Raw genomic sequence first — 57,071 nt, 5'->3', positions numbered from 1 at the left:
CGCAGTAGGCCTGACTCTCTGCGGCTTTCTCTACATCAAAGATATGCGGATGATTGCAGGGGATTTGCACCGCTCTGTAACCCTTCGACGCCGCCCATTCTGCCAGCCCGTCGAGCGTGTTGAAGGGCGCTTCCCCGCCAATAAACTGCGACAGAAAAATGCCCGGTCCTTTCATTGTCCTCATACCACCTCCAGAACATTACGCCTTGTCATCGTCATACTTAAACGTGAGAAGGAAAATCAGCGCGATCGCCGCGGCAGCCACCGCCGGGATCCACCAGAATGTGACCCACGCCTGCGGCACGGTCTGCCCTGCCACCAGACGGTTGTAGAGCGCGCCGGAAATCTGCGAGCCGAGCAGCATGCCGATGCCGTAGGTGAACATCACGATCATGCTCTGCGCCTGGCCTTTGACCTTTTCTCCCGCCACGCGGTCGGTGTAGATAAAGCCGACGACAAAGAAGAAATCGTAGCAGATGCCGTGCAGCAGAATGCCCAGATACAGCAGAATGCGCCCCTCCTCGCTGACGCCCAGCGCGAACATGGCATAACGTACGAACCACGCCAGCATGCCGATCAGCAGCATATATTTCACGCCCAGGCGGCGGAACAGCAGCGGAATAACCAGCATGAAGACGATCTCAGACATCTGCCCGAAGGACATGGCGGTGCTGACGTCGGCAATGCCGGCATCCGCCAGATACGAGGCGGTGTAGGCGTAATAGGTGCCGAGCGGGACGGAGATCAGCATTGCGCAGACGGAGAAGACGAAGAAGTGGCGGGTTTTGAGCAGCGCGTAGGCGTCCGCGCAGAAGAGATCGCGCACCTTCACAGGCAGGCCTTTCGCCGGTGCTGGCGTGTGCGGCAGCGTCAGGCTATAGAGCGCCAGCAGCACGGAGCTGACCGCCGCTACCTGGAAGATGGTCACGCTGGACGCCACGCCGGTGACGCCGATAAAAATGCCCGCCACGATCCAGCCGATGGTGCCAAACACGCGCACCACCGGGAAGGTTTTATCCACATTTGCCAGGCTGTGGAACGCGATGTTGTTGGTGAGCGCCAGCGTTGGCATGTAGCAGAGCGTGTAGCCAAACAGCAGGCCAATCAGCAGCGCGCCGTTCTCAGCAATCAGCGCCCCCGGCACGAACCAGAGGATCGCCGCGCCTGCGAGGTGCATCACCGCCATCACCTTCTGCGAGGCGAAGAAGCGGTCCACCAGCATCCCGAGCACGAACGGCGAAAGAATGGAAGCGATAGGCCCGGCAGAGAACGCGTCGCCAATCAGCAAAGACATGTTGTGCTGGCTCATCACCAGGCCAAGCGTGACCGACCAGCTACCCCAGATAAAAAATTGCAGAAACATCATCAGCGACAGACGCGGCACCAGCAGCCGGTGTTGCGTTATCGCCTTTTCACTACTCTCAGTTGACACCATGATAAGCCTCAACCGGAAAAAGTAATCGATTACAAATTAGCTCAAATGAAAAGTAATCGATTACAAAACAAAGATCCTGTGGATCGAAACAGAATTGGGAGAGGGGTCACGATAATGGTGAAGCGGAGGTGCCGGGTGGCGGCTTCGCCTTACCCGGCCTACTAAATAACGTCCCCGAACATGTAGGCCCGGTAAGCGCAGCGCCACCGGGCGTGAAGGCAGGCAGTGTGGTGCGGTCTGGTTTGGTGCGGTCTGGTGCCCTCACCCCGGCCCTCTCCCACAAGGAGAGGGAGAAAACCGCGCTACTTTTTGCGTGAAAGCTTAAACGCGATAAACAGGAACACCACCCACACCGGCAGCAGCATCGCTGACAGGCGCATCTCATCCATGGTGCACATCAGCACCAGAATCAGGCCGAGGAAGGCGATACAGATGTAGTTCCCCGCCGGATAGAGCAGCGCCTTGAACTGCGTCTCGCGCCCCTTGCGGCGCATCGCGGCGCGAAAGCGCAGGTGCGCCAGGCAGATCATGATCCAGTTCAGCAGCAGCGTGGCGACAACCAGCGCCATCAGCAGGCCAAACGCCTCTTTCGGCAGCAGATAGTTGATCAGCACCACCAGCGAGGTGATAGCGCCGGAAAGGAACAGCGAATTGATCGGCACGCCGCGACGGCTGACGCGGGTAAGGAACTTCGGCGCATTGCCCTGTACGGAGAGGCCAAACAGCATGCGGCTGTTGGAGTAAACCCCGCTGTTGTACACCGACAAAGACGCCACCAGAATGACGAAGTTCAGCGCGGAAGCCACCACGTTGCTGTTCAGGTCATGGAAGATCATCACGAACGGGCTGCTGTCAGATTTTACTTCCACCCACGGATAGAGCGCCAGCAGCACCACCAGCGAGCCGATATAGAACAGCAGGATACGGTACACCACCTGGTTGACCGCTTTCGGAATGCTTTTGTGCGGATCGCGCGCTTCGGCAGCGGTGATGCCAATCAGCTCCAGACCGCCAAAGGAGAACATAATGACCGCCAGCGAGAGGATCAGCCCTTTCCAGCCGGTCGCCAGGAAGCCGCCGTGCTGCCACAGGTTGTCGATCGATGCACGCTCGCCGCCGTGGCCGGAGAACAGCAGCCACAGGCCAAAGCCGATCATGCCGATAATCGCCAGCACCTTGATCAGCGCAAACCAGAACTCGGTCTCACCATACAGGCGCACGTTCACAAGGTTAACGGCGTTAATAATGATGAAGAAGGCCGCCGCCCAGATCCACGTCGGGACATCCGGCAGCCAGTACTGCATATAGATGCCTGCGGCGGTCAGCTCCGCCATGCCCACCAGCACGAACATCACCCAGTAGTTCCAGCCGGAGAGGAAGCCTGCGAACGGACCCCAGTATTTATAGGCAAAATGCGCGAAGGAGCCGGACACCGGCTCTTCAACAACCATCTCGCCGAGCTGGCGCATGATCAGGAAGGCGATAATCCCCGCGAGAGCGTAACCCAGCAGAACCGCCGGGCCAGCCATTTGAATGGCGGGGCCGATGCCGAGAAACAGCCCGGTACCGATCGCGCCGCCAAGGGCAATTAACTGAATATGTCGATTTTGCAAACCACGTTGCAGCGTCGGACTCTGATCCGACGAAGCTTCAGCGCTACCATGGCCTGAAGCGGATGACGCGTCTTTCACGCCCTACCCCTGTCTCTTTTTTAGAAGGGGCACGTTTTAACACTTCATGCTGGTGGTAGCAAGCTTAACGCCGGGCCAGCGCATGCGCCCGGCTGATAAACGTCACGACCCGATGATCCCGCCGTCTGCTTTGACGATCACCACCGTTGACGATCGCGGACGCCCGTTCGGGCTCGCGTCTGGCCAGCTGGAAACAGCGCGAGGGTTGGCCGGGTCGGTAATATCATCCCCACCCTCCCCCGGATGCTGAATGTTGATAAACAGCGTCCGGTTGTCTGGCGTAAATGCAATGCCGGTGATTTCGCACCCGCGCGGCCCGGTCAGGAATCGGCGATACTCGTTGGTGCCTGGAATGGTAGCCACCATCTGGTTATTGCCCATCCCCTCGTACGCTTTCTTATTGATGGTGCTGGAGGAGACATCGGTCTGGATCCACAGGACGCCCTGGTGGTCAAACGACAGGCCGTCCGGGCTGCCAAATTCCGCGCCCTGCATCGAGCCTTTGGCCTTCGGATCGTCGCCGTCGGTGCGCCCGGCCATGACCAGAATATCCCACTTAAAGCGTGAGGCGGCAGGATCGGCCCCCTCTTCGAGCCAGTGCATAATATGCCCGTACACGTTGTTGGCGCGCGGGTTAGCAGCATCGACCGGTGCCTTGCCCTCTTTCCCGCGATCGCTGTTGTTGGTGAGCGTACAGTAGACGCTGCCGCTGGCGTGCGGATCGACGGCTATCCACTCGGGGCGATCCATCTTCGTTGCCCCCACCACGTCGGCCGCCAGACGGGTTTTAATCAGCAGATCGCCCTGGCTTGCAAAACCGTTGCTTTTATCCAGGCCATTTTGCCCGAAGACAAGCGGCAGCCAGTCGCCGCTGCCGTTTTCGTTGAACCTGGCGACGTACAGCGTGCCGGACGTCAGCAGCTGCATATTGGCTTCGCGGTTCGCGGGATCGTATTTTTTATCCGAAACAAATTTATAGATGTACTCAAACTTTTGGTCGTCACCCATATAAACCACCACGCGATTATCGGCGGCGAGCGTGACGGCTGCCCCCTCATGCTTGAAGCGGCCCAGCGCGGTGTGCTTGCGCGGGGTGGAGGTCGGGTTGTAGGGATCGATTTCCACGACCCAGCCGAAACGGTTGGGTTCGTTAGGGGTTTTATCGACGCTGAACCGCTCATCCACCTCGTTCCAGCGGTATGATTCATCGCTGTCGCTAATGCCGTAGCGTTTTTCCAGCGGGTTGAGATCGGCTTTTTTCACAAATATGTCCGACCAGTTCTCCTCGCAGGTGAGATAGGTCCCCCACGGCGTGTGGCCGTTGGCGCAGTTCTGCATGGTGCCCAGAACGCGTTCCCCCTGCGGATCGGCGGCGGTTTTCATTAAGTCCTGATGCCGCGCCGGGCCGGTAAGCTGCATCGGCGTATTGACGGTAATACGGCGGGCGAACGAAGACGGACGCACCACCTCCCAGCCGCTGCCCGTTTTTTTCACTTCCACCACCGACACGCCCATCGCGTTCTGCCCCTTGCGGGCTTTGTCGAGGCTCCAGTTCGCCGTACCGTCCGTAAACAGCATTCCGTTGTCGATGTATTCATGGTTCATCGCCAGCAGGCCATGCTCCGGGCTTTGCCCCCCCTGCGGCAGGCTAAACCACGCCATGCCGTCGTGGTGCATGCCCGCCTGCACGGCCTGTTCGTCTGTGGTATTGCTGGCGTCCGGTTTAAACGCCGGCATGTTGTTTTTGATGCCTGTCGGATCGCCCCAGCGATAGAACGGGCGGGCAATATATCCTTCCGGCACCCTGACCGTATCTTCCGTGGAGACGTCGATGCTGGTAAAGCCCAGGGAAACCGCTTTTGCCAGCGCGGACGGTTTTGAGACCGCGGCAATCGCATTCTCGGGTGTGATCAGATACGGGAATGATACGGCGGCCCCCGCTACGGCCCCCATCTGGAGAAAACGGCGGCGGGAGAGGAACACCTCTGCCACCTCGGAGAATACCGGGTTAGCGCTGCGGTTACTGATATCGTCGCGATGTTCTTTTTTAAATACGGATTTGAGGGGTCTGCCCATAGCGGCTTCCTGTCATTGGCCAAGAGGTAAGGATGTGGCGACCAGTGTAAGAAGCTTTTATTACAATTTTATAACACGACAACGAAGGGATTGGGGCGTCCCTGCCCCGGATAACGAGGTGGAACGCTTAGAACTCGTAGCCAACCGAGACCTTAAAGGTACGCGGCTCGCCCTGAGTGATGTAAGTACCGGAATCATCCACGCTTGACCAGTAGTTCTCGTTGGTCACGTTGTCGATGCCTGCGCGCACGGTCATCTGGTTTTCATTGTGGTTCACCGCGAAGCGATAGCGCATGCCCAGATCCAGCGTGGTGTAGCTGTCCAGCTTTTTGGTATTCGCCAGGTCAGCATACTGCGTGCCGGAGTGGTTAACGCGCGCGGTCGCCGTCAGGCCCTCAATCGGCTTGATATCGTATTCTGCGCCCAGCACGGCGTAGAAGTTCGGAATACCGATCGCGTCGTTCCCCTGGTTCACGCCGTTTTTAGTTTTGGTCAGCTCGGCCTGAAGCCAGGTGGCGCTGGCGTTCAGACGCATCCCGAGCGTTGGCTCGCCGAAAACGTTCAGCTCCACGCCACGGTTACGCTGTTCAGCGTCCAGGCCGTAGTGGCCGCTGTCGTCGAGGATAGCCGACGGCATTTTGATCTCAAACAGTGCCAGGGAGCCGCCCACGCGGCCAAAGTCCGCCTTTACACCCACTTCGTTCTGCTTAGAGTGCACGATACCGGTGCTCTGGCCGTAGTTGTTTGCTGAGCGAGGCGCAGTTTCACCGGGCTGTAACGCCTCGGTGTGGTTGGCGTAGAGGGAAATTTCCTCCCACGGCTTATAGACCACGCCGTAGGTTGGCATCCAGCGGCTACCGTCAAAACCGTCCGCGTCGTTTTCCGCACCGGTAATTTTGTTGTACCCGCGAATCACCACTTTCTGATGGCGTGCGCCTGCGGTAAACAGCAGTTTGTCGTCCAGCACGCCCAGGGTATCGCTCAACAGCCAGCCCTGCGTGCGGGTGCGCCCACTGGTCAGCGGATCGCTGTATTTGCCGCCTGAGCCGCTGAAGTTGCTGCTGTCCGGCATAGCAACGCCGGTGTTGTGGTAGATGTTGGTGGTCGGGTTATCCGCCGCGGCAGACATTTTCCACGCGATTTTTTCGTTTTTGGTCATCGCCGAATACCCGACATTCACCTTGTGCGAGACGAAGCCGGTCATGAAGTTACCGCGAATGCCCGCCATGCCGCTGACGGAATCGCTGATGCGGTTGGTATCAAGGCGGCTGACCGTCGCATTACCGCTTTTATCCATCAGCTTCGGCGCGCTGTAGATCCCCTCTTCGTGCGCGTGCTGTGCGCCGAGGCCGGTATAGGCCGTCCAGCTATCGGTGATGTCGTACTCGCTGCGCCACATGCCGAATTCGTTTTCGATATCGCTGTAGGCCCACTTCTGCGAGAAGTTGCGATCGTTCTTCGGTGGTTCAGGCACGAAGTCCACCGCCGAGATGTTGACGCTGGTCGGGCTGCCGTGGAAGGTTTTTTTCTGATAGCCCAGGTCCAGCGAGGTGCGGAAACGGTCACCTTTGTAATCCAGACCGGTGGAGAGCAGCGTGGTGCGGCGGCGGTCGTTCGGCACGCCGGTTTCGCCTTCACGATGCACAAGGTTCACCCGCGCGCCGAACTGGTCGTTATCGCCAATGCGACGCCCCGCATCCAGCGTGGTGCCAATCTGGGAATCCGAGGTGTAGTCGACGCCCACTTTCGCCTGCGGGATGTCGCCCGCGTGTTTTGGCTCAAGGTTGATCATCCCGCCCACGCCCGAGCTGGCCGCGCCGTTCATCAGGGAGTTGGCCCCTTTGAAGATCTCGATGCGGTCAACCATCTGGGCATCCACCACCTGACGCGGCAGTACGCCAGACAATCCGCCAAAGGTCATATCGTCGCCGTCAAACTTCAGGCCGCGGATACGGAAGGTTTCCGCGCTGTTGCCGTACCCCTGAACGAACTGCACGCCCGCGTCGTTAGCGACCACGTCAGCAATGGTTTTCGCCTGCTGATCTTCCACCAGCTTCGAGGTGTAGCTAATGATGTTGAACGGCACGTCCATGGCGTTCTGCTGCCCGAGCATCCCCATACGTCCGCCGTTAGCCACCTGGCCGTCGAGGAAGGCCGGAAGCAGTTGGTCACCGCCGGGTTTGAAATCACTCCCCGCCGTGGACTGGACCACGATGGTGTCCTCTTTTTTCTCTTCCGCCGCAAAGGCGGAGTGTGTAACCGCGCCGATGGCAATCGCCAGCAGCGTTTTGTGCATTGTGGTGTTGTTCATAATGAGCTCTTAACGTGCGCGCAAAAATGGCCCGTTGTCGGGCCTTAGTATTTATCAAATGAAATGCAAATGAGAACTATACGCATTATATATACGTAATCAAGCGTCAACGAGGAGCACTGCGCGAGAAGAGGCTAAAAACGATGTGGGGGAGAAGTATGGCGCACAACCACCCCAGAAAGGGGTGGTTGCTAAAGCGTTATTTTTTCTTGTAAATATCGGCGGTGCCGTGAATTTTGTTGTTTGTATTACCGGAAGTCAGCACCAGCACATCAGCACCTTCTTTATCGGCCTTTTCGACCAGCTCTTTTTTCGCATCGTCGACAGAGACTTCGTTAGCCGTGCTCACGGTACCGATTTTTTCGTACTGAGACTCAACTTTTTCGAATTCGTTTTTTGTCATCATTTCAGCCGCAAAGGCGTTGGTGGTAAACAGAAACGCGGTGCCCAACAAAATAGCAGTCGTTTTTTTCATAAACTTTTTCCTTAAGATTAATGAGCAACTACGAAAAGCCCCCACGCGAAACGGTGAGGTGTAATGAGCATGGTAGAGGATTGGCGAAAATGCCATATACCAGGGAAAATTCTTTTATAACAGGCTGTTGTCCTGCATGAATAAAGGGTTTAAGCGGTATTTGAACGCGCCAGATACTTCCTCTGGACGATTTTATGGTGTCGTCTGATTTTTTTTGCGATCAGGCGTTTTTCCCAACGCCGGTGGGATTCAATGGGAATACCAATGCGCAGGCTGGCCGTCACGTTGTCTTCAACAATCCTTTTCGCGTTACAACGCTTCCCGGACAGATCGATGATCCTTATTCCTTTTTCACTCAGGATGAAGTTCCCGCCGTGCGCATCCCCGGAAATGATTTTCAGATTGTGCATTGTCTGCATACTGTGTCGGATTTCACGCTTTATGTCCGGCGTGATCGCGGGAAGAACGCGTAACTCCGGACCGGGGACATACTCAAACAACATGAGCGAGATTTTTGCGAATCTGAAAATCCGGCGTTCAGCCAGGAGATAAAAATCATTCGGGAAGGTATGACCTTGCCTGCCGGCATAGTCGATCCGCTCAATCAAATTTTCGTTGGGGTTGGGCGTAAAAAACGATTTGAAAAATTTTTCTATCCTTTTTTTCCTGGGGGAGTAAATCTTTAATACAAACTGTCCGTAGGGGGTATTCAGTAAAGAGACGTGGGTATGCGGAAGGCTTTTAAATACCATCTGAACGCTGAGTCGTTTTACATTACAGGACAATATATCGTCCAGTATTTCCAGGTATCGTGTATCGTTATTTTTATAACAGACGTGAAAACCACGGTATTTCATTTTTGTAATCATAATAATGTGCTTAGTATGATTTTTCCACGGTGGTATTAGAACCCGTTGTGATGATACGAACTTTGTCGCCAGGGTTAAATGTCAAACCATTATTGTGCTGCACCACCTGAATAGTCTGCCCGGATTGAGTCTTGATAAGTAACTTCACTTCCTGTGCTGCCAATTCGTTAGACTGCCGGTTATGAGAAGCCGCCGCCCCGGCTGTTGCACCGGCTACCGTCATGGCGGTTTTCCCTTTGCCGTTACCGAACTGGTGACCCACTACGCCACCAATCGTGCCCGCGGTTAAGGTACGCAGCGGATGATACCCTTCTCGGGTATGCGTAATAATTTGGCTCTGCAGAACCGTGCCATCCTCCACCAGCGATCGGATGCCAGCGTAACTCGCCGGACTGGTGATAGCCAGAAAGCTCAACGCGATGAGTAAATATTTTTTCATTTTAAGCCTTTCTTATACATTGAAGGTGACACTATTCTGCCCGGCGAAAAATCCTCTCCTTTAGCTAAATATGCTTTACCAGGCAAATAATTTATTTTTACACAAAACGACCATAAATTTAAAAATAAACAATTTAAAACTGGAAAGGTATATTGACTTCAATTATCAATAACGTGTTTTCCAGATACATTGTCAGAGTATTTGATTCAGACGAAGCAATATCCATTGCACAATTCTCAATAATTACCAATCATCGTTATTAAAATAATGGTCCCTGTCCATACAGGGAAAACATCAGGAGTTATAGTATGAAAAAAGTCATTCTCGCTCTGGCTTTCACTGCGGCATCATTTTCTGCATTTGCAAATCATCCGGTAGCCCGTGCGACTGCCGTCGCCTCCGCCGATCATCCTGTTGCCGTTGCGGCGGCCACCGGTGAAGGTAACCATCCTGTCGCCCGCACCACGGCGGTGGTATCTGCCGATCACCCTGTCGCCGTCGCAGCCGCAACAGACGGTAGTTATCATCCCGTCGCCCGTGCAACCGTGGTCGCTAACGCTGACCATCCGGTCGCCGCCGCGGCCGTTACAGGGCACTGATGGCGCTCTCCCCCGGCAAGTAAGCTGGGGGAAAAGTCAATGTGTCGTATGACCCTGGAAGGCCAGTTATTAAAGGTAATGAAAACACGATTCAGGCTGGTCAGGAACGGCTGAGTGCCGGAGGGTTAATGGCACGCCCTGTAGGATTCGAACCTACGACCTACGGCTTAGAAGGCCGTTGCTCTATCCAACTGAGCTAAGGGCGCACGGAGAAGAGTGTACTTCGCGGTGGTGAAACGCCTGGAATTATACGGTCAATGCGTAGTGAGTCAATGCCTTTTCCACCTTCTCTGCCGTTAATGACTAGCTGATTGTAAATACGGCTGTTTTTTCAACATTTATCCCTCTTTTACGGGCTGCGAAAAGGCTTAGCCGCTTTTAAGTAACGCCTGCTGTTTTCCTGTTTACTTCCCCTTCACACTGTCCTGCGGTATCCCGGCCGCCTGGAGGCTGGAAATGAACAGGACGACGGAGTGACAGCGTCAGACCAGACAGGTTTCCCCTCGTGCGTGCAGCACATCTCACACGACATTACAGGCATCAAGCTTGAACCCATTGTCGCCCTCTCCTCTTCGCGCACGGTAGGGGCTGAAGTGCTCAGCGTGCTGTCACCGCATCAACAAAGCGAAGGCTTTTTTCACGACTGGTCCGCTGCTCGGGCGCTTATGCTGCTGGAAGCACAGATCGCTGCGTTAAAAAAACCCTTTCCCTGCGACAACCTTTTCATAAATTTGCCGATAACCGTTCTGACCATACCGGAAATGTTCCAGCGTTTACTGCAACTTAACAGCCCACCGCTGAACATTGAACTCGTGGAGCCTGCTTCCTTCTTTTCTCTCTCAGACCCGGCACGTCTGAGGGTGAGTTGTGCGCTTCAGCAGTTGACGGCGCAAGGACATCGGATCTGGTTGGATGACATTGATGAAGCGTCAGGGCGCGCGTTTTTGTCCTGCCGCATGCCGTTAAGCGGAATAAAAATCGATAAGATCGCTTTCTGGCGTTTACGTGCAACGCCAGCGCTGGCAAACCTGGTCACGCTTTGTTCAAAAATTGCTGAAAATGTACTCATAGAAGGCATTGAAACAGAAACGGACCGTAAGTTTGCGCTTCAGGCTGGCGCGCGCTTCGGTCAGGGATATTATTGGCCATCCTGGAGATGGCAGGAGGACTGAACGGTCATCGCCAAGAGGGAAGCTATGCGAATGACAGTACGCCGTTACCGGCGTCGTCGGACAGGAAGTGATTCACCGGGTTCAACGCACTCGCCTTTTGCTCTCCCATTTTTTGATCGTCTCGAATATTTGAGCCAGTCAATCAACCAGACCCGCAAAACCGATGCTCCCTTTATCGTCCTGGTCACACAGGATAACTTTTTCCGTTCCGGTTTTCTGAGCGGGCACTCTCCCCTGAGCAATTGCTGTGACTATTCCACCCTGGAAGCCGCCCTCAGCGATCTGAATCAGTGGCCTTCATCACGTCTGGTGGTAGATGTAGAAAGCCGCGCCTCGCCGCTTATTGACCTGCTGGACCGATTACGACGCCACAGCCTGTTCGCCCCCTACCTGACACCCTACCTGCTCATTCGCGCCGATGATTACGATACACGCCTGTTTTGCAAAGCGGCTGGCCCTTTTCATGTGCTTGAACGGCAACTTACGCCGCGGGCTTTGCAACAAACCTTGCTGGAAGCGCCGTCACCCGCCGGCCACCGGAAAGAGTGGTTTTCACGTGATGAATGGCCGATCCTGCAGGCGCTGTCGCAGGGTAGCACCCTGCGACAGATTGCTCAGTTACAGAACCGCCCCTATAGCCGCATTATTTACCGTCTCAGCTGCATCCTGGCGAAACTTGGGCTGAATCATCGTCATGAGTTGCTACATCTTCTCAACAACCTTTCAGATTTCACGTATTAACGTATTCAGTAACCCCTTAATTCCTAAAGACCTTTAAGAAAACACTTAGGATATATGTTAATTTTTTGTGTTTTTTAACAAAACTTTCGATTTTATAACTATTCCTAATTCTTCAACTTAAACCATGCGAAATGCTGCCTGTACGCTAAACGAGAGTCATTTTATCCATGCGTTAAGTTTCTGACGTTTCCGTTAACAGGATGATAATGGTGTAAAAACAAGCGATTTATCTGTGAATAAAAGCGATGAGAGGTGAAGAAAACAGCAGATAGTGCTGTTTTGACGAAGGGATCATCCTCCTGGTCTGAGGCGTTAGAAATGAGGCGATGACGCGCTAAAGAGCGGACATCAGAGGTAGCGGACAGGCGGAAAACACGTTGTCACGACCTGCGTATTGTTAACATTTGATCAACATACAGTAAGATCGTTTATTTTTTGTTATTACATAAAGATGAAACTGTGTGGTAAATGCAATATCAGGACATTTTTGCTAATTTTAAAAAGTTAGCGATTCAGATACAGAAGATAATAATCATCAATATATGGACATTAATTTACAGGCTTTTCGGACAATACTTAAACGGTATAATAAGACGTGTTTGACACGCGAATAAGAAAAATCATTTTGCCATAACAGCCTTATGAGATAACTGCGCTCAGGCATTGATATCACCACTACGTAAACAAGGATGCTTTCGCTCTTCCCAGGGATCTACCGTACAAGGATCTGCGTAATTATCCTTCCGGCTTTTCGAGAGTTTTAACAAAACTCAGCATAACGCTTTTAACAATCTGAGGCATAAAAAATGAAACCGGCATCCGTTATCATTATGGACGAACACCCTATCGTCAGAATGTCGATAGAAGTCCTGCTACAGAAAAATAAAAACATCCAGGTCAAACTGAAGTCAGGCGACAGCCACGAAGTGCTTGACTGTATACGCAACCACCCCATCGACCTGGTCATTCTCGATATCGAAATGACAGGCACGGATGGCTTCGTATTATTGAAAAGAATCAGAAACTTAAATAAAGATATTAAGATTCTCTTCCTCTCTTCGAAATCTGAAGCCTTCTACGCAGGGCGCGCCATCCGCGCCGGGGCAAATGGTTTTGTCAGTAAGCGGAAAGATCTGGGGGAAATTTATAACGCGGTGGAAATGATACTGACGGGCTATTCTTTTTTCCCGTCAGAAACATTGAGTTTTATAAACCATATAGGCTCCCGGACAGGCGCCGCTGTGGATATGCCATTATCGAATCGTGAAGTGACGGTTCTGCGATATCTGGCGAACGGATTATCTAATAAGGAGATTGCGGATCAATTATTACTTAGCAACAAAACAATTAGCGCCCATAAGTCTAATATTTTTTCCAAGCTGGGCGTACAAAGTATCGTTGAATTAATTGATTACGCGAAAGCGCACGAATTACTGTAATCCTTCCCTCTCCCTGCAACATATAACCGTTACAGGGAGAGGGGATACGATTAATTATAATTAATCATGAAAGTTGCATCGGCATCAGCCCGGCCCGGCTGCGGGTTATCCGCCGTGGCGATATAATTGGCATAAAACGACAGTTCGGCATTTCCCTGCGCATCCACCGACACCGTCTGGCTGGCCTGCTGCAACGCGAGGCGCGTTTTATCCCGGTCGAGGATCTCCACGGCCACGTTGCTGGCCGCGCTGGCATCATTCAGCGCCAGCAGGCTGTTATCATGCCCGTCCATCTTCCCCGTAAATGTGATCGAAGCCGCCCCCGGCGGGCATCCGGTCAGCTTCAGGGTGAACGGTACAGGCTGCGTCCGGCTTCCCGTTGTGCGGAGCTGTTTCGTGGGCCAGGTGCCGAGCGTGACGGTTTTATTGCTGTCGTCCCCCTCCGCCACGCATGTAAAGTCCACTATATTGCCGTAAAGCTGAATGTTAATTTCCCCAAGCGCCGTCTCTGCGTGCGCAGGGGAGCAAAGCGCAAAGAGCGCGACGGCTAAATACCGCATTCCGTTTCGCATACCTGCTCCTTAGTCATAGTCGACGCGTAAATAGCCGCGAGAGGTAAAACGCCCCTCGGCAGGTTTTTTACCGGTCACGCTGACGGGCCACGCGCGGATCCCCACCTGTGCCTGTGCGCTATCGTCCAGACGGAACGGGATTTTGCTGGTCAGGTTGTTCGGCGTCAGCGGCACACCATTACTGTTGGCAATCACAAAACCCACATCCGCGTTATCAGAGACCAGCGTACTGCCTGAAACCTTCTCCGCTTCAACACGCATTGTGAGCATGGCGTTCGCCTCGACGTTGGTGCATTTTATGCCGATGGTTTTGCTTTGCGCTGAGATCCCCTCCGGCTTATTTCCGATGCCCGCTTTACTGAACAGAGAGGCGCCGATGTCTCCGAAATCGAACTCCACCACATTCCCGGCATTAATCTCACAGCTCTGAGGCACCTGAATGGTCCCGCTGTAGCTGATGGTATAAACCGGCGTGGTGAGCGGATCCGTGGAGGTCGTGGTGACGTAAACCCGGAACATGATTGCCCGGGGGATCACCACCATATTGATAAAGCGTCGGGTCACCTTAAGCCGAAAGACGAGGCTGGAATCCTGTACACCAAACGGTTTGTTTTTAGACACGTTCGGATGGCTCCCCATCTGAATGTACTTTCTGGGTGGATAGAACGTGCCAGCGTAGCTGTCGGTGATTTTCATCGCCCCGTCCAGATAGTCGTTTAGCTTCAGATACTGGTAGCCATCGCTGGTGCCTGTGACCGGGAATTCGGTCACATAGCTACGCTTGGTGGTGTTCCCGGACGTTCCCTTAGGGCAGACGGCGTTGACGCCCACCCACTGGGACTTCTCGCTGAGTGTAACAATCTGCCCCACCTGGTTATTGGAGCTGTTGAATTTATCCGTCAGGTCGTAATACACCTCCGTCGGCACGCCATTTTCATTGACGCAGACGGTGGCGAACGCCTCAGATAGCGGCAAAAATGCCAGAAGGGATAGCCCCAGATAATGGATTTTATTCACAGCGGATCCCCTTAAGTGTGATCGCCTGTTGCAGGCTCTGTTCTGGCAGGCTGTAGGGCGCACGACACTGGGACTGCTTCCCGTCTCCCCACTGAATCAGCAGTTCCCCGCTCAGCGGCAGCCCGCTCAGGTAAATCTGACCGTCATCGCCCACCATGCTGGTTACGCCGCTCTGCGTCTCACGCACCACCGCCCCAAACGGCACAGGCTGGTTATCACGCTTCACGGTGAGCAACGCACGCACGCCGATGCGGGTGTCAAAACTGGCGCGCACCAGCGCACCGTTCGTCGGCACGACGCTGGAAACGTTATTTTCAATGTCGGTGTTGTTGCTCATGGTGTTAGTGTCGAGCGCCACGCGGTTGTAACGGTACACCGTGGCGTACGGCATCACCGCATAGCCACGCCAGTCTGTTTTGACGCCGGTCTGGTTTTCGACGCTCACGCCTGACGCGCCCGGCGCTTTGATCAAGACGTTGGTATCGCCCAGCGGCTGACTGAATGTGATGCCGTCTGAATGCCCTACCACGCCGCCGGAGAGCTGCCAGTTGAGGTCGTGCTGATCCCGCGTGTAGTTGTAGCCCACACCCAGCGTACCGTACGTTGCCTGCCAGTTGGCGCTGGCGCTGCCGCTGGCACCGTTATTGCTGGTGTGACCCTGCGTGACGCTGTAGTTCAGGTTACGATCCTGGAGCAGCGTTCCGCTGATCCCGGTCTGCCAGCTGGTATCACCGTCGCTGTTGCGGCTTGCTGAGGCCGTGGCATAGGCCCGGTCGATCGCGTTATCGCGACGGTAGCCGTGACGGGTGAACAGGCTGAACGGGACGGAGACGTTAAACGAGGCGATCCGGTCAGTTCCTTCAATGCCGACGGCCTTGTTCCATGACCAGGATAAGGCGTAGCTGACCCCTTTCACCCCGCCTGCGTAGCCGAGCTGATACCAGACGTTGGACTCGCTGGTGCCCCAGTAACTTTGCTGGCTGCCCGACACGTACACCGAGCCGTAATCGCCAAGAGACTGGGAGATATTGAGCTGGAAACGTCCTTTTTTATTCAGCGTCAGGTTGTGATAGCTCTGCACGTCCGGCACGCCGTCATCGTCCTGATCGTCGCCATACTGGTAGCCTTCCATTGTGCGCCAGGCCACATCGTCGAGGGTGTAGAAGCCTTTGGTCGAGTAGCGATAGCCCAGCAGCTGGAAGTTGGTGCCGAATCCGTTAAGGGATTTTGCGTACAGGAACCGCAGTGACTGCCCTTCATGGCGGCTGTCATCGGCAAGCTGGCTGCGGGCATGGGTGAGGTCAAGTGACACAGCCCCCCAGTCACCGAGGTTTTTACCCGCGCCAATGGCGATGGCGGTATAGCGCGAGGCCAGCTGCGTTCCGCCGTACAGCGTGTAGCCGTCGGCAAGACCCGCAATCATCGTACCCTGAGTAAAGAACGGCGTGTCCTGCTCGCTGTTGCCGCTGCGATAGTCCCCTGCCACCAGATCGTATTTCCAGCGTCCTTCACGCTGAAGCAACGGAACGGTGGAATACGGGACGGTGTAGCGCTGCTGGCTGCCGTCCTTCTCTTCCACCGTCACCTCCAGGTCACCGCTTGAGGAGGTCGGGTTAAGGTCAGTTATCGCAAAAGCCCCCGGCTGCACATAGCTCTGGTAAATCACGTATCCGTTCTGGCGGATCACCACTTTGGCAGGGGTGCGGGCGATTCCGCGTACGGTAGGCGCGTAGCCTTGCAGGCTGTCCGGATACATGCTGTCGGACGAATAGAGCCGACCACCGCGAAAACCGACGCTGTCGAAGACATCGTTACCGGTGTTGCTGTCGCCGAGCACCAGCTCGCTTTTTAGCGGAATGACCGTACGCTGCGCCCAGGTGCCAATATTTTGCCAGCTGCTGTGCCGCCGGCCGTTGCTTTCGGTATAACGCCACGCGCCGTTATTGCGTAATCGCCAGGCGCCATAGTTCAACCCGCTTTGCAGGTTCAGATAGTAGCTGTCGTCGTCGCTGCCCCGGTTGCCGGTGAAGCTGTAGTTCAGCAGCGCGGCGGGGATGCCTTCATCCCACTGTTCAGGCGGAATATACCCGCGGGCGCTGTTTTGCATCGCCACCTGAGGCAGACTGACGTTAAGGCGCAAGGAGGCGAAGTTGAACGCCGTTTCGCTGCCCGGAATAGCCGTGGTGAGCGGAACGCAGGTCTCGCCCTGCACGTTGCTCAGTTCCGGGAAGGCGGCGATATTGACGCCAAAGCGATCGAGCATCGCGCGCGTAATGCACGGCGACAAACCGCCCGCGACCGGCGGCGTGTTGTCGGCTTGCTCAAACCGCACGTCCTGGGTGCCGATAAACTCATCGTTACGCCAGATATCGACGCGATAGACGCCCGGTGCCTGCTGGTGGCCTTTCTCAAAACGCGACAAATCCGCCACGTTCGCCGCGTCATCGGAGAGAAACGCCGGGTTAAAGTAGCTTTCACCCCAGCCAGCGTGTGGCCAGAGCGTTGCCATCAGTGCCAGCGCAACCGGGCAGTAACGCCATTGAGTGTTCATCGCCCTGTCTCTGCTCACAGGCTGACGCTACGCGCCGGCGTAATGGCACCGTAGTCATTCACACTCTGCCAGGAGAGCGTGCCGCTCGCTGCGGCAGGCAGCACCTGCTGCGCCGAGCTTTTCGGAGCAACCATCAGGTTCTCCAGCGTCTGACCGCCGAGCTTCAGATTGACCAGCGTGACGTAATACGGCGAGGCATTGCTCACCTTAAGATGGTTGCCGACGCGCTCAAAACGCAGCTGTGAGAGCGCCTCTTCCGGCGGCATCGCCAGGTTAGCCGGGCGAACAAACAGCTTGATGCGTGACAGAATGGCCAGTTGCAGGACGTTGTTGCCGTCCTGATGTTTTTTGCTGACGGAGGGAATCGCTTTGACGTTCATGTAAAAGAGTGATTCGCGATCGGCAGGCAGCGCCGGGCCTGCGTAGATAATGCGCAGGGTGTTTTCGCTGGCCGGCTCGCTGACAAACAGCGGCGGCGTGACGGCAAAGGTTTTTTCCTTTTGCCCGTTGGCATTTTCTATCCACGCGTTAATTAAATAGCGCTCTTGTTTATTGCTGTTGGTGATCGCCAGCGACGTTTGTTTTGCATCGGCCGGATAAATAACGCGCGTCGCGCCCAGCGCAATTCCGCCGGATGCATTCGCGCTGGCAGAAACCATCATCAAAATAAAAGTTAAAAACAGTCCAGGTTTAATCAGGGTGTTCATCACAACCGTACCTTTAATAATTAGTTCGCAGGCGTCAGGGATAAATCAACGTAAACCAGACATTCGACTGAATAGTGCCTGGTACAAGGTGTTCGGAAATAGCCCGGTAGCGGGCGCTGAAATGAAATACCAGCTCGCGGGTGTTAATGGGTAACCAGCTCACTGCCGTCGCGTTCGGGATGATCTGACGTTGCTGTTCGTCAAAAAGCGCCAGTCCGACACCACTGCTGACCGCATTTTCCCCCGGCCGCGATGTCGCCAGGAAAACCTGCGGGTCTTCTGCCGGTGTCACTCCCTGGAACTGGATCCCCACGGTGCGGGAGACGTCCACGCTGCAATCCAGCAGACGTACGGTGAAAGGCACATTAACCGTGGAAAAGCTGCCGACGCCGAAAAAGGCGTTTGTGCGGTATTGCCCCATATCCACGCGCATATTCTGGCTGTCCGGGGCCACGGCGCAGCCGCCGTTAACCAGCTCTCCCCTGAGGTGTACTTTGCCGCCGTCTATGACAACGGTATGTGCGTTTACTGCTGAGGCAATCGCAAGGGCACACAGCAGTATCCCAGTCCTTGTCATCCTTCGCTCCCGGTATAGGCGATCAAAAGACCTCTTCCCTGAGGCCAGCCACATCCCTGTACTCAGGCATTACTCGTATTTCATTACGAATGTTGCGTCCGCGTTTGCCTGGCCTGGCGCGGTGGTCGCCGCCGTGGCTTTATAGCGCGCGGTGAAGTTCAGGGTGTTAGTCCCTTCAATCAGGTTCTGCGCCGCAGAGAAGGTTGCACCGTCCGGGGTCAGCGTGGAGGATTTGCTGTCGAGGATCTCAATGCCTACGCCCTTCGCGGAGTTGTCGTTGTTACCGGAGCTTACCGCCAGCAGCGTTTTGTCGGTGGCGTCGATCTGGCCGGTAAACGCGACAGCAGCGGTTTTCGCTACCGCAGGATCGCAGTCGTTCAGTTCGATGGTGAAGGGAATATTGGAGGTGGTGTCACCCACTTTAGTGAATTTCGCGGTACGGTACTGGCCGAGATTAACCGTCTGCTCTGAAGAGTCAGTATTCACTGAACACGCGGCATTCACTAATTCACCTTTAAAATGCACCGTACCACCGTTTACAGATACAGGTGCTACCGGATCTTCTGCGTGAGCGGCACCCGCGACCAGGGCCAGAGTTGCAATAACAGTAGAAGCAATGTTGCTGAGTTTCATGTCTATTCCTTTAAAATGTAAATAACCCTTCCCGCGCATATTCGGGAATAAGAAATACGTTCAATTAAAAAATTGAAGGCTTATTTCGGAGAGGACAAAGTAGCTCAGGAATCTATTTTGTAATATGTCAAAACGCTGCCATTTTGCCAGGTCACATCCTAATCGCCTCTAAGAAATTGACCATGCCCTGAGAAGGGGTTTTGCGGGCCATCGATGAAATCTCGTAAAGGGTGACTGACAGCGGCGCTCGCTTCTGACAAAATACAGGTAATCCCCCCTTTCTAACGTTACAGACGGAATCTTCTCTCTGATGGCAGCAAAGATTATTGACGGTAAAACGATTGCGCAGCAGGTGCGCTCTGAGGTTGCGGAAAAAGTGAAGGCGCGTATAGCCGCCGGAAAACGCGCCCCAGGGCTGGCCGTTGTGCTGGTTGGCAGCAACCCGGCTTCGCAAATTTATGTCGGCAGCAAACGCAAAGCGTGTGAAGAGGTGGGGTTCGTCTCCCGCTCTTACGATCTGCCGGAAACCACCAGCGAAGCAGAACTGCTGGAACTGATAGACACCCTGAATGCCGATAAAGAGATCGACGGCATTCTGGTTCAACTGCCGCTGCCTGCGGGCATCGACAACGTGAAGGTGCTGGAGCGTATCGCGCCGGACAAAGACGTTGACGGTTTCCATCCCTATAACGTGGGCCGTCTGTGCCAGCGCGCGCCGCGCCTGCGTCCGTGCACCCCGCGCGGCATCGTGACGCTGCTGGAGCGTTATAACATCGACACCTATGGCCTGAACGCTGTGGTGATTGGCGCCTCCAACATCGTGGGCCGCCCGATGAGCATGGAGCTGCTGCTGGCGGGCTGCACCACCACCGTCACCCACCGCTTCACCAAAAACCTGCGTCATCACGTCGAAAACGCCGATCTGCTGATCGTTGCGGTCGGCAAGCCGGGCTTTATTCCGGGCGAGTGGATCAAAGAGGGCGCAATCGTCGTGGACGTGGGTATTAACCGTCTGGAAAACGGCAAAGTGGTCGGCGACGTGGTGTATGAAGATGCCGCAGCGCGCGCCTCCTATATTACTCCGGTCCCGGGCGGCGTAGGCCCGATGACGGTCGCAACACTGATTCAGAATACCTTGCAGGCGTGCGAGGAGTATCACGACGTAGAGGACGCGTAATCATGGCAACTTTTTCTTTAGGTAAACATCCGCACGTTGAGCTGTGCGATCTGCTGAAGCTGGAAGGCTGGAGCGAAAGCGGCGCGCAGGCGAAAATCGTCATCGCCGACGGGCAGGTAAAAGTAGACGGCACGGTGGAAACCCGCAAGCGCTGCAAAATTGTCGCGGGCCAGACCGTGAGCTTTGCAGGTCAGAGCGTGACCGTGACGGCCTGAGCTGTCTGATGCCCGGTGGCGCTGCGCTTACCGGGCCTACGTACTGTCTCCGTTTGTAGGCCGGGTAAGGCGAAGCCGCCACCCGGCAATTTCTCTCACAATCCCCTCACACCCATCACGGTTAATTATCGATCAACTTCAAATAATCACTATTCCCTCTGGCGAAACGTGAAAATTATGTTGCGCGATTTTCAGACTTTCCCCACGATAAGTAGAACGTTCTACTAAAACGTTCTACTTACAATAACAGCGCGAAAAAGCGCTACTCGGGGGAAATCAGCATGAGTCTGATATCAGGGTTTGTTAAATCGCTGTCTAAGTTATCGATGATTGGTCGCGCCTTAATGCTGCCAATTTCACTGCTTCCCGCTGCAGGCCTGCTGCTGGCCTTCGGCGATAAGTTCCACCTGCCGCTGATGATGAACGCCGGCGGGGTTATCTTTGATAACCTGCCGATGCTGTTCGCCATCGGCTCTGCCGTCGGTCTGGCTTCGGAATCCGGCATTGCGGCACTCTCTGCGGCGGTCTCGGTGTTTGTCACCAACATCACCATCAGCACCGTGCTGAGCATTACGCCGGAAATGGCCTCCCAGGGCGGGAAATACGCCATGGTCGTCGGCATTCCGACGTTGCAGATGGGTGTCTTTGGCGGCCTGATCTGCGGTATTCTCGCGGCCTGGTGCTACAACCGCTTCCACACCATGCAGCTGCCGGAATTCCTCGGCTTCTTCTCCGGGAAGCGTTTTGTGGCGATTGCGACGGCATTTCTGTCGTTCCTGCTCGGCCTGCTGCTGCCGTACGTGTGGCAGCATATTCAGTCCGGGATCGACGCCCTGTCCGTGGTGGTGAACGGCGATAACCAGGCGGCCTCGACCTTTATCTTCGGGCTGGTGGAGCGCGCGTTGATCCCGCTCGGCCTGCACCACATCTGGTATCCCTCCTTCTGGTATTCGTTCGGGGATTACACTACCCAGGCGGGTCAGGTGATCCACGGCGACCAGACCATCTGGTTCAAGATGCTCGAAGAGGGGGTGAAATCCTTCAGCAGCGATACCTACCAGAACGCCGGGAAATTCATGCAGGGCGAGTTCCCGCTGATGCTGTTCGCGCTGCCTGCGGCGTGCCTTGCGATGTACCATGAAGCGCACACGAAGAATAAGAAAATCGCGGCCGGTATTCTCTTCTCCGCCGCCCTCACCTGCTTCCTGACGGGCATCACCGAGCCGGTAGAGTTCACCTTTATCTTCGTGGCGCCGATCCTTTACGTCTTCAACGCCATCATGGCGGGCCTGGCGTACATGACCATGTACCTGCTGCATGCGCACATCGCCAAGTCGTTCTCGGCGGGCTTTATCGACTACCTGTCGTTCGGGATCCTGCCGTCGTTTAACGGCTATCAGACCAACTTCCTGAGCGCCATTATCATCGGTATCCCAATGGCCCTGATTTACTACTTCACGTTCCGCTTCGTGATCCGCCGTTTCGACGTGAAAACGCCGGGCCGCACCGAAGTGACCGCCAGCGCGAATGACAAGTCCGATTCCGAACTTGCCACCGAAATCATCGGCCTGCTGGGCGGTGCGCAGAACATTGATTCTGTCGGCTCCTGTATCACGCGTTTGCGTCTGGAAGTGGCGAAGAGCGAAGCGGTGGACCGGGACGGGCTGAACGGGCTGGGCGCGCGCGGCGTGGTGTTTGTTGGCGACAACGGGATACAGGTGATTTTCGGGGCCAGAGCACAGTTTATCGCCCAGACCATGTCCACGATGATTGGCAAATAATAAGATGCCTGAAGGAGGCGTCTCCTGTACGCTGGGGTACGCCTCTTATCTGGCTGATAATCGGTAAATTTCAGGGAGCGGTTTTGAAGAAAGTCAGCATTATTGATGTTGCAAAGCATGCGGGCGTGTCGGTTTCTACCGTGTCGCTGGTGCTGCGCCAGAAAGGGAAAATCTCAGAGGCGACGATCGGGAAGGTCAATGCCGCCATCACAACGCTGGGCTATGTTCATAACGTCGCCGCTGCCAACCTTCGCGCCAACACCTCCAACTTAATCGGCCTGATCCTGCGGGACTTCAGCGACAGCTTTTCCATCAAAGTGATGGCGAGCATCGTTCAGGAGCTGGAGAAACAGGGTTATATGGTTTTTCTCGGTCAGCCGCTGAACGACGACGAACATCTTGAGCGTACCCTGCTCTCATTTAAGCAGCAGGGCGTGGCGGGCGTCATCTATCTGGCGTCGGACACCCGCGCCGCCTCTCTCCCGGAACACATTCGCCAATGCCCGCTGCCGCTTGTGGCGGTTTCGCAGTCGTTGCTGGAAGAGAAATGCAACCTGGTGATGCGCGATAACCGCCAGGCGGCGAACCTGGCCGCGCGTTATCTTATCGAGCGCGGGCACCGCACCATCGCCTACATTGGCGGGCGCGACGGGTGCCGTATTCGCGAGCAGCGCCTGCTCGGTTTTCGCAGCGCGATGACGCAGAACGGCCTGGTCTGGCGTGAGGAATATTCTCCCGCCTGCACCGATGATACGCAGGCGGCGGCCATGGCGACTCGCCAGCTGCTGGAGAAGAACAACACGATTACCGCCCTGCTCTGCCATTCGCCGGACGCGATGATCGGTTCGATCTCCGGCATTCACCAGGTGGGGCGCACGGTGGGCAAAGATGTTTTCCTGACTCAGCAGGTGGCGCTGATCGGCTTTGAAGATATGCTTCACGTAAACCTCACGTCGCCGTCACTGACTTACGTTTCGTCTGCCAGTGAAGAGACCGGCCGCCAGGCGGCAGGGCTGATGATCCGCAGGCTGAAGGAGCCGGATCTGCAAACGCAGCGTATTACCCTCTCCGGCCAGCTTATCGCGCGGGAATCGGCGTAAATTCAGAATTTAGCATGGGTCTTATAGCGCGAGATGACTGCTATATTTCCATGATTTGCCATGGATAAATGTAATGCCTACCGTTATCACCCACGCTGCCGTACCTCTGTGTCTGGGCTTAGGGCTCGGAACCAAAGTCATCCCACCCCGCCTGCTGTTTGCCGGGATCGTCCTCGCCATGCTGCCTGACGCTGACGTACTGGCGTTTAAATTCGGTGTCGCCTACGGGAATATTTTCGGCCACCGCGGTTTCACTCATTCGCTGCTGTTTGCCTTTGTAGTGCCCATACTTTGCGTGCTGGCTGGGCGTCGATGGTTCCGGGCCAGCCTGTCGCGCTGCTGGCTGTTTTTAACCGTGTCGCTGCTGTCGCACAGCCTGCTGGATTCGATTACCACCGGCGGGAAAGGCGTCGGCTGGCTATGGCCCTGGTCAGATGAGCGCTTCTTTGCGCCGTGGCAGGTGATTAAGGTCGCGCCGTTTGCACTGTCGCGCTATACCACGCCGTACGGGCATCAGGTGATTATCTCGGAACTGCTGTGGGTGTGGCTGCCGGGAATCGTGCTGATGGGAGTATTATGGTGGAAGAAGAGAAGGTAAAAAAAAACCGGGTGGCGGCTGCGCCTTACCCGGCCTACCTTCACCTGTAGGCCCGGTAAGCGTAAGCGCCACCGGGCATTACGGACTTACTTACGACGCCAGGTGGTGCCCTGGGGGCCATCTTCCAGAATAATACCCATCTCGGTCAGACGGTTACGCGCCGCATCCGCCGCCGCCCAGTCTTTCGCCTGACGCGCTTCCAGACGCGCTTTAATCAGTGCTTCAATTTCCGCTACTTCATCGTCGTCCGCCTGCGCGCCGCTTTGCAGGAACACGTCCGGGTCCTGCTCCAGCAGGCCGAGCACGGAAGAGAGTTTACGCAGATGAGACGCCAGCGCATTCGCCGCCGCCATATCTTCTGACTTCAGGCGATTCACCTCACGCGCCATGTCGAACAGCACGGAGTAGGCTTCCGGGGTGTTGAAGTCGTCGTTCATGACCTCAACGAAGCGGGCTTCGAACGCCTCGCCGCCAGCGGCCGGAACAGACCTGTCGGTGCCGCGCAGTGCGGTATACAGACGCTCCAGCGCAGCGCGCGCCTGCTTCAGGTTCTCTTCGCTGTAGTTCAGCTGGCTGCGATAGTGGCCGGACATCAGGAAGTAGCGCACGGTTTCCGCGTCGTAATACTTCAGCACGTCGCGCACGGTGAAGAAGTTACCCAGCGATTTCGACATCTTCTCGCGGTCAACCATAACCATCCCGGAGTGCATCCAGTAGTTCACGTACTCGCCGCCGTGAGCACAGGTGGACTGCGCGATTTCGTTTTCGTGGTGCGGGAACATCAGATCCGAACCGCCGCCGTGAATGTCGAAATGGTTGCCCAGCTGTTTGCAGTTCATCGCGGAACATTCAATGTGCCAGCCCGGACGCCCTTCGCCCCACGGGGATGGCCAGCTCGGTTCGCCCGCTTTGGACATCTTCCACAGCACGAAGTCCATCGGATTACGCTTCACGTCAACCACGTCCACGCGTGCACCGGCCTGGAGCTGGTCCAGATCCTGGCGGGAAAGCGCACCGTAGGTTGGGTCCGTCGGCACCGAGAACATCACGTCGCCGTTGTCTGCCACATAGGCGTGACCGCGCTCGATCAGCTTTTGGGTGATCTCAATGATTTCATGAATATGGTGGGTCGCACGCGGCTCGCTATCCGGGCGCAGAATATTCAAGGCATCAAAATCCTTGTGCATTTCGGCGATCATGCGATCCACCAGCGCGACAAAGCTTTCGCCATTTTCATTAGCACGTTTAATGATTTTGTCGTCGATGTCGGTGATGTTGCGCACATACTTCAGGTTATAGCCCAGGAAGCGCAGGTAGCGGGACACCACGTCGAACGCGACAAAGGTACGGCCATGGCCGATATGACAGAGATCGTAAACCGTAATACCACACACGTACATGCCGACTTCCCCGGCATGGATAGGTTTAAATTCCTCTTTTTGGCGCGTCATTGTATTAAAGATTTTTAACATCGAAGATTCCATGTAAACACGTGTGTGGATTGTTTGTTCCTTATAATACCCATAATTCGGAGCACGGTCAGCACACAATGCAAGGTGATCGTGTCCTGTGGTTATGCTATAACAAGCCCCTATATGTGACCCGAGCACGGGTCGACGCACCACAATAACGGAACAGGATGCAAAAATGGTTACTTTCCACACTAATCATGGCGATATCGTAATCAAAACCTTTGATGACAAAGCGCCTGAAACAGTTAAAAACTTCCTGGACTACTGCCGCGAAGGTTTCTACAACAACACTATTTTCCACCGTGTGATCAACGGCTTTATGATCCAGGGCGGCGGTTTCGAGCCTGGCATGCGCCAGAAAGAGACGAAAGAAGCGATCAAAAACGAAGCGAACAACGGCCTGAAAAACACCCGCGGTACGCTGGCAATGGCCCGTACTCAGGCCCCGCACTCTGCTACCGCACAGTTCTTCATTAACGTGGCGGACAACGACTTCCTGAACTTCTCTGGCGAAAGCCTGCAGGGCTGGGGCTACTGCGTATTCGCAGAAGTGGTTGAAGGCATGGACGTGGTCGACAAGATCAAAGCCGTTTCTACTGGCCGCAGCGGTATGCACCAGGACGTTCCTAAAGAAGACGTTGTGATCACAAGCGTGACCGTCAGCGAGTAATTCGTGGCGACACTCTTTATTGCGGATCTGCATCTGCAAACAGAAGAACCGGCGATAACCGCCGGTTTTCTGCGTTTTTTACGCGGTGAAGCGAAAAGCGCCGATGCGCTGTACATTCTGGGTGACCTGTTTGAGGCCTGGATAGGCGACGACGATCCGAACCCGCTGCACCGTGAGATGGCAGCGGCCATTAAAGCGCTGGTGGATTCCGGCGTCCCCTGCTATTTCATTCACGGCAACCGTGATTTCCTGATCGGCCAGCGCTACGCCCGCGAGAGCGGCATGACGCTGCTGCCGGAAGAGCAGGTGCTTGACCTCTATGGCCGCAATATTCTGATCATGCACGGCGACACGCTCTGCACTGACGATACCGGCTACCTGGCGTTTCGCGCCAAAGTTCATACCCCGTGGATCCAGAAAGTGTTCCTCGCCCTGCCGCTGTTTATTCGCAACCGCATCGCCGCCAGAATGCGCGCGGGCAGCAAGGCCGCCAATAGCAGCAAATCGATGACCATCATGGACGTCAACCCGCAGGCGGTAGTGAAGGTGATGGAGAAGCATCGCGTTCAGTGGCTGATCCACGGCCATACCCATCGTCCCGATGTGCATTCCCTTATCGCCAACGGCGAGCCCGCCCATCGCGTGGTTTTAGGCGCCTGGCACAGCGAAGGATCGATGGTCAAAGTCACGCCGGAAGGTGTGGAACTGATCGCCTTCCCGTTCTAACCCTCCTCGTTTTTTCGCCCATTTCACGACCACGCAACCGTTTTCCTTGCCGGTATTACATGCTATTCTCTGTGCCCTCGAAAGCAGTGTGTTCCGCACCACAGGAGTTTTAAGACGCATGTCTTCCCGCAATAATCCGGCGCGTGTCGCCATCGTGATGGGGTCCAAAAGCGACTGGGCTACCATGCAGTTCGCCGCCGAAATCTTTGAAATCCTGAATGTTCCGCACCACGTTGAAGTGGTTTCCGCGCACCGTACGCCGGATAAACTGTTCAGCTTCGCCGAAAGCGCCGAAGAGAACGGTTACGAGGTGATCATTGCCGGTGCGGGCGGCGCAGCACATCTGCCGGGCATGATTGCCGCCAAAACCCTGGTGCCGGTACTGGGCGTGCCGGTACAGAGCGCCGCGTTAAGCGGGGTTGATAGCCTGTACTCTATCGTCCAGATGCCGCGCGGTATCCCTGTCGGTACGCTGGCGATTGGTAAGGCGGGTGCCGCAAATGCCGCCCTGCTGGCCGCGCAGATCCTCGCGACGCATGATAATGACTTACATCAACGCCTGGCGGAGTGGCGTAAAGCCCAGACCGACGAGGTGCTGGATAACCCGGATCCGCGGGGTGCAGCATGAAGCAGGTTTGCGTTCTTGGTAATGGTCAGCTTGGCCGGATGCTACGTCAGGCCGGTGAGCCGCTGGGTATTGCCGTCTGGCCCGTCGGGCTGGACGCCGAGCCGGAAGCCGTGCCGTTCCATCAGAGCGTGATCACCGCCGAAATTGAACGCTGGCCGGAAACCGCCCTGACCCGCGAGCTGGCGCGCCATAACGCCTTTGTGAACCGCGACGTCTTCCCGATCATCGCCGACCGTCTGACGCAAAAGCAGCTGTTCGACAAGCTCGGCCTTGCGACCGCGCCGTGGCAGCTGTTGTCCGACAAAAGCGAGTGGAATGACGTCTTCGCCATGCTGGGCGATCTGGCGATCGTGAAGCGTCGTGTCGGCGGCTACGACGGTCGCGGGCAGTGGCGCCTGCGCGCGAACGACACCGCCGAGCTGCCGGACGACTGCTACGGCGAGTGCATCGTTGAGCAGGGCATAAACTTCAGCGGTGAAGTGTCGCTGGTGGGCGCGCGCGGGCATGACGGGCACACCGTTTTTTACCCGCTAACGCATAACCTGCATCAGGACGGGATTCTGCGCACCAGCGTCGCCTTCCCGCAGGCCAATGCTGACCAGCAGGCGCAGGCGGAAGAGATGCTCTCTGCCATCATGCATGAGCTGGGCTATGTGGGCGTAATGGCGATGGAGTGTTTCGTCACGCCATCGGGTCTGCTGATCAACGAACTTGCGCCGCGCGTGCACAACAGCGGCCACTGGACGCAAAACGGTGCCTCCATCAGCCAGTTCGAGCTGCACCTGCGCGCCATCACTGACCTGCCGCTGCCGCAGCCGGTGGTGACCAGCCCGTCGGTGATGATCAACCTGATCGGCACCGATCTGAACTACGACTGGCTGAAGCTGCCGCTGGTGCACCTGCACTGGTACGACAAAGCGGTGCGCCCGGGTCGTAAGGTCGGCCACCTGAACCTGAACGATACCGACACGGACCGCCTGAGCGCCACGCTGGAAGCGATTGTTCCCCTGCTACCGCCAGAATACGCGAGCGGGATTGTCTGGGCGCAGTCAAAACTGAAGTAAGTAACCCCCGCCGGGGAGTTGACCTTCCCCTTCCCCGGCGTACAATTCCCGCCCATTGCTGCTTAGCTTTCTTCTGGAACCACCATGAACGATGGAACGGACTATCGCGCGATCCTCGCGTCCGATACCCCTTTAATCGACGTTCGCGCGCCGATCGAATTTGTCCAGGGTGCGATGCCCGCCGCACTCAACCTGCCCTTAATGAACGACGACGAGCGTGCCGCCGTCGGCACCTGCTATAAACGCCAGGGTCCGGACGCCGCACTGACGCTCGGCCATAGCCTGGTCAACGGCGAGACGCGAGAGGCGCGCATCAACGCCTGGCGCGAAGCCAGCCTGGCCCATCCTGAGGGCTACCTTTGCTGCGCGCGCGGTGGCCAGCGCTCACATATCTCCCAGGCCTGGCTTAAAGAGGCGGGAATCGATTATCCGCTGATCCGCGGCGGCTATAAGGCCCTGCGCCAGACGGCAATTCAGGTGACGATTGAGCAGTCACAAAAACCGATGGTGCTTATCGGTGGCTGTACCGGAAACGGCAAAACGCTGCTGGTGAAGCAGCATGCGCAGGGCATCGATCTGGAAGGGCTGGCGCACCATCGCGGCTCGTCATTTGGCCGCACGCTCACCCCGCAACTTTCTCAGGCGAGCTTCGAGAATCACCTTGCCGTCGAGCTGCTAAAAAAAGATGCCGCGCGCTGGGTGCTGGAGGATGAGGGCCGGATGATTGGCTCTAACCACCTGCCGGAGTGCCTGCGCGACCGCATGGCGGAAGCGCCTGTCGTGGTGGTCGAAGATCCGTTTGAGATCCGTCTTGAGCGCCTGCGCGAAGAGTATTTCGACCACATGTGGGCCGACTTTTTTGCCGCCTACGGTGAAGAAGCGGGCTGGAAAGCCTACAGCGAATACCTGCATCACGGCCTGTTCGCCATCCGCCGTCGTCTGGGGCTGCAACGATTCGCGGAATTTACCGCGCTATTGGATTCCGCGCTGCTGGAACAACAGCGCTCTGGAAGCACTGACGCGCACTTCAGCTGGCTTGTGCCGCTGCTGAAGGACTATTACGACCCGATGTACGGCTATCAGCTGGAGAAGAAAGCGGAGAAGATTGTTTTTCGCGGGACGTACGAAGAAATTGCCGAGTGGCTTGATCGCTGAAAAAAGCCGGGTGGCGGCTACGCCTTACCCGGCCTACGCGTGCTTTTGTAGCCCCGGTAAGCGCAGCGCCACCGGGGAACAAACCACTCAGAAGTCGTAACGCAGACGCACCAGGTTCATGTCGCCCAGGTTGTCGGTGCTGGAGGTGAACACGTGTTCGTAATCCACGCGGAAACCGTAGTCCAGCTGGAAGCTGATACCCACGCCGTTGTCGATGCGCTGGTAGTTACGGCCGTTCACGTACTCAATGCGGTCGCCCATGAAGTACGGCTGAATGGATTTCACCGCATACTGACCGACCGGGAATTTGTATCCTGCGAAGTATTCAATACCCCATGCATCACCGGCGAAGTAGTCGTTAACGGACACTTTTTTGGTGGTCATGAAGTTCTGATACCAGCCGCCGCCTGCGGAGAAAGTCCAGTTATCCGGCGTCCAGCTCAGTGCGGTGCCGAGAATGTTCTGGTCGTAGGATTTGCTGTCGCCGTTGTCCGAATTACGCATGTCCGCGCGGGTGTAGTTCCACGCTGCGCCCCAGGTCAGATCGGTGGTCAGGTGGTAATCGATACCCAGTGAACCGCCGCCTTTACGCTTGTAGCGCAGGCCGTTGCCCGGCAGGTATTCGCTGTCTTCAAACAGGTAAGAGGCGTAGATGTCAGCATCGCCCACGGTTTTCTTGTACTTCAGCATCTGGCGTGAACGGTAAGAGCCGTCGTAGTCGCCGTTGATCCCGTTACCCGACGCCTGACCAATCATGTCGTAGTCCCAGATATCGGTTTTCGCGCCCACCACGTCATAGTACACGCTATTCTGCTGGCCGAAGGTCAGCGTACCCCAGGTGTCGCTCTTCAGACCGGTGTAGAGCATACGGCGTGAGGTGTCGTGCGCGCCGTCGGCGTAGTGGTTATCCCAGTTAAACTGCGCCGGAATGTTCACACCCAGCTCGTAGTAGGTGATCCAGCTGATGTCATCGAACAGGTAGTAGTCTGCCGCGAAACGGAAACGGGTACCGCCGTCAAAGCCGTTACGCTTGTAGCCGTTTTTGCCGTCATCACCGGTCATGTTCTGGAACTGAGGACGGATGCTGCCGCCAACGGTGAAGTTCAGACGGCTCAGCGGGTTACCCGCCTGCGGATCCTGTTTCAGAAGGGTGATTTCCGCCTGAGATGCGAAAGAAGCCAATGCCACTGCTGCGCCGATCGTTGTCGCCAGCGCTGTTTTTCTTATAGTCATTCTTTTTCCTTGATAGACACGCTGCTAAATATTTAGCTGGTGAATATTAACCGGAAAAATTCGGGCTGTGTGGGCGGGTTTTTAATGTTTTGTGCTACTAAATGCATGGGCATTAACGATTTGTGCTATTAAGTGATGACACACCAGCAGAAATGCCGGTGCGTCATCATCACGCAAGTAAACTAGCTGACAAACTGGCGGAACAGCGCTTTACCTTTCAACAGCCGCGTCCCGAGCCAGCCACCGCACAGGGACAGCAGCACCGCGCCGCAGACGGGCAGCGTGAGCCACAGCCGCCAGTCAGGCTCCCATGGAAAATCAAAGACTTTCGTCTGAAGCACCGCCAGTGCGGTTTCCGCCCCGATGGCCGCCACCAGGCCCGCCACCAGCCCGAGCAGGGCAAATTCGCTCCACAGCGTGGCGCGCAGCAGCCGTTTACTGGCCCCCAGCGTGCGGTAGACCACCAGCTCCTGATGACGCTGGCGCATGCCCACCTGTACCTGCGCCAGCAGCAGCAATAGGCCGCAGACGGTCACCAGCACCACCATCACCTCCAGGGCGCGGCTCACCTGTTCCAGCACCTGCCCGACCTGTTTGAGGATCGAGCCGATATCCAGCAGGCTCACCGTCGGGAACTCCCGATTCAGTTGCGTCAGCATGCCGTTGCCGTTTTCCCAGCGGAAGCTGGTCAGCCAGCTCTGGGGCTGTCCGTCCAGCGCGCCCGGCGGGAAGATGAAGAAGAAGTTTGGCCGCAGGCTTTCCCAGTCCACTTTGCGCAGGCTGGTGACTTTGGCGGTGAAATCCTGGGTATCACCGGTAAAGGTCACGCTATCACCGAGCTTCACGTTCAGGCGTGTCGCCAGCCCCTCCTCCATCGACACTTCCCCCGCTTTCGGCGGCCAGGTGCCAGCAACGATCGGGTTATGGTCCGGACGTTTCGCCTGCCAGGTCAGGTTGAGCTCGCGGTTGAGCGATTCATCCTTATTTCCCTCCGTGGACTGGCCGTTGATCTGCGTCAGGCGGGCGCGCACGATCGGATAGAACGATTCCGGAATAATGTGATGCTCAGACAGGAAACCCTTCAGCGGCGTCACCTGTTCGGGAGCAATGTTGATCAGGAAATAGTTCGGGCTTTCCGGAGGAAGCTGCTGCTGCCAGCGATCCAGCAGATCCCCGCGCAGCACCAGCAGAAGCGCCAGCAGCATAAACGACAGCGAAAATGCCGAGAGCTGGCTGAGCGTGGACCACGGCTGATGCAGCAGTCGGTTAACCGCCAGCCGCACCGGCAGCGATCTCACCGTCAGCTTTTTGAGAAGATTGAGCAATAGCCAGCCCACCACGCCGCACAGCAGCGCCAGCACCACCGCGCCCGCCAGCACCGCCCACAGCAGCGTACTGCCGCCCATCAGCCAGGCCAACAGCCCGACTGCCACCGCAATAATCACCGGCAGATAGAACTTCAGCGGCCAGACGCTGGCCACCACATCCCGGCGCAGCACGCGCAGCGGCTGGGTGGCGAGCAGCAGCCGGTAGGGGCGTAACCCCACCAGCAGGGAGATCGTCGTCATCGCGCCGATGGCCCACAGCCACGGCCAGAGGCTGGCAGGCGGCAGCGCAGCGGGCAGTACCGGTTTGAGCAGCACCATCAGCAGCTTTTCAAACAGCAGCCCTATCGCCCCGCCAGTCAGAGCCGACAGCGCCAGCACCATCAGCCACTGGCCGACAATCAGCTTGCGCAGCTGTGCCCGGCCCGCGCCGAGGGTTTTGAGTATCGCCACCAGATCGTAACGGCTGCGGCAGTAGTGCCCCATTGCCACGGCAACGGCCGCAATGGCCAGCAGCAGGGTTAACAGCGCCGACAGCAGCAGAAACTGCTGAGAACGCTCAAGGGATTTGCCGAGCGCCCCGTCATCCTGCTCCAGCCCGTACCAGCGATGTTCCGGCTTGAGCTGAGGCAGGAGCCATTTTTCATACGCCTCCAGTTGAGCAGGCGTCCCGCCAAACTTATAGCGCCATGTGACGCGGCTACCCGGCTGGACGGCGTTGGTTTTCGCCACATCAGCGGTGTTCATCAGCAGGCGCGGCGCGAGCTGGAACGGATTAAATCCGGAGTCGGGCTCCTGCACCACTTCCCCGGCAATTTTGAGGGTCGCGTCGCCGACGTCGATGCTGTCGCCGGGTTTCAGGTTCAGCAGCGCCATCAGACGCGATGCCAGCAGTACCGTACCGGCCGTCGGTTTTAGCCCCGGCGGACTGGTTTGTAAATCACCATACATCGGGTAGATGTCATCCACGGCTTTTACGCTGGCAAGCTGTGGCGTGTCGCCCGCAAAGGTCATGGTCTGGAAGGTGATTTGCTCTCCCACCTTCAGCCCCTCTTTGCGCGCTTCCTCAATCCAGCCCGGCGGCACGGGGCGAGAACTTTGCAGAGCCCGATCCCCCGCCATAAATTCCCGACTCTGCTGGCTAAGCCCTTTCTCCATACGATCGCTGACGCTGCCGAGCGCCAGCACGCAGGCCACCGCCAGGCTCAACGCCAGCCAGACAATCAGCAGCGAGGGCGAGCGCCATTCGCGCCAGAACCAGCGGGCAATCATGCTTCCTCCTGAAGAACACCGTTCACCAGCCGCAGGCGGCGGTCGCAGCGGGCGGCCAGCTGCGGGTCGTGGGTAACCAGAATCAGCGTGGTGCCGTGTTCGCGGTTGAGTGAAAACAGCAGATCGGCAATTTTGTCCCCGGTTTTACGGTCGAGATTGCCCGTGGGCTCATCGGCAAACAGCACTTCCGGGCGCCCGTTAAACGCCCGGGCCAGCGCCACGCGCTGCTGCTCACCGCCGGAAAGCTGCGCCGGAAGGTGGTCGAGACGTTTTCCCAGCCCCAGCTGTTCCAGCAACGCTTTGGCGTGATCGCGGCTTTCGCGGGTATTTTCACCGCGCAGCAGGCCGGGCAGCTCAACGTTTTCCAGCGCGTTGAGGGTTGGGATCAGCATGAATGACTGAAAGACAAACCCGATATGCCGGGCACGCAGCGCGGCGCGCGCCTCTTCATCAAGCGCGTGGAGGGGCTGGCTGACCAGGTTCACTTCCCCGCTGCTGCCATCGTCCAGCCCGGCGAGAATGGCCAGCAGCGTGGACTTACCGGAACCGGATTCGCCAATCAGGGCGATGGTTTCGGCACGTTTGACAACGAGTTCAACTCCGGTGAGGATGGAAAGCTCGTGTTCTCCCTGACCGACGGACTTCTTAAGACGATGAACTTCAACAATGTTTTCCGCTGGCATTTGCCCTTCCTGTTTTTGATGCTGATGACCTTCCGCGCGGCGGCTGCGGACACGTTATTGATTCTGGGCGATAGCCTGAGCGCGGGCTATCGTATGGCCGCCAGTGCGGCCTGGCCCGCCCTGCTCAATGATAAATGGCAGTCCCGGGCGTCTGTCGTTAACGGCAGCATCAGCGGCGATACGTCGCAGCAAGGCTTATCGCGCCTGCCTGCCCTGCTTAAGCAGCATCAACCGCGTTGGGTGCTGGTCGAACTGGGCGGTAATGATGGTTTGCGCGGCTTCCAGCCACAGCAAACGGAGCAAACGCTGCGGACTATTTTGCAGACCATTAAGGCCGCTAACGCCCAGCCGCTGCTGATGCAAATTCGCCTGCCCGCTAACTACGGCCGTCGGTATAATGAGGCGTTTAGCGCGATCTATCCTAAGCTTGCCAAAGAGTTTGATATTCCGCTGCTGCCATTTTTCATGGAAGAGGTCTATCTGAAACCCCAGTGGATGCAGGATGATGGCATTCACCCCAATCGCGATGCCCAGCCGTTCATTGCCGACTGGATGGCAACCCGGCTGGCTCCTTTAGTAAAACATGACTCGTCAAACAGCTGAGAACCTGACAGGTAAAGTTATGCAAAAATCGGTCTTAATAACAGGATGTTCCAGCGGAATTGGCCTTGAGAGCGCCCTTGAACTGAAACGTCAGGGGTTTTGGGTGCTGGCGGCCTGCCGCAAACCCGAAGATGTCGAACGCATGCGAGGGCTGGGATTTACCGGCATTCTGCTGGATCTCGATTCGCCAGAGAGCGTGGAGCAGGCCGCCGATGAGGTTATCGCCCTGACCAACAACCGGCTTTACGGCCTGTTCAACAATGCGGGCTATGGCGTATACGGCCCGCTACAGACCCTCTCACGGGAACAGCTGGAGCAGCAGTTCTCCGCAAACTTTTTTGGGGCGCATCAGCTCACCATGCGCCTTCTCCCCGCCATGCTGCCGCACGGCGAAGGGCGGATTGTCATGACCTCCTCGGTGATGGGCCTGATCTCCACGCCGGGACGCGGGGCTTACGCTGCCAGTAAATATGCGCTTGAAGCCTGGTCCGATGCGTTGCGCATGGAGCTGCGCCACAGCGGCATTAAGGTCAGCCTGATTGAACCGGGCCCCATCCGCACCCGCTTTACGGAAAACGTTAACCAGACGCAGGCGGACCAACCGGTCGAAAATCCCGGTATCGCGGCGCGTTTTACGCTTGGGCCAGAAGCCGTGGTTGCCAAAGTGCGCCACGCATTTGAGAGCGATACCCCTAAAATGCGCTATCCGGTGACGCTGGTGACCCATGCCGTCGGCTGGTTGAAACGCCTGCTGCCGGGGCGGATGATGGACAAAATTTTGCAGGGTTGAGTTGAAGCGACGACGCTTACCCCCATGTAAAGAGTAAACCGATAAAAGAGAATGCCGCATGTCCGTACAGAATATCGTCAACATAACTGAAGCTAACCTGCAACAGACACTCGAACAGTCAATGACTACACCGGTGCTGTTCTACTTCTGGTCTGAACGCAGCCAACACTGCCTGCAGCTGACGCCGGTCCTGGAAAGCCTTGCCGCGCAGTACAACGGTCAATTCATTCTGGCGAAGCTGGATTGTGACGCCGAACCGATGGTGGCTTCCCAGTTTGGCCTGCGTGCGATCCCAACCGTCTACCTGTTCCAGAACGGTCAGCCGGTGGATGGCTTCCAGGGGCCGCAGCCGGAAGAGGCGATCCGCGCCCTGCTGGATAAAGTCCTGCCGCGCGAAGAAGAGCTGAAAGCGCAGGAAGCCATGGCGCTGATGCAGGAAGGCAAGTACGACGAGGCGCTGCCGCTGTTAAAAGACGCGTGGCAGCTGTCGAACCAGAACAGCCAGATTGGTCTGCTGCTGGCAGAGACCCAGATTGCGCTGCACCGCCCCGAAGACGCGGAAGCCGTGCTGAAAACGGTGCCGATGCAGGATCAGGACACCCGCTATCAGGGCCTGGTGGCGCAGATTGACCTGCTGAAACAGGCGGCGGATACCCCTGAAATTCAGCAACTTCAGCAGCAGGTGGCGGACAACCCGGCGGATGCCGCGCTGGCAAGCCAGCTGGCGCTTCAGCTTCACCAGGTGGGGCGTAATGAAGAGGCGCTGGAGCTGCTGTTTAGCCACCTTCAGAAGGACCTGGGCGCCGCAGACGGTCAGGCGCGAAAGATGTTCCAGGAGATCCTGGCCGCGCTCGGCACCGGTGACGCGCTGGCGTCTAAGTATCGTCGTCAGCTGTACGCATTGCTATACTAACAAAAATGCCCGGTGGCGCTAACGCTTGCCGGGCCTACAAAAGCCGATATTACCCCGTCTTTTTCAACTGCGTCACCACCAGCTGGTGGCGCGCGTTGTAAAACTTCCGATAGGTCAGATAGCAGGCAATAATCGTCGACAGGCTCGCCGTAGAGAGCAGCATAAACGTCACCATAATCTGGTATTTAATCGCTTTTACCGGATCGATACCGGCAAAAATCAGCCCCGACATCATGCCCGGCAGGCTCACCAGACCCACGGTTTTGGCGGAATCCACCGTTGGGATCAGCGATGAACGAATGCTGTCGCGGATCAACCGCGCCGAGGCCACCTTCGGCGTCGCGCCCAGGCTTAGCTTCTCCTGAAGCTGTTGCTGTTCACTGCTGAAGCGTTGCCCCAGATTGTTGTAGCATAACCCGACCGCCACCATCGCATTGCCCGCAATCATCCCGGAAATGGGAATCACCTGCATCGGCGTAAACTCTATCGAGCCGGAGAGCACCAGTACCGCCAGCGTTAACGCGGTCCCGGTGGTGATGGCAATAAACGACGAGAGGAACGCTTTATCGATGTATTTACTGCGTTTCTGCGCGTTCCATGCCGCGTTAAAGCAGATAAACAGCACCATCAACAGGGTCAGCACGGCATGATTGACGTTGAAGATGTATTTCAGCACATAGCCGACGATGATGAGCTGAATGACCGCGCGAACGATACTCCACAGAATATCTTTTTCCAGCCCCAGCTTCTCCCGGTAGCTGACCACAATCGCCACCAGCACCAGGACCATCGACAGCGCCAGCGATTCGTTGGTTATGTTATGTTCACCCACGGTGAGCCTCCTCCATTTTCCCGCCCTGCGGCCTGAGCGTGATGACATCATCCGCATGGCTAATTTCGTTTGAATCGTGCGTCACCCACAGCACGGCAATATCCTGTTCACGGACGTAGCGATGAATAATCTCATTGACGTTGCGCTTGTTAGCGTCATCCAGCGCGCTGGTGATTTCATCCAGCAAAAGCACCTTCGGCAGGAATTGCAGGTTACGGATCAGCGAGACGCGCTGCTTTTCCCCGCCTGACAGTTCGGCAGTCGATTTGGTCAGCGTCTCCGGCGGAAGCCCAAAACGGGTCAGATCGTCCGCAAACTTTTTCGGATCGGGCGTTTGGTTGCGGATGTGCCAGGGGAAAACCAGATTGTCGTACACCGTGTCGCCAAACAGGGACGGCGTTTGCACGCAGTATGACACCTGCTGGCGATAGCTTTCCGGTGTAAGCGTGGCGATATCTTTCCCTTCAAACAGGATGGTTCCCTCCGTTGGACTCAGTAGCGAAGCCACGATTTTCAGGAGGGTGCTTTTGCCGCAGCCGGAGGGGCCGGTTATGAGTTTAAATTCGCCCGGAGAGAGACAAAAATCGACGTGCTGAAGGATGGTGTTATCACCCACACGAAAGCCAACATCCCTGATATCCAGAAGATTTTTTTTATTATTCATTCCGATTCCGTTAACCGCTGTGATAAGAACAGCCTTTAGCATAATCCTTTCCGCTACGCTGCGCGAATAGCCTTAACCTATCGCAAGTGTTAAACTTTTTGTTCGGTAATTGTCACCTCTATAACTACAGGAAGTCAGCAACATGACACATATCTTTTATGAGTTCTCTTCCCTGAAGCCTGGTGTTCCAGATGTGGAAACATTAATGGAAGCCATCAATTCTTCTGAACTCACGCGTTTTGTCATGGGTGCAGAGGTGGTCGATTTTGTTAAGAAGGCGCTCATCGTTAACACCACGATCGGAAGCTTTAAAAACTGCTATTTTGCTTTCGATGATGGGGCTTACTTTCTCGAGTTTGACGGCAAGGGTAAATCCAGACGCTTTACTGAGGTGCCGGACTGGTTCGTTTCCCCCGCGGAATTTGCCCGCTCGCAATGGCTGATTAACCATGACCTGGCCGATGTGAAGGCGACGGCGTTTATTGACGTGCTAATGTCCTACCCGCTTAAAGAGCGCCGGGCGCACTGCAATCTGCTGTTTGGTCTGGATCTGCATAAGGTCAATGTGGTTCCGGCGCCTACAGCCCCTGCCGGAAAAATGGGCAATAAAAACGGAAAAACCACCAAGCCTCGCGTCACGGATCTCGGCTCTTTTGAGCTTTTTACCGCGTTCTTTGCACGCATGAAAACCGCCGTCAATGCAAATGAGTTCCCCACCTTACAGGTGCTGACAGGCCAGAAGGATCTTGCAAAAGCGCCGCACAGCTTAAAGCAAGGGATCAGAACCTGGTTTAAGGGGATTACCGGCGATCTGCCGCCGAACAACAAACGTGTCGGAGCGGGCAATGCAGTACTGTTCTGCGCGCCCATTCGCGAGCAGATCCAGCAGATAGAGGCCATCGGCCTGGAAAAATACTATCAGGGCTTATCGAAAGCCATCGCTGACGCCGGGGATGGGTTTATCACCGACTTCAGCTATACCTGGTCTGAAGAGTAACGCTATGCGCCCCGCTCTCCTGGCGGGGCGTTTTAATTTTACCAGTCCGGTTCCCACCTCTTTACAGGGGCGAAATCCCGCCCGTTAACCGATATACTTACGTTCAACAAATACGCACTTTTTCTCGTTACGGCATGCAAAACAGGAGGTTTTTATGCTCATCGTTGTTCCTGTCCTTATTTTCGTTGCGCTGGTTATCGTGGGCGCAGGCGTCAAAATTGTCCCGCAGGGTTACCAGTGGACCGTCGAACGTTTCGGTCGCTACACCAATACCCTTCAGCCGGGTTTAAGCCTGATCGTCCCCTTCATGGACAGAATTGGGCGTAAAATCAACATGATGGAGCAGGTGCTGGATATTCCTTCCCAGGAAGTCATCTCCAAGGATAACGCCAACGTCACCATCGATGCGGTGTGCTTTATTCAGGTGATTGATGCGCCGAAAGCGGCCTATGAGGTGAGCAACCTGGAGCTGGCGATCGTCAACCTGACGATGACCAACATCCGTACCGTGCTTGGCTCGATGGAGCTGGACGAAATGCTCTCCCAGCGCGACAGCATTAATACCCGCCTGCTGCACATTGTTGATGAAGCCACCAATCCGTGGGGGATCAAAGTGACCCGCATTGAGATCCGCGACGTGCGCCCACCAGCAGAGCTGATTGCTTCCATGAACGCGCAGATGAAGGCCGAGCGTACCAAACGCGCCTATATTCTTGAAGCCGAAGGGGTGCGTCAGGCCGAGATCCTGAAAGCGGAAGGGGAAAAACAGTCGCAGATCCTGAAAGCCGAGGGCGACCGTCAGTCTGCCTTCCTCCAGGCAGAAGCGCGTGAACGTTCGGCAGAAGCGGAAGCCCGCGCGACGCAAATGGTTTCCGAGGCGATTGCCGCCGGGGATATCCAGGCTGTGAACTACTTCGTCGCGCAAAAATATACCGATGCGCTGAAGGAGATCGGCTCTGCGAACAACAGCAAAGTGGTGATGATGCCGCTGGATGCCAGCAGTCTGATGGGATCTATCGCCGGAATTGCCGAGTTGATCAAAGACGGCGGAAACGAGCGTAAAAAATGATTGAGCTCATCGTTGCACATCCTCATGCGTTCTGGCTAAGCCTTGGCGGCTTGCTGCTGGCCGCCGAGATGCTTGGCGGCAACGGTTATCTGCTGTGGAGCGGTGTTGCCGCTGTGATTACCGGGCTGGTCGTCTGGCTGCTGCCTGTCGGCTGGGAGTGGCAGGGCGCGCTGTTTGCCGTGCTGACGCTGCTGGCCGCCTGGCTGTGGTGGCGCTGGCTGAACAAACGGGTGAAGGCGCAGAAGCCGGTCGACGCGCATCTCAATCAGCGTGGGCAGCAGATCGTGGGTAAACGTTTTACGCTTGATAACGCGCTGATCAACGGACGCGGTCATATGCGGGTGGGAGACAGTTCATGGCCGGTGGTGGCCGATGATGACCTCAGCGCCGGCACGCGGGTTGAGGTCATTGCGGTAGAAGGCATTACCCTGCGGATTAAAGCCTGTTAGGCGTGGGTTTTACGGTGGCAGCAGCCGGAAAGATTGTCGATAATCGGGCACTCGGCGCTGTCATCTCCCGGGCAGGATTCTGCCAGCTGTAGCAGTTGCTCACGCATCGCCTGTAATTCGATGATATGGCGTTCGATCTCCGCTACTTTTTCCAGCGTACGTTTTTTCACGTCGGCACTGTGGCGTTTCGGATCGTTAAACAGGTTAACCAGCTCACCGCACTCTTCAAGGTTAAATCCTACCTGTCTTGCCTGGCGCAGTAACGTCAGTTCATCAAGATGCAGCTGCGTATAGCTGCGGTAGCCGTTCTCACTGCGCAACGGTGGCGTCACCAGCCCTTTTTCCTCATAAAAGCGAATCGCTTTGCTGGTTAAGCCGGTTTTTTTCGCAACATCGCTGATATTCACATTTCCCCCTTGACCTTCCCCTTGATGGAAGGTTTAACCTTCATAACAGTTAGCGAAAAGCAGAGTGAAGGTCAACAATTGACCAGAACATTATACGGGAGTTTTGTTATGTCTCACACTATTGACCTGACACTGGACGGCCTCTCCTGCGGCCACTGTGTCAAACGTGTTAAAGAAAGCCTGGAGCAGCGTCCTGACGTGGAAAGCGCTGAGGTGACTATCGATCATGCCGCCGTGACCGGCAGCGCCAGCGCCGACGCGCTGATTGATACCATTAAACAGGCCGGTTACGGGGCGGAGTTAAGCCACCCAAAGGCTAAACCGCTGGCAGAGTCATCATCCCCGTCGGAAGCACTGACAGCGGCCACTCCTGAGCTTCCGGTAGCTGATGATATTGATGACAGCCAACAGCTGCTGATCAACGGTATGAGCTGCGCCAGCTGTGTCTCCCGGGTACAAAACGCCTTACAGGCGGTACCGGGCGTCGCACAGGCACGGGTAAACCTGGCGGAGCGTACTGCGCTGGTGATGGGCAGTGCCTCCGCCGCAGATTTAGTGCAGGCCGTGGAGAAAGCGGGCTACGGGGCGGAGGCCATCGAAGATGATGCCGAGCGCCGCGAGCGCCAGCAGGAAACGGCTGTCGCCACCATGAAGCGCTTCCGCTGGCAGGCGATCGTCGCCCTGCTGGTCGGTATTCCGGTGATGGTGTGGGGCATGATGGGTGACAACATGATGGTCACCGCAGACAACCGCACCCTGTGGCTGGTGATTGGTCTGATTACCCTTGCGGTGATGGTGTTTGCAGGCGGACATTTCTATACCAGCGCCTGGAAGAGCCTGAAAAACCGCACCGCGACGATGGACACGCTGGTCGCGCTCGGGACGGGTGCGGCGTGGCTGTATTCGATGAGCGTTAACGTCTGGCCGCAGTGGTTCCCGATGGAGGCGCGCCATCTCTATTATGAAGCGAGCGCGATGATTATAGGTCTGATTAACTTAGGCCATATGCTCGAAGCCCGCGCGCGTCAGCGTTCGTCGAAAGCGCTGGAAAGATTACTCGATTTAACCCCGCCGACGGCCCGCGTGGTCACCGACGATGGGGAAAAAAACGTTCCTCTCTCAGAGGTGCAACCCGGTATGACGCTTCGTCTCACCACCGGTGACCGCGTGCCCGTCGACGGTGAAATCACCCAGGGCGATGCCTGGCTTGATGAAGCCATGCTGACCGGTGAGCCGATCCCCCAGCAGAAATCTCAGGGCGATGCGGTGCATGCGGGTACGGTGGTACAGGACGGCAGCGTGCTGTTCCGCGCCAGCGCCGTTGGCAGCCATACCACACTGTCACGCATCATTCGGATGGTCCGCCAGGCGCAGAGCAGTAAGCCGGAAATTGGTCAGCTTGCCGATAAAATCTCCGCCATTTTTGTGCCAGTGGTGGTCGGTATTGCCCTGCTGAGCGCGGCAATCTGGTATTTCTTCGGCCCGGCGCCGCAGATTGTCTACACCCTGGTGATCGCCACCACGGTACTGATCATCGCCTGCCCTTGTGCCCTTGGTCTGGCCACGCCGATGTCGATTATCTCTGGCGTCGGACGCGCCGCCGAATTTGGCGTACTGGTCCGTGATGCTGACGCCCTGCAACGGGCAAGCACGCTGGACACCCTCGTCTTTGACAAAACCGGCACGCTCACCGAGGGCAAACCGCAGGTAGTGGCCGTTAATACCATTGGCTGTACGGAGACGGATGCCCTGCGCCTGGCCGCCGCGCTGGAACAAGGCTCCAGTCACCCGCTGGCGCGCGCCATCCTTGAGAAAGCCGGTGATGCCCGTCTGCCGCAGGTAAGCAACTTCCGCACCCTGCGCGGTTTAGGGGTCAGCGGTGAAGCAGAAGGCCATACGCTGCTGCTGGGTAACCAGGCACTGCTAACTGAACACGGTGTTGATACGTCCGTGCTGGACGCTGAGCTGAACGCGCAGGCCTCTCAGGGCGCGACGCCGGTTCTGCTGGCGAGGAATGGTCAGGTGGCGGCGCTGCTGGCCGTACGCGATCCGTTACGCCAGGACAGCGTGGATGCCTTGCAACGCCTGCACCACGCGGGCTATCGCCTGGTGATGTTAACCGGTGATAACCCGACTACCGCTAACGCCATCGCCAGAGAAGCCGGGATTGATGAGGTGATAGCCGGCGTACTGCCAGATGGCAAAGCGGACGCCATCAGGAAATTGCAACGTGATGGTCGTCAGGTGGCGATGGTCGGCGACGGCATCAACGACGCCCCGGCGCTGGCGCAGGCTGACGTAGGTATTGCGATGGGCGGCGGGAGCGATGTCGCCATTGAAACCGCGGCGATCACCCTGATGCGCCACAGCCTGATGGGCGTGGCGGATGCGCTGGCGATTTCGAAAGCCACGTTGCGCAACATGAAGCAGAACCTGCTGGGGGCCTTCGTCTATAACTCGCTCGGCATTCCGATTGCCGCCGGGATTTTGTGGCCGCTGACCGGCACCCTGCTGAACCCGGTTGTTGCGGGTGCGGCGATGGCGCTCTCGTCAATTACCGTGGTGAGCAACGCTAACCGTCTGCTGCGGTTTAAACCGAAAGCGTAGAATCCCGGAAGCAGGCCGGGTAAGCGCAGCGCCGCCCGGCTTTCGCCTATTGCGCCCCCCTTCCCCACGCGCTAGCATGAACCTTTCCGTTTATGGAGCGCGTATGGGTCTGTTTAATCGTATAAAAACATCGTTTCGCGCCCTTTTTCCCCGCCGTTATGCCTGGCCCGGTATGGATATTTCGCTTCCGGGTGGGCAGCAACTGCACCTGGTGGGAAGCATTCATATGGGCACGCAGGATATGTCCCCCCTGCCCTCCGGCCTGATTAAACTACTGAAGCGCGCCGACGCGCTGATCGTCGAAGCCGACATCTCCGGCCATGAATCGCCGTTTGCCGGGCTGGAAAGCGACCGCCCCCTGGCTGAACGTCTTAACGAGACGCAGCTGGCTGAGCTTACCCGTCTTGCGGATGAGTCCGGCGTCTCGCTCTCAATGCTCGACACCCTGCCCCTGTGGCAAATTGCCATGGTGCTACAGGCAACCCAGGCGCAGCGCCTGGGGCTGCGCGGCGATTACGGTATCGATTATCAACTGCTGAATGCGGCAAGGGCGTGCAACCTGTCCGTCATTGAACTGGAAGGCACGGACAGCCAGATTGCGCTTCTTCGCCAGCTTCCTGATGACGGCAAGATGCTGCTGGATGATACCCTGACCCACTGGCACACCAACGCGCGTCTGCTGCAAACGATGATTGGCTGGTGGCTGGATGCGCCGCCCGCAGACGGTAAGCTGGCGTTACCGTCGACGTTCAGTGAATCGTTGTATGATGTGCTGATGAACGCGCGCAACCAGGCGTGGCGGGAGACGCTGTATGCCCTGCCTGCCGGTCGTTATGTTGTCGCGGTTGGCGCGTTGCATTTGTACGGAGAAGGGAATTTGCCGTCGCTGCTGAAATAAAAAAATGGCCAATATTTCTATTGGCCCGTCAAAGAGGAATTTCATCGTTTTTATTATACCGAAGTGACCTTCGGCTACGCCGATTGTCGCTCAAAGTAACCATCACTGCCAATACTATTGCGCAAGATGGTGCTATTTTTTAGACAAACGTCAGGCGTATGCTGCTGGCATGAACCGTCTGTCGTAAGAAGGATAGCCATGACTCCCGCCGTTAAATTACTCGAAAAAAACAAAATTTCTTTCCGGATCCACACCTACGATCACGATCCGAACGAAACCAACTTTGGTGATGAAGTGGTGCGCAAGCTGGGGCTGAACGCGGACCAGGTATACAAAACGCTGCTGGTCGCGGTGAATGGCGATATGAAGCACCTCGCCGTGGCAGTGACGCCCGTCGCCGGACAGCTTGATCTGAAGAAAGTGGCCAAAGCGCTGGGAGCGAAAAAGGTCGATATGGCAGACCCGATGGTTGCGCAACGCACTACGGGTTATCTGGTCGGCGGGATCAGCCCGCTCGGCCAGAAAAAGCGTCTGCCGACCCTGATCGATGCGCCTTCGCAGGAATTTGAGACGATCTATATTTCTGGCGGCAAACGCGGGCTGGATATCGAACTGGCCGCAGGCGATCTGGCGAAAATGCTGGACGCGAAATTTGCGGATATTGCGCGCAGGGATTGAGAAAATTGCCCGGTGGCGCTGCGCATACCGGGCCTACGATTCGAATGTAGGCCGGGTAAGGCGTAGCCGCCACCCGGCACAACACACCCGCTCTACTGCCAGCTCACCTCGCCCTTCGGCTCATACGCGTTCACGTCAATCGGTGAATTTTGCTGGATAAACTGCTTTAACACTTCCGCATCAATAAACCCGGTATTTACATAGCCCGGTTTGTTATCGATATGCGGATAGCCGTCGCCGCCGGTGGCGTTAAAGCTTAACGTTGCCAGGCGGTAGGTTTTCGCCGGATCAACAGGTTCGCCTTTGATTTTGAGATCGTTGAGCTTACCGTCCTTCGCGACGAAGCTGACGTTAGCAAACTGCGGATACGCTCCGGAGTCCGGCTTCATCTGCGCCACGGCGGTCAGGTAGTCAATTACCTCTTTCCCGCTCATGTCCGCATACACCACCACGTTGCCAAACGGCTGCACTTTGAGCACGTCTTTATAGGTGATGTTTCCGCCTTCGATGGAATCACGAATACCGCCGCCGCTCATCACGCCGAAATCCGCATTCGTGCGCGCCATCTGCGCGGCCAGCACCAGACGCCCCATGTTGGTTTGTACGAAGCGGACTTTGCTGCGGTCCCCTTCCAGTCGTCCGTTAAGCGTGCCTATCTTCACGTCCAGCTGCGCTTTCCCTTTGCTCTGGAACGGCGTCAGCAGGGAGAGCATCTGCTGGTTTTCAGCGATCTCTGGCGTGTAGAGTACCCGCTCGCTTTTGCCGTCCGGGTAGGTCACTTTCTTCTTCAGGTTGACCGGGATGAGCTGATAGTGCACCAGCTTCATCTCGCCGTTACGGAATTCGAAATCCGCACGGCCAACGTATTTACCCCACTCGTGGGCCTGTACAATCCAGATACCGTTCTGACGATCCGGCGCGCACGGCGTGCCGGGCACATAATCTACCTGCTTTTTATTCTCAGAAGCCATGCAGACCGGATCCTGCGAATGACCGCCCACAATCATCGCCAGCGAGCCCGCAGGAAGGCTGCGCGCCATCTCCACGTCGCCCGGCGCGTTAGAGCCGTGCTGACCGTTGTCGTAATGCCCCATGTGGGTGGTAGCGATAATCACATCCGGTTTTTCATTCTGCTGCAACTCCTGGATCACCAGCTTCGCTTCGTCCGCCGGTTTACGGAATTCGATGTCGGTGAAAAATTCAGGGTTGCCAATTTTGGCCGTATCGTCGGTGGTTAAGCCGATGACCGCGATCTTCAGATCCTGACGCTTAAACAGCGCCCACGGTTTAAACAGGCGCTCGCCGGTGCTTTTCTGATAAATATTGGCGGAAAGGAACGGAAATTTGGACCACTTTTCCTGCTGGCGCAATACGCTCAGCGGGTTATCAAACTCGTGGTTTCCGACCGCCATCGCGTCGTAACCAATTAAATTCATGCCGCGGAAATCAGGCTCGGCATCCTGCAAATCAGATTCCGGTACGCCGGTATTAATATCCCCGCCCGACAGCAACAGCACGCTGCCGCCCTGAGCCGAGACCTCTTTACGAATGCCGTCCACCAGCGTTTTTTGCGCCGCCAGGCCATATTCACCGTATTCGCTGCGCCAGAAATGGCCGTGATGATCGTTAGTATGCAGAATGGTAATTTTATAGGTTTTATCTTTTTCATACGCCTGCGCGGGCAGGCTTGTCAGCCCCCATGCGGCGATGAGCGCCAGCGCGACGCCACGCTTTATTAACTTCATCTTCTCTCTCCCTGACCCATAGACAAACGCAAAAATTACAGTGACTCACAAGAATAGACAAATAAGTTTTCAGAATTGCGACTTTCTTCAAATGTCACGGACGGGTATGTTAGTCGGATAATAATTACTCCCTGCATCTCTAATTACAAATTGACGTGGTATTTATGGCAATCAGTGAATCAACCCAGCCTGTTCAGGGCGTTCCGGCGTCGCCGCCGAAATCGCGCACTTCCTTCAAAGTATTAGGCGCAATCAGTCTCTCTCATCTGCTCAACGACATGATCCAGTCGCTGATTCTGGCGATCTACCCGCTGTTGCAGTCTGAGTTCTCATTAACCTTCGTGCAGATCGGGATGATTACCCTGACCTTCCAGCTGGCCTCTTCGCTGCTACAGCCGGTGGTGGGCTACTGGACGGACAAATACCCGATGCCATGGTCGCTGCCCATTGGGATGTGCTTCACCCTGAGCGGGCTGGTGCTGCTGGCCATGGCGGGCAGCTTTGAGGCGGTACTGGTTGCCGCGGCGCTGGTAGGAACCGGTTCATCGGTGTTCCATCCGGAATCGTCCCGCGTGGCGCGTATGGCCTCCGGCGGACGCCACGGGCTGGCGCAGTCTCTGTTCCAGGTGGGGGGGAACTTTGGTAGCTCCCTCGGTCCTCTGCTGGCGGCGGTAATTATCGCGCCTTACGGCAAAGGCAACGTGGCGTGGTTTGTGCTGGCCGCGCTGCTGGCGATTGTCGTCCTGGCGCAAATCAGCCGCTGGTATGCCGCGCAGCACCGCGTAAATAAGGGAAAACCTGTCGCGAAGATAACCAATCCCCTTCCGCGTAATAAGGTGATCCTTGCCGTCAGCGTGTTGCTGGTGCTGATTTTCTCGAAATATTTCTATATGGCGAGCATTAGCAGCTATTACACCTTCTATCTGATGCAAAAATTCGGATTATCGGTACAAAACGCCCAGTTCCATCTCTTTGCCTTCCTGTTTGCGGTGGCGGCAGGCACGGTGATTGGCGGCCCTGTGGGAGATAAAATCGGACGTAAATATGTGATTTGGGGCTCTATCCTCGGCGTTGCGCCGTTTACGCTTGTTTTACCGTACGCAACGCTGGAATGGACCGGAATATTGACAGTGATTATTGGTTTTATTCTCGCGTCGGCGTTTTCAGCCATTCTGGTCTATGCGCAGGAGCTGCTGCCGGGACGTATCGGTATGGTTTCCGGTCTCTTTTTCGGTTTTGCCTTTGGCATGGGCGGCCTTGGCGCCGCCGTGTTAGGGATGGTTGCAGACCACACCAGCATCTTCCTGGTCTATAAAATCTGCGCTTTCCTGCCACTTCTGGGGATGTTGACCATATTCCTGCCTGACAACCGTCATAAAGCGTAACTTCATGGCTGCCAAAGTTAAACTTTGGCAGCCGGATAACCTGATGCCATAAGGCTTTCCTCCCCCTCCCCTCAGCAAATTTATCAAAATCTGCCTTTTTTCGTGCTTATTGCCTTTTTATTGTGATTTCAACAATTATTCATAAACATAAGCGTAAAAATTGTCATAAACTATTAATCGGCTTTTTGGTATTTGCACCAAAAATGGATCACCCATCGCGAAAGGAGACGGAATGCACCACGCCACACCGCTTATCACCACCATTGTTGGTGGACTTGTGCTCGCTTTTATCCTCGGCATGATTGCCAACAAACTGCGTATTTCGCCCCTGGTAGGCTATTTGTTAGCGGGCGTGCTGGCAGGACCCTTTACGCCGGGTTTTGTCGCAGATACCAAACTTGCACCGGAGCTGGCGGAACTGGGCGTTATCCTGCTGATGTTTGGCGTCGGACTGCATTTTTCCCTGAAGGATCTGATGGCGGTAAAGTCGATCGCCATACCGGGAGCGATCGCCCAGATAGGGGTGGCGACGCTGCTGGGCATGGCGCTTTCGGCGGTGCTGGGCTGGTCAATCATGACCGGTATAGTATTTGGGCTGTGTCTTTCAACCGCTAGTACCGTGGTGCTGCTGCGCGCGCTTGAAGAGAGACAGCTAATAGACAGCCAGCGCGGGCAAATCGCGATTGGCTGGCTGATAGTTGAAGATCTGGTGATGGTGTTGACGCTGGTACTGCTGCCCGCCGTCGCCGGGATGATGGAAAAAGAGAATATCGGCTTCGCTTCGCTGGCGCTGGATATGAGCATTACCATCGGTAAGGTTGTGGCGTTTATTGCCATCATGATGCTGGTGGGCCGCCGTCTGGTGCCGTGGATCATGTCCCGCAGCGCCGCCACCGGCTCGCGTGAACTGTTCACGCTTTCGGTCCTTGCGCTGGCGCTGGGCATTGCCTTTGGCGCTGTCGAGCTGTTTGACGTCTCCTTTGCGCTGGGCGCGTTCTTCGCCGGGATGGTGCTGAACGAGTCCGAGCTGAGCCACCGTGCCGCGCACGATACTCTGCCACTACGTGATGCGTTCGCGGTGCTGTTCTTTGTCTCCGTCGGGATGCTGTTCGACCCGATGATCCTCATCCAGCAGCCGCTGGCCGTGCTGGGTACGCTGGCAATCATCATCTTTGGTAAGTCCGTTGCCGCCTTCTTCCTGGTGCGGATGTTCGGTCACTCGCCGCGCACGGCGCTGACCATCGCCGCCAGCCTGGCGCAGATTGGCGAGTTCGCCTTTATTCTGGCTGGTCTGGGAATGGCCCTGAATCTGCTGCCACAGGCTGGGCAAAATCTGGTGCTGGCGGGGGCGATCCTCTCCATCATGTTGAACCCGGTATTGTTTGCCCTGCTGGAGAAATATCTCGAGAAGACCGAAACCCTCGAAGAGCTGACGCTGGAAGAGGCGACAGAAGAAGAGAAACAGATCCCGGTGGATATCTGCAACCACGCGCTGCTGGTCGGTTTTGGCCGCGTCGGCAGCCTGCTGGGTGAAAAACTGATGGCTCAGGGCATTCCACTTGTAGTGATTGAAACGTCACGCACCCGCGTCGACGAACTTCGCGAACGCGGCATCCGCGCGGTGCTGGGCAACGCGGCTAACGAAGAGATTATGAATCTGGCGCATCTGGACTGCGCTCGCTGGCTGCTGCTCACTATCCCGAACGGTTACGAGGCTGGCGAGATTGTCGCCACAGCCCGTGAAAAATGCCCGCATATCGAAATCATAGCCCGCGCCCATTATGATGACGAAGTGGAGTACATTACCGAGCGCGGCGCGAATCAGGTGGTGATGGGTGAGCGTGAGATTGCGAATACGATGCTGACAATGCTGACGAAGCCGCCGGTTGAAGAGGCAGTGACGGGGTAAGTTTTGTGCGGCCTGGTCCCCTCACCCCAGCCCTCTCCCCAAAGGGGAGAGGGTGTTCAAGTTCCCTCTCCCCTTTGGGGAGAGGGCCAGGGTGAGGGGTCTTCTTTTACCTGTCCCAATACGCCTCTTCGAGGCTGTCTTCCCGTTCCGGCAGCCCACGCGTTAAGCGCGGTGAATGCTGGTTCAGCACCTGATAACTCACGCGGTTCGCGTACTTGCACACCTGCGCCAGCGAGGAATAGGTCAGCCAGTTGAAGGTGTGTTTGCTGGAATTCGGCACATTGGTTTTGTGGTAGGCGTTAGCGGTGATGTCGTGCAGCAGCGCGGCCAGCGCGCCGTCGCCCGCGCCGTTGGTGTTCATGATCTTCTCGGGGCCACCCATATACGGTGCAATGTGGGAGAAGATACGCAGCGGGTTGATGCAGTCTTTATGACGCATGGCGCGGCTGAACTCGTACTGGTTAAATTCGGCGATAGCGCCCGGCAGCAGCGGGTGCTGGGTTTTCCGCTTGCTCTCTTCTTCCGTGAAGCCCGCCATGTACAGCCCGACCGGCCCGGCGGTGCAGAGCACCAGATCCACCCAGTCCAGCGCCTTATCAGACGCCAGCAGCGGATCGCTTTCGCCGGTCAGCGCTTCGGCTTCTTCTTCATTCATCGCCAGAATCGAGACGTGTTCTTTCAGGAAGGCCTGCCACCACTCCGGGTTGTCGGCAATGACGAATTTGGTGCCCAGCGTCAGAACCACAGGCACGTTGTATTTCTTCGCATACTCAATTGCCTTCATGGTTGCGTCCGGCATTGGTTCGCCCGGCTTGCAGCGCACCAGATAAGACGTCAACACCAGCGCAGACGCGCCCGCGATCACCTCTTCCGGGATACTTTCAGCGCGCAGCTTGTTCATATAGCCGGGGCTGATGGCAAAGGTACGCTCGCCGGAATCGCTTATCAGCGTAAAGCAACGACCAATCGGCCCGTCAACGCCCTGCAAATAGTTCAGATCGGTGCGGCTGGAGGTATTGCACAGGTAGCGGTAGGCGTAGCCACCGATTTCGATATTGCTGCACATCACGCCAAGCAGCACCGAGCGGTCGTCTGCCAGAACGGAGTAGTTGTGCATGGTGTTACCGATGGTGCCGCCAGCAAACTGGTGGGTGATAAGATTTTCGCGCATCAGGTCCTGATACAGCGCTTCGGCAACGTCATCCTCAATCACCAGCGAGTGCCCGGCGCTCAGACCGTAACGTGCGACAAACGCATCATCCACTTTGGCTTCAATGTCCACCAGCGTCTGATCGATACCGACCACCCAGGCAGCGCTGGTTTCGCTTTCCTGCTGAATTTGCTGTAACAGCGGATCGCGGGCATCGACGGGGAAATAGTGTTTGGACTTACGTTTACCGGGAAATTTCATGGTCTGAACTGTGCAAAGAATACGGGCCGGGAATGGTAGCACAAACCCGGCCCGTAACGCGATCAGCGGCGGGTGGTGACCAGTGACACCATCATATCGATGTGTTCAGGGGAGTCGTTAAGCGCAGGAATGTATTCGTATTTTGTTCCGCCGGCCTCCATGAAGAACTCTTTGTTCTGGACGGCAATCTCTTCCAGCGTTTCCAGACAATCCGCCGAGAAGCCCGGCGACATAACCTGAATGTGCTTCACGCCCTTCTCGCCCAGCATTTTTAGCGTTTCATCAGTATACGGGGTCAACCACGGTTCACGACCGAAGCGCGACTGGAAGGTCATCATCACCTTCTCAGGCGGCAGGCCGAGGGCGGAGACCAGCTCGCGGGTGGTATCGCGGCAACGCTGGGGGTAATCGTCCCCTTCGTTCGCGAAACGCTGCGGAATACCGTGATAGGAGAGCAGCAGCAGATCCGGCTCGCCGTGTTTTTCAAACGACGCGCGCGCGCTGCTGGCAAGCGCCTGAATGTACAGCTCGTTATCGGCGTAGTCGCGGATAAAGGTGATGCCCGGTATACGGCGGCGGGTCGCCAGAATGCGTGCCAGTTCGTCCCAGACGGCAGCCACCGTGGAGCACGAATACTGCGGATAAAGGGCCAGCACCACAATGTGTTCAACGCCCTGCGCCAGAAGAGAGTCGACGGCGCTTTCCAGGGATGGCTTACCGTAGCTCATACCGAGCGCAACGGGCATGTCCGGCAGACGGGCGGCCAGCGCCTTCTCCTGACGACGGCTGTAGACCATCAGCGGCGAGCCTTCTTCCATCCACACGGACTGATAGAGCTTTGCTACACGCGGAGAACGAATCGGCAGAATGACACCACGCAGCAGTGGCCACCACAGCAGTCTTGGGGTATCCACGACGCGCGTGTCGCTTAAAAATTGTCGCAGGTAGCGTTTTACCGCCGCTGGAGTAGGTGCTTCTGGGGTGCCCAGATTGGCAAGCAGGATGCCGGTTTTCGCCTGACTCATTCACGCCTCTTAACCATTTGATAGGCTGTCAATTGTAGCGGAAATGCGTTTAAACGAAACCCATTGCTGTAATAGGTAAGATGAGAATTTTTCTCACCCGGGGCTCCGGGTGAGAGAGGTGCGCTTAGCCGAGGATTTTTTCCAGCTCTGCACGTACGTCAGCCACGGCTTTGGTGCCGTCAACTTTCGCGTATTTGGTGTTACCCGCCTGCGCCTCTTTGGAGTAGTAGCCGATCAGCGGTGCGGTCATCTGATGGTATTCCACCAGGCGTTTACGCACGGTTTCTTCCTGGTCGTCTTTACGGGTGGTCAGCTCTTCGCCGGTCACGTCGTCTTTGCCTTCAACCTTAGGCGGGTTGAATTTGATGTGGTAAACGCGGCCAGAGGCAGCGTGCACGCGACGGCCAACGATACGGTCAACGATCAGTTCGTCCGGTACATCGAACTCCAGCACGTAATCCACGTTGATGCCCGCTTCTTTCATGGCGTCAGCCTGAGGAATGGTGCGCGGGAAGCCGTCCAGCAGGAAACCATTGCGGCAGTCTTCCTGAGCAATGCGCTCTTTTACCAGCGCGATAACCAGTTCGTCGGTCACCAGCTTGCCTGCGTCCATGATGTCTTTAGCTTGTTTGCCCAGCTCGGAGCCAGATTTAACAGCGGCACGCAGCATGTCACCAGTAGAGATTTGCGGAATACCGTATTTCTCCATGATGAACTGAGCCTGAGTTCCCTTACCCGCGCCCGGAGCGCCAAGCAGAATAATACGCATTGCGAAAATCCCCTCAAATGTCGATTCAATTTTTCAAAAGCGCTAAACAATACCACCAGAACGGGTATCGCTCAAGGAAGGCGGGGAGGCTGAAACGGTTAACGGGGGGAGATTATTTGGGTTAGTGCGAGAATGCCCCCTCACCCTAACCCTCTCCCCAAAGGGGAGAGGGGACGATTATACCCTCTCCCCTTTGGGGAGAGGGCCAGGGTGAGGGGTAGGTTTTGTATTACGCCAGCAGCAGCGCATTCACACGTTTAATGAACAGGTTAGGATCTTCCAGGGTGCCGCGCTCGGCCAGCAGGGACTGATCCAGCAGCAGTTCAACCCACTCCGCAAAGCGGGCGTCGTCCTGGGTATCCGCCGCGCGTTTCACTAGCGGATGATCCGGATTAAGCTCAAAGATATATTTCACTTCCGGCACGGCCTGGCCCGCCGCAGCGAACAGTTTCGCCATCTGGGTGCTCATTTCGTCCGCATCGGTGGTGACAATGGCTGGCGTATCGGTCAGACGGTGCGTGAAGCGCACCTCTTTCACGCGGTCGCCCAGCAGGGTTTTCACGCGCTCAACGAACGGCTCCAGCGCCTTCTCGGCTTCCTTCACGCTGTCGTCCACTTCATCCGCCAGCTTATCGATAGACTCGTCGGCTTTAGCAACGGACTGGAAGGATTTACCGTCGAACTCGGTCAGGTAGTTCATCATCCACTCGTCGATGCGGTCAGACAGCAGCAGCACTTCGATGCCTTTCTTACGCAGCAGCTCCAGATGCGGGCTGCTCTTCGCTGCCGCATAGCTGTCGGCGGTGATGTAGTAGATCTTCTCCTGCCCTTCTTTCATGCGGGAGACGTACTCTTCCAGCGACACGGTCTGGGCGGAGGAGTCGTTGTGCGTAGAGGCGAAGCGCAGCAGTTTAGCGATAGCTTCCACGTTCGCGGTGTCTTCCGCCGGGCCTTCTTTCAGCACCAGGCCGAACTGTTTCCAGAAGGTCTGGTATTTTTCCGCATCGTCTTTCGCCAGTTTTTCCAGCATCTGCAACGCTCGCTTGGTCAGGGCGTTACGCAGGTTACGGGTGACGGTGCTGTCCTGGAGAATTTCACGGGAGACGTTCAGCGGCAGATCGTTGGAATCTATCAGGCCACGCACAAAGCGCAGGTAGTTCGGCATGAACTGCTCGGCGTCGTCCATGATGAAGACGCGCTGCACGTACAGCTTCAGGCCGTGCTTGTGATCGCGGTTCCACATGTCCCACGGCGCCTGCGCCGGAATGTACAGCAGGCTGGTGTACTCCTGCTTCCCTTCCACACGGTTGTGGCTCCAGGTCAGCGGGTCGGTAAAGTCGTGGGCGATGTGCTTGTAAAACTCGTTGTACTCGTCGTCTTTAATTTCAGCTTTGTTGCGCGTCCACAGCGCCTGCGCCTTGTTGATTTTCTCCCAGGAAACCACGGTTTCGCCGTCTTTCTCTTCCTGTTTTTCAATCTCAACCGGCAGCGCGATGTGGTCAGAATATTTGCTGATAATGGAGCGTACGCGCCAGTCGTTCAGGAAATCGTCTTCGCCTTCGCGCAGGTGCAGAGTGATTTCGGTGCCGCGATCCGCTTTGGTGATATCATCAACGGTGTATTCGCCTTCCCCTTTGGATTCCCACAGCACGCCGTTTTCGGCGCTGTCGCCCGCGGCGCGGGTGCGCACGGTGACTTTATCCGCCACGATGAATGCCGAGTAGAAGCCTACGCCGAACTGACCGATCAGCTGGCTGTCTTTCGCCTGGTCAGAGCCCATGGACTCGAGGAACGCTTTGGTGCCGGATTTAGCGATGGTGCCAAGGTGGTCGATCACCTCGTCGCGGTTCATCCCGATGCCATTATCGGCAATCGTCAGGGTGCGGTTCTCTTTATTAAAAGAGACGCGCACGCGCAGTTCGCCATCGCCTTCGTACAGATCCGGGTTGGACAGCGCGCGGAAGCGCAGCTTGTCCGCCGCATCGGAGGCGTTGGAAATCAGCTCACGCAGGAAGATTTCTTTGTTGGAATACAGGGAATGGATCATCAGGTGCAGAAGCTGTTTTACTTCTGACTGGAAACCACGGGTTTCTTGTCCTTTCATCTAAGTCGACCTCAACAATGCCATTTAATGGGGTTGTAAAACGTTGAGTGAGAGATGGGGATAAGGGGGGGGATTTTCAAGCGGAGGCCGCGCACGCAGCCTCCGTTTGGTCAGAAAATAATCTTGTGTCGTCCGGCCAGCGAGTGCGACAGCGTGGTGCCGTCGACCATCTCCAGCTCACCGCCGACCGGCACGCCGTGGGCGATGCGGCTGGCGTCAACGCCGTACTGCGCGCACAGCTCGGCGATGTAGTTGGCGGTTGCCTCCCCTTCCACCGTCGGGTTGGTGGCGAGGATCACCTCTTTGATCGTCTCGGACTCAAGACGCTGTTCAAGACGATCGAGACCGATATCATCCGGGCCGATGCCGTCCAGCGGGGAGAGATGCCCCATCAGCACGAAATAGCGGCCGGAAAACTGCCCGGTTTGTTCGATGGCGTAGATGTCCGCCGGACTCTCCACCACGCAAATCTGACCGTTTTCCTGACGACGCGGGTTCGTGCAGATGTTACAGACGTCCTGCTCGGTAAAGGTCCGGCAATCCGCACAGTGACCAATTTCTGACATGGCGCGGGTCAGAGCCTGCGCCAGGCGCATCCCGCCGCTGCGGTCGCGCTGCAATAGCGTAAACGCCATACGCTGCGCCGACTTCGGGCCAACGCCCGGCAGGCAGCGCAGTGCTTCCATTAACTGCGTGAGCAGCGGACTGGTTTGCATCAGAATGGCATCTTAAAGCCCGGCGGCAGTTGCATACCGCTGGAAACAGAGGCCATTTTCTCTTTCTGGGTTTCGTCGATACGGCGAGCGGCATCGTTAAACGCGGCTGCAACCAGATCTTCCAGCATCTCTTTATCGTCTTCGAGCAGGCTCGGGTCGATTTCAACGCGACGGCAGTTATGCGCACCGTTGATGGTCACCTTGACCAGACCGGCACCGGATTCACCCGTGACTTCCAGCTGAGCGATCTCTTCCTGCATCTTCTGCATTTTTTCCTGCATCTGCTGAGCCTGCTTCATCAGGCCACCCAGACCGCCTTTTCCACCAAACATAGGCTTCTCTCTTCTTTCACGTTAAGGATTACAACCGTAAGTCAGACTCACGATCAAAGGGGGCGAATACTCTCTTCATCCAGATCGGCGTCGAAGAACCGGCGCAGGGTCTGGATGTTGTTATCCGCGATAATCGACTCGCGCGCCTGCGCGAGCTTCTCTTCATAAATCGCCTGTCGCCACTCGAGCGGCGTTTTCACCGCCGGATTATCATCTTCAATGATAGTCAATTCAACCGGCACACCCTGTAAGGCGGTAAGCGCCTCGGCCAGCGCCTTTTGCGCGCCTGGGGAGTTGAGGTGCCGCTGGCCAGGGCGCAGGTGCAGACGCACCTGATTGCCTTCCTGCTCTTTCCAGGCATTCAG

At 56.5% G+C, this 57,071-nt stretch carries 54 protein-coding genes and 1 tRNA gene (2 of these 55 cut by a window edge); 25 read left to right on the top strand and 30 right to left on the bottom strand.

Annotation, left to right across the window (positions count from 1 at the left end; all coding sequences use genetic code 11):
* From L3069_RS05450 to L3069_RS05415, 8 genes are all read right to left on the bottom strand, one after another.
* Window positions 1–184, bottom strand: the beginning of a protein-coding gene (locus L3069_RS05450; RefSeq protein WP_038415576.1) for a sugar phosphate isomerase/epimerase. It extends 842 nt beyond the left edge of the window; 184 of the gene's 1,026 nt are visible here — the first part of the coding sequence; its start codon is at window positions 182–184; its stop codon lies beyond the left edge, outside the window.
* Between the two features lie 15 nt (window positions 185–199).
* Complete coding sequence (locus L3069_RS05445; protein WP_038415574.1) at window positions 200–1,435, bottom strand: MFS transporter; 1,236 nt, start codon at window positions 1,433–1,435, stop codon at window positions 200–202.
* A gap of 302 nt (window positions 1,436–1,737) precedes the next feature.
* Window positions 1,738–3,126, bottom strand: coding sequence for a phenylalanine transporter (gene pheP / locus L3069_RS05440; RefSeq protein ID WP_038415572.1), 1,389 nt, complete (start codon window positions 3,124–3,126; stop codon window positions 1,738–1,740).
* A gap of 102 nt (window positions 3,127–3,228) precedes the next feature.
* Entirely contained in the window at window positions 3,229–5,202 is a 1,974-nt protein-coding gene (locus L3069_RS05435) for a PhoX family phosphatase (RefSeq protein ID WP_038415570.1), read from the bottom strand.
* Between the two features lie 127 nt (window positions 5,203–5,329).
* Window positions 5,330–7,513, bottom strand: coding sequence for a TonB-dependent siderophore receptor (locus tag L3069_RS05430; RefSeq protein WP_063135796.1), 2,184 nt, complete (start codon window positions 7,511–7,513; stop codon window positions 5,330–5,332).
* 199 nt (window positions 7,514–7,712) lie between these two features.
* Entirely contained in the window at window positions 7,713–7,988 is a 276-nt protein-coding gene (gene yahO, locus L3069_RS05425) for a DUF1471 family periplasmic protein YahO (protein WP_022647318.1), read from the bottom strand.
* Window positions 7,989–8,137: 149 nt separating this feature from the next.
* Window positions 8,138–8,857, bottom strand: coding sequence for a lipopolysaccharide core heptose(II) kinase RfaY (locus L3069_RS05420; protein ID WP_051979816.1), 720 nt, complete (start codon window positions 8,855–8,857; stop codon window positions 8,138–8,140).
* A 10-nt stretch (window positions 8,858–8,867) separates the two neighbouring features.
* Complete coding sequence (locus L3069_RS05415; RefSeq protein WP_022647316.1) at window positions 8,868–9,296, bottom strand: glycine zipper 2TM domain-containing protein; 429 nt, start codon at window positions 9,294–9,296, stop codon at window positions 8,868–8,870.
* 308 nt (window positions 9,297–9,604) lie between these two features.
* Between L3069_RS05415 and L3069_RS05410 the strand changes: the two genes are divergently transcribed.
* A complete protein-coding gene (locus L3069_RS05410) occupies window positions 9,605–9,895 on the top strand; it encodes a hypothetical protein (RefSeq protein WP_022647314.1) in 291 nt (96 codons plus the stop codon).
* A 129-nt stretch (window positions 9,896–10,024) separates the two neighbouring features.
* On the opposite strand, the gene L3069_RS05405 is transcribed toward L3069_RS05410, so the two are convergent.
* A tRNA-Arg gene (locus L3069_RS05405) sits at window positions 10,025–10,101 on the bottom strand.
* 303 nt (window positions 10,102–10,404) lie between these two features.
* Here L3069_RS05405 and L3069_RS05400 point away from each other — a divergent pair.
* The 3 genes from L3069_RS05400 (at window position 10,405) to fimZ (ending at window position 13,247) form a co-directional block, all read left to right on the top strand.
* Window positions 10,405–11,067: an EAL domain-containing protein gene (locus tag L3069_RS05400; protein ID WP_032670951.1), complete on the top strand. Its 663-nt coding sequence runs from the start codon at window positions 10,405–10,407 to the stop codon at window positions 11,065–11,067.
* 24 nt (window positions 11,068–11,091) lie between these two features.
* Window positions 11,092–11,808, top strand: a complete 717-nt coding sequence (locus L3069_RS05395; RefSeq protein ID WP_022647312.1) for a response regulator transcription factor — start codon at window positions 11,092–11,094, stop codon at window positions 11,806–11,808.
* Between the two features lie 806 nt (window positions 11,809–12,614).
* Complete coding sequence (gene fimZ, locus L3069_RS05390; protein ID WP_022647311.1) at window positions 12,615–13,247, top strand: fimbria biosynthesis transcriptional regulator FimZ; 633 nt, start codon at window positions 12,615–12,617, stop codon at window positions 13,245–13,247.
* 50 nt (window positions 13,248–13,297) lie between these two features.
* Here fimZ and sfmF read toward each other — a convergent pair whose 3' ends face one another.
* The 6 genes from sfmF to fimA all read right to left on the bottom strand — a co-directional run bounded on the left by sfmF (window position 13,298) and on the right by fimA (window position 19,304).
* Window positions 13,298–13,819 (bottom strand): fimbria assembly protein, encoded by a 522-nt coding sequence (gene sfmF / locus L3069_RS05385; protein WP_023299488.1) that lies wholly within the window; start codon window positions 13,817–13,819, stop codon window positions 13,298–13,300.
* Between the two features lie 9 nt (window positions 13,820–13,828).
* A complete protein-coding gene (gene fimH, locus L3069_RS05380) occupies window positions 13,829–14,836 on the bottom strand; it encodes a type 1 fimbria D-mannose specific adhesin FimH (protein ID WP_022647309.1) in 1,008 nt (335 codons plus the stop codon).
* On the bottom strand, window positions 14,829–17,387 hold the full coding sequence (locus L3069_RS05375; RefSeq protein WP_100167685.1) for a fimbrial biogenesis usher protein: 2,559 nt from the start codon (window positions 17,385–17,387) through the stop codon (window positions 14,829–14,831). Before L3069_RS05375 ends, fimH begins: the two co-directional genes overlap by 8 nt.
* Window positions 17,388–17,401: 14 nt before the next feature.
* On the bottom strand, window positions 17,402–18,094 hold the full coding sequence (gene fimC / locus L3069_RS05370) for a type 1 fimbria chaperone FimC (RefSeq protein WP_022647307.1): 693 nt from the start codon (window positions 18,092–18,094) through the stop codon (window positions 17,402–17,404).
* Window positions 18,095–18,128: 34 nt separating this feature from the next.
* Window positions 18,129–18,671 (bottom strand): type 1 fimbrial protein subunit FimI, encoded by a 543-nt coding sequence (gene fimI / locus L3069_RS05365; protein WP_038415564.1) that lies wholly within the window; start codon window positions 18,669–18,671, stop codon window positions 18,129–18,131.
* Between the two features lie 69 nt (window positions 18,672–18,740).
* A complete protein-coding gene (gene fimA / locus L3069_RS05360; RefSeq protein WP_022647305.1) occupies window positions 18,741–19,304 on the bottom strand; it encodes a type 1 fimbrial major subunit FimA in 564 nt (187 codons plus the stop codon).
* Window positions 19,305–19,614: 310 nt separating this feature from the next.
* Between fimA and folD the strand changes: the two genes are divergently transcribed.
* The 5 genes from folD (at window position 19,615) to L3069_RS05335 (ending at window position 24,175) form a co-directional block, all read left to right on the top strand.
* Window positions 19,615–20,481 carry a bifunctional methylenetetrahydrofolate dehydrogenase/methenyltetrahydrofolate cyclohydrolase FolD gene (gene folD / locus L3069_RS05355; protein ID WP_022647304.1) on the top strand — a complete coding sequence of 289 codons (867 nt, stop codon included), beginning with the start codon at window positions 19,615–19,617 and terminating at the stop codon, window positions 20,479–20,481.
* A 2-nt stretch (window positions 20,482–20,483) separates the two neighbouring features.
* Window positions 20,484–20,696, top strand: coding sequence for a ribosome-associated protein YbcJ (gene ybcJ / locus L3069_RS05350; RefSeq protein WP_022647303.1), 213 nt, complete (start codon window positions 20,484–20,486; stop codon window positions 20,694–20,696).
* Between the two features lie 281 nt (window positions 20,697–20,977).
* Window positions 20,978–22,477, top strand: coding sequence for a PTS transporter subunit EIIC (locus L3069_RS05345; RefSeq protein ID WP_003858916.1), 1,500 nt, complete (start codon window positions 20,978–20,980; stop codon window positions 22,475–22,477).
* Window positions 22,478–22,560: 83 nt separating this feature from the next.
* On the top strand, window positions 22,561–23,577 hold the full coding sequence (gene malI, locus L3069_RS05340; RefSeq protein ID WP_023299483.1) for a Mal regulon transcriptional regulator MalI: 1,017 nt from the start codon (window positions 22,561–22,563) through the stop codon (window positions 23,575–23,577).
* A 73-nt stretch (window positions 23,578–23,650) separates the two neighbouring features.
* Entirely contained in the window at window positions 23,651–24,175 is a 525-nt protein-coding gene (locus L3069_RS05335; protein ID WP_038415562.1) for a metal-dependent hydrolase, read from the top strand.
* An 86-nt stretch (window positions 24,176–24,261) separates the two neighbouring features.
* Here L3069_RS05335 and cysS read toward each other — a convergent pair whose 3' ends face one another.
* Window positions 24,262–25,647, bottom strand: a complete 1,386-nt coding sequence (gene cysS, locus L3069_RS05330; RefSeq protein ID WP_063135795.1) for a cysteine--tRNA ligase — start codon at window positions 25,645–25,647, stop codon at window positions 24,262–24,264.
* A 175-nt stretch (window positions 25,648–25,822) separates the two neighbouring features.
* Here cysS and ppiB point away from each other — a divergent pair, with 175 nt between their 5' ends.
* From ppiB to mnmH, 5 genes are all read left to right on the top strand, one after another.
* Window positions 25,823–26,317 (top strand): peptidylprolyl isomerase B, encoded by a 495-nt coding sequence (gene ppiB, locus L3069_RS05325; RefSeq protein WP_000256009.1) that lies wholly within the window; start codon window positions 25,823–25,825, stop codon window positions 26,315–26,317.
* Window positions 26,318–26,320: 3 nt separating this feature from the next.
* A complete protein-coding gene (lpxH, locus tag L3069_RS05320; protein WP_038415557.1) occupies window positions 26,321–27,043 on the top strand; it encodes a UDP-2,3-diacylglucosamine diphosphatase in 723 nt (240 codons plus the stop codon).
* A 118-nt stretch (window positions 27,044–27,161) separates the two neighbouring features.
* Entirely contained in the window at window positions 27,162–27,671 is a 510-nt protein-coding gene (purE, locus tag L3069_RS05315) for a 5-(carboxyamino)imidazole ribonucleotide mutase (protein WP_023299481.1), read from the top strand.
* Window positions 27,668–28,735 (top strand): 5-(carboxyamino)imidazole ribonucleotide synthase, encoded by a 1,068-nt coding sequence (gene purK, locus L3069_RS05310; protein ID WP_023299480.1) that lies wholly within the window; start codon window positions 27,668–27,670, stop codon window positions 28,733–28,735. The genes purE and purK overlap by 4 nt, the downstream gene beginning before the upstream one ends.
* A gap of 84 nt (window positions 28,736–28,819) precedes the next feature.
* Window positions 28,820–29,890 carry a tRNA 2-selenouridine(34) synthase MnmH gene (gene mnmH, locus L3069_RS05305; protein ID WP_038415556.1) on the top strand — a complete coding sequence of 357 codons (1,071 nt, stop codon included), beginning with the start codon at window positions 28,820–28,822 and terminating at the stop codon, window positions 29,888–29,890.
* A gap of 87 nt (window positions 29,891–29,977) precedes the next feature.
* Here the strand turns inward: mnmH and L3069_RS05300 are convergent, their stop codons facing one another.
* The 3 genes from L3069_RS05300 to ybbA form a co-directional block, all read right to left on the bottom strand.
* Entirely contained in the window at window positions 29,978–31,123 is a 1,146-nt protein-coding gene (locus L3069_RS05300) for a porin (RefSeq protein WP_038415554.1), read from the bottom strand.
* A gap of 182 nt (window positions 31,124–31,305) precedes the next feature.
* The gene (gene ybbP / locus L3069_RS05295; protein ID WP_038415552.1) at window positions 31,306–33,720 is read right to left on the bottom strand and encodes a putative ABC transporter permease subunit YbbP; all 2,415 of its coding nucleotides are present in this window, start codon (window positions 33,718–33,720) and stop codon (window positions 31,306–31,308) included.
* A complete protein-coding gene (gene ybbA, locus L3069_RS05290) occupies window positions 33,717–34,403 on the bottom strand; it encodes a putative ABC transporter ATP-binding protein YbbA (RefSeq protein WP_038415550.1) in 687 nt (228 codons plus the stop codon). The genes ybbP and ybbA overlap by 4 nt, the downstream gene beginning before the upstream one ends.
* On the opposite strand from ybbA, the gene tesA reads away from it, so the two are divergent.
* From tesA to L3069_RS05275, 3 genes are read left to right on the top strand one after another with little or no spacing between them, the layout of a single operon-like run.
* Window positions 34,374–35,006, top strand: a complete 633-nt coding sequence (gene tesA, locus L3069_RS05285; RefSeq protein ID WP_003858933.1) for a multifunctional acyl-CoA thioesterase I/protease I/lysophospholipase L1 — start codon at window positions 34,374–34,376, stop codon at window positions 35,004–35,006. The genes ybbA and tesA overlap by 30 nt on opposite strands.
* Window positions 34,987–35,796: an SDR family oxidoreductase gene (locus L3069_RS05280; RefSeq protein WP_087878403.1), complete on the top strand. Its 810-nt coding sequence runs from the start codon at window positions 34,987–34,989 to the stop codon at window positions 35,794–35,796. Before tesA ends, L3069_RS05280 begins: the two co-directional genes overlap by 20 nt.
* A 58-nt stretch (window positions 35,797–35,854) precedes the next feature.
* Complete coding sequence (locus tag L3069_RS05275; protein WP_022647291.1) at window positions 35,855–36,709, top strand: co-chaperone YbbN; 855 nt, start codon at window positions 35,855–35,857, stop codon at window positions 36,707–36,709.
* 49 nt (window positions 36,710–36,758) lie between these two features.
* Here L3069_RS05275 and fetB read toward each other — a convergent pair whose 3' ends face one another.
* Complete coding sequence (gene fetB / locus L3069_RS05270) at window positions 36,759–37,541, bottom strand: iron export ABC transporter permease subunit FetB (RefSeq protein ID WP_022647290.1); 783 nt, start codon at window positions 37,539–37,541, stop codon at window positions 36,759–36,761.
* Entirely contained in the window at window positions 37,534–38,205 is a 672-nt protein-coding gene (gene fetA / locus L3069_RS05265; protein WP_023305606.1) for an iron ABC transporter ATP-binding protein FetA, read from the bottom strand. Before fetA ends, fetB begins: the two co-directional genes overlap by 8 nt.
* A 142-nt stretch (window positions 38,206–38,347) precedes the next feature.
* Between fetA and L3069_RS05260 the strand changes: the two genes are divergently transcribed.
* From L3069_RS05260 to L3069_RS05250, 3 genes are all read left to right on the top strand, one after another.
* Window positions 38,348–39,202: a hypothetical protein gene (locus tag L3069_RS05260; RefSeq protein WP_038415548.1), complete on the top strand. Its 855-nt coding sequence runs from the start codon at window positions 38,348–38,350 to the stop codon at window positions 39,200–39,202.
* A 154-nt stretch (window positions 39,203–39,356) separates the two neighbouring features.
* Complete coding sequence (locus L3069_RS05255) at window positions 39,357–40,271, top strand: SPFH domain-containing protein (RefSeq protein ID WP_003858941.1); 915 nt, start codon at window positions 39,357–39,359, stop codon at window positions 40,269–40,271.
* A complete protein-coding gene (locus L3069_RS05250; RefSeq protein WP_023299473.1) occupies window positions 40,268–40,720 on the top strand; it encodes an NfeD family protein in 453 nt (150 codons plus the stop codon). The genes L3069_RS05255 and L3069_RS05250 overlap by 4 nt, the downstream gene beginning before the upstream one ends.
* Here the strand turns inward: L3069_RS05250 and cueR are convergent.
* On the bottom strand, window positions 40,717–41,127 hold the full coding sequence (cueR, locus tag L3069_RS05245; protein ID WP_017383222.1) for a Cu(I)-responsive transcriptional regulator: 411 nt from the start codon (window positions 41,125–41,127) through the stop codon (window positions 40,717–40,719). The two genes, L3069_RS05250 and cueR, sit on opposite strands and share 4 nt — an antisense overlap.
* A gap of 108 nt (window positions 41,128–41,235) precedes the next feature.
* Between cueR and copA the strand changes: the two genes are divergently transcribed.
* The 3 genes from copA (at window position 41,236) to ybaK (ending at window position 45,310) form a co-directional block, all read left to right on the top strand.
* On the top strand, window positions 41,236–43,734 hold the full coding sequence (gene copA, locus L3069_RS05240; protein WP_038415546.1) for a copper-exporting P-type ATPase CopA: 2,499 nt from the start codon (window positions 41,236–41,238) through the stop codon (window positions 43,732–43,734).
* Between the two features lie 103 nt (window positions 43,735–43,837).
* On the top strand, window positions 43,838–44,632 hold the full coding sequence (locus tag L3069_RS05235; protein WP_023299471.1) for a TraB/GumN family protein: 795 nt from the start codon (window positions 43,838–43,840) through the stop codon (window positions 44,630–44,632).
* A gap of 198 nt (window positions 44,633–44,830) precedes the next feature.
* Window positions 44,831–45,310, top strand: a complete 480-nt coding sequence (ybaK, locus tag L3069_RS05230) for a Cys-tRNA(Pro)/Cys-tRNA(Cys) deacylase YbaK (RefSeq protein WP_010428207.1) — start codon at window positions 44,831–44,833, stop codon at window positions 45,308–45,310.
* Window positions 45,311–45,402: 92 nt separating this feature from the next.
* Here ybaK and ushA read toward each other — a convergent pair whose 3' ends face one another.
* Window positions 45,403–47,055, bottom strand: coding sequence for a bifunctional UDP-sugar hydrolase/5'-nucleotidase UshA (gene ushA, locus L3069_RS05225; protein WP_023305601.1), 1,653 nt, complete (start codon window positions 47,053–47,055; stop codon window positions 45,403–45,405).
* A 164-nt stretch (window positions 47,056–47,219) separates the two neighbouring features.
* On the opposite strand from ushA, the gene L3069_RS05220 reads away from it, so the two are divergent.
* Together L3069_RS05220 and ybaL are read left to right on the top strand one after the other, a co-directional pair.
* Window positions 47,220–48,440 carry an MFS transporter gene (locus L3069_RS05220; protein WP_022647282.1) on the top strand — a complete coding sequence of 407 codons (1,221 nt, stop codon included), beginning with the start codon at window positions 47,220–47,222 and terminating at the stop codon, window positions 48,438–48,440.
* 232 nt (window positions 48,441–48,672) lie between these two features.
* On the top strand, window positions 48,673–50,349 hold the full coding sequence (ybaL, locus tag L3069_RS05215; protein WP_022647281.1) for a YbaL family putative K(+) efflux transporter: 1,677 nt from the start codon (window positions 48,673–48,675) through the stop codon (window positions 50,347–50,349).
* A gap of 106 nt (window positions 50,350–50,455) precedes the next feature.
* Here the strand turns inward: ybaL and L3069_RS05210 are convergent, their stop codons facing one another.
* The 7 genes from L3069_RS05210 to dnaX form a co-directional block, all read right to left on the bottom strand.
* The gene (locus tag L3069_RS05210; RefSeq protein WP_038415543.1) at window positions 50,456–51,760 is read right to left on the bottom strand and encodes an inosine/guanosine kinase; all 1,305 of its coding nucleotides are present in this window, start codon (window positions 51,758–51,760) and stop codon (window positions 50,456–50,458) included.
* A 62-nt stretch (window positions 51,761–51,822) separates the two neighbouring features.
* Entirely contained in the window at window positions 51,823–52,785 is a 963-nt protein-coding gene (gene hemH, locus L3069_RS05205) for a ferrochelatase (protein WP_017383216.1), read from the bottom strand.
* 124 nt (window positions 52,786–52,909) lie between these two features.
* A complete protein-coding gene (gene adk / locus L3069_RS05200; protein WP_022647279.1) occupies window positions 52,910–53,554 on the bottom strand; it encodes an adenylate kinase in 645 nt (214 codons plus the stop codon).
* Between the two features lie 229 nt (window positions 53,555–53,783).
* A complete protein-coding gene (gene htpG, locus L3069_RS05195; protein WP_038415541.1) occupies window positions 53,784–55,658 on the bottom strand; it encodes a molecular chaperone HtpG in 1,875 nt (624 codons plus the stop codon).
* Window positions 55,659–55,768: 110 nt separating this feature from the next.
* The gene (recR, locus tag L3069_RS05190; RefSeq protein WP_006809843.1) at window positions 55,769–56,374 is read right to left on the bottom strand and encodes a recombination mediator RecR; all 606 of its coding nucleotides are present in this window, start codon (window positions 56,372–56,374) and stop codon (window positions 55,769–55,771) included.
* Window positions 56,374–56,706: a YbaB/EbfC family nucleoid-associated protein gene (locus L3069_RS05185; protein ID WP_003858972.1), complete on the bottom strand. Its 333-nt coding sequence runs from the start codon at window positions 56,704–56,706 to the stop codon at window positions 56,374–56,376. Before L3069_RS05185 ends, recR begins: the two co-directional genes overlap by 1 nt.
* A 53-nt stretch (window positions 56,707–56,759) precedes the next feature.
* On the bottom strand, window positions 56,760–57,071 hold the final stretch of the coding sequence (gene dnaX, locus L3069_RS05180) for a DNA polymerase III subunit gamma/tau (protein WP_023299467.1). The gene runs 1,617 nt beyond the window's last position; 312 of the gene's 1,929 nt are visible here — the last part of the coding sequence; its start codon lies off the right edge, out of view; its stop codon occupies window positions 56,760–56,762.

Origin of the sequence: Enterobacter cloacae complex sp. ECL411, assembly GCF_021869665.1 — a bacterium.
GTDB lineage: Bacteria > Pseudomonadota > Gammaproteobacteria > Enterobacterales > Enterobacteriaceae > Enterobacter > Enterobacter intestinihominis.
The sequence above is the reverse complement of the archived record's forward strand: the minus strand, read 5'-3'. Positions and strand labels throughout refer to the sequence as shown.

Excerpts from the sequence above, each read along its gene's own strand:
- fimC (WP_022647307.1), bottom strand. The coding sequence starts at position 18,094 with ATGAACACCCTGATTAAACCTGGACTGTTTTTAACTTTTATTTTGATG.
- L3069_RS05395 (WP_022647312.1), top strand. The coding sequence starts at position 11,092 with ATGCGAATGACAGTACGCCGTTACCGGCGTCGTCGGACAGGAAGTGAT.
- yahO (WP_022647318.1), bottom strand. The coding sequence starts at position 7,988 with ATGAAAAAAACGACTGCTATTTTGTTGGGCACCGCGTTTCTGTTTACC.
- ybbP (WP_038415552.1), bottom strand. The coding sequence starts at position 33,720 with ATGATTGCCCGCTGGTTCTGGCGCGAATGGCGCTCGCCCTCGCTGCTG.
- sfmF (WP_023299488.1), bottom strand. The coding sequence starts at position 13,819 with ATGCGAAACGGAATGCGGTATTTAGCCGTCGCGCTCTTTGCGCTTTGC.
- adk (WP_022647279.1), bottom strand. The coding sequence starts at position 53,554 with ATGCGTATTATTCTGCTTGGCGCTCCGGGCGCGGGTAAGGGAACTCAG.
- L3069_RS05260 (WP_038415548.1), top strand. The coding sequence starts at position 38,348 with ATGACACATATCTTTTATGAGTTCTCTTCCCTGAAGCCTGGTGTTCCA.
- purK (WP_023299480.1), top strand. The coding sequence starts at position 27,668 with ATGAAGCAGGTTTGCGTTCTTGGTAATGGTCAGCTTGGCCGGATGCTA.
- L3069_RS05445 (WP_038415574.1), bottom strand. The coding sequence starts at position 1,435 with ATGGTGTCAACTGAGAGTAGTGAAAAGGCGATAACGCAACACCGGCTG.
- L3069_RS05250 (WP_023299473.1), top strand. The coding sequence starts at position 40,268 with ATGATTGAGCTCATCGTTGCACATCCTCATGCGTTCTGGCTAAGCCTT.
- L3069_RS05435 (WP_038415570.1), bottom strand. The coding sequence starts at position 5,202 with ATGGGCAGACCCCTCAAATCCGTATTTAAAAAAGAACATCGCGACGAT.
- fimI (WP_038415564.1), bottom strand. The coding sequence starts at position 18,671 with ATGACAAGGACTGGGATACTGCTGTGTGCCCTTGCGATTGCCTCAGCA.
- fetA (WP_023305606.1), bottom strand. The coding sequence starts at position 38,205 with ATGAATAATAAAAAAAATCTTCTGGATATCAGGGATGTTGGCTTTCGT.
- L3069_RS05235 (WP_023299471.1), top strand. The coding sequence starts at position 43,838 with ATGGGTCTGTTTAATCGTATAAAAACATCGTTTCGCGCCCTTTTTCCC.
- folD (WP_022647304.1), top strand. The coding sequence starts at position 19,615 with ATGGCAGCAAAGATTATTGACGGTAAAACGATTGCGCAGCAGGTGCGC.
- L3069_RS05420 (WP_051979816.1), bottom strand. The coding sequence starts at position 8,857 with ATGATTACAAAAATGAAATACCGTGGTTTTCACGTCTGTTATAAAAAT.
- htpG (WP_038415541.1), bottom strand. The coding sequence starts at position 55,658 with ATGAAAGGACAAGAAACCCGTGGTTTCCAGTCAGAAGTAAAACAGCTT.
- ybcJ (WP_022647303.1), top strand. The coding sequence starts at position 20,484 with ATGGCAACTTTTTCTTTAGGTAAACATCCGCACGTTGAGCTGTGCGAT.
- ybaK (WP_010428207.1), top strand. The coding sequence starts at position 44,831 with ATGACTCCCGCCGTTAAATTACTCGAAAAAAACAAAATTTCTTTCCGG.
- fimA (WP_022647305.1), bottom strand. The coding sequence starts at position 19,304 with ATGAAACTCAGCAACATTGCTTCTACTGTTATTGCAACTCTGGCCCTG.
- ybbA (WP_038415550.1), bottom strand. The coding sequence starts at position 34,403 with ATGCCAGCGGAAAACATTGTTGAAGTTCATCGTCTTAAGAAGTCCGTC.
- recR (WP_006809843.1), bottom strand. The coding sequence starts at position 56,374 with ATGCAAACCAGTCCGCTGCTCACGCAGTTAATGGAAGCACTGCGCTGC.
- mnmH (WP_038415556.1), top strand. The coding sequence starts at position 28,820 with ATGAACGATGGAACGGACTATCGCGCGATCCTCGCGTCCGATACCCCT.
- L3069_RS05300 (WP_038415554.1), bottom strand. The coding sequence starts at position 31,123 with ATGACTATAAGAAAAACAGCGCTGGCGACAACGATCGGCGCAGCAGTG.
- fimZ (WP_022647311.1), top strand. The coding sequence starts at position 12,615 with ATGAAACCGGCATCCGTTATCATTATGGACGAACACCCTATCGTCAGA.
- ppiB (WP_000256009.1), top strand. The coding sequence starts at position 25,823 with ATGGTTACTTTCCACACTAATCATGGCGATATCGTAATCAAAACCTTT.
- L3069_RS05220 (WP_022647282.1), top strand. The coding sequence starts at position 47,220 with ATGGCAATCAGTGAATCAACCCAGCCTGTTCAGGGCGTTCCGGCGTCG.
- L3069_RS05345 (WP_003858916.1), top strand. The coding sequence starts at position 20,978 with ATGAGTCTGATATCAGGGTTTGTTAAATCGCTGTCTAAGTTATCGATG.
- purE (WP_023299481.1), top strand. The coding sequence starts at position 27,162 with ATGTCTTCCCGCAATAATCCGGCGCGTGTCGCCATCGTGATGGGGTCC.
- cysS (WP_063135795.1), bottom strand. The coding sequence starts at position 25,647 with ATGTTAAAAATCTTTAATACAATGACGCGCCAAAAAGAGGAATTTAAA.
- copA (WP_038415546.1), top strand. The coding sequence starts at position 41,236 with ATGTCTCACACTATTGACCTGACACTGGACGGCCTCTCCTGCGGCCAC.
- L3069_RS05375 (WP_100167685.1), bottom strand. The coding sequence starts at position 17,387 with ATGAACACTCAATGGCGTTACTGCCCGGTTGCGCTGGCACTGATGGCA.
- ybaL (WP_022647281.1), top strand. The coding sequence starts at position 48,673 with ATGCACCACGCCACACCGCTTATCACCACCATTGTTGGTGGACTTGTG.
- L3069_RS05280 (WP_087878403.1), top strand. The coding sequence starts at position 34,987 with ATGACTCGTCAAACAGCTGAGAACCTGACAGGTAAAGTTATGCAAAAA.
- L3069_RS05410 (WP_022647314.1), top strand. The coding sequence starts at position 9,605 with ATGAAAAAAGTCATTCTCGCTCTGGCTTTCACTGCGGCATCATTTTCT.
- ushA (WP_023305601.1), bottom strand. The coding sequence starts at position 47,055 with ATGAAGTTAATAAAGCGTGGCGTCGCGCTGGCGCTCATCGCCGCATGG.
- L3069_RS05275 (WP_022647291.1), top strand. The coding sequence starts at position 35,855 with ATGTCCGTACAGAATATCGTCAACATAACTGAAGCTAACCTGCAACAG.
- L3069_RS05210 (WP_038415543.1), bottom strand. The coding sequence starts at position 51,760 with ATGAAATTTCCCGGTAAACGTAAGTCCAAACACTATTTCCCCGTCGAT.
- tesA (WP_003858933.1), top strand. The coding sequence starts at position 34,374 with ATGAACTTCAACAATGTTTTCCGCTGGCATTTGCCCTTCCTGTTTTTG.
- L3069_RS05255 (WP_003858941.1), top strand. The coding sequence starts at position 39,357 with ATGCTCATCGTTGTTCCTGTCCTTATTTTCGTTGCGCTGGTTATCGTG.
- hemH (WP_017383216.1), bottom strand. The coding sequence starts at position 52,785 with ATGAGTCAGGCGAAAACCGGCATCCTGCTTGCCAATCTGGGCACCCCA.
- L3069_RS05335 (WP_038415562.1), top strand. The coding sequence starts at position 23,651 with ATGCCTACCGTTATCACCCACGCTGCCGTACCTCTGTGTCTGGGCTTA.
- L3069_RS05415 (WP_022647316.1), bottom strand. The coding sequence starts at position 9,296 with ATGAAAAAATATTTACTCATCGCGTTGAGCTTTCTGGCTATCACCAGT.
- L3069_RS05185 (WP_003858972.1), bottom strand. The coding sequence starts at position 56,706 with ATGTTTGGTGGAAAAGGCGGTCTGGGTGGCCTGATGAAGCAGGCTCAG.
- L3069_RS05430 (WP_063135796.1), bottom strand. The coding sequence starts at position 7,513 with ATGAACAACACCACAATGCACAAAACGCTGCTGGCGATTGCCATCGGC.